This is a genomic window from Peribacillus alkalitolerans (genome assembly GCF_010882125.1).
Taxonomy (GTDB): domain Bacteria; phylum Bacillota; class Bacilli; order Bacillales; family DSM-1321; genus Bacillus_BN; species Bacillus_BN alkalitolerans.
The window spans coordinates 1-56587 of the sequence record NZ_JAAGVZ010000014.1 but is presented as its reverse complement, the minus strand read 5'-3'; the positions used below and the strand labels follow the sequence as shown (position 1 = coordinate 56587).

Annotated in this window: 61 protein-coding genes, 11 tRNA genes, 2 pseudogenes and 1 other annotated feature (1 of these 75 cut by a window edge); of the genes and pseudogenes, 63 read left to right on the top strand and 11 right to left on the bottom strand. The window is 38.0% G+C overall.

The window, feature by feature from the left end; translation table 11 throughout:
- A pseudogene (locus G3O09_RS15955) lies at nucleotides 1–296 on the top strand (uracil-DNA glycosylase) (it extends 350 nt beyond the left edge of the window).
- Between the two features lie 19 nt (nucleotides 297–315).
- Here G3O09_RS15955 and G3O09_RS15950 read toward each other — a convergent pair.
- Nucleotides 316–1257, bottom strand: coding sequence for a glycerophosphodiester phosphodiesterase family protein (locus G3O09_RS15950; protein ID WP_163102475.1), 942 nt, complete (start codon nucleotides 1255–1257; stop codon nucleotides 316–318).
- Nucleotides 1258–1403: 146 nt separating this feature from the next.
- On the opposite strand from G3O09_RS15950, the gene G3O09_RS15945 reads away from it, so the two are divergent.
- The 4 genes from G3O09_RS15945 (at nucleotide 1404) to G3O09_RS15930 (ending at nucleotide 3782) form a co-directional block, all read left to right on the top strand.
- On the top strand, nucleotides 1404–1871 hold the full coding sequence (locus tag G3O09_RS15945) for a hypothetical protein (RefSeq protein WP_163102474.1): 468 nt from the start codon (nucleotides 1404–1406) through the stop codon (nucleotides 1869–1871).
- A gap of 95 nt (nucleotides 1872–1966) precedes the next feature.
- Complete coding sequence (locus tag G3O09_RS15940; RefSeq protein WP_163102473.1) at nucleotides 1967–2458, top strand: sigma-70 family RNA polymerase sigma factor; 492 nt, start codon at nucleotides 1967–1969, stop codon at nucleotides 2456–2458.
- Nucleotides 2455–3477, top strand: a complete 1023-nt coding sequence (locus tag G3O09_RS15935; RefSeq protein ID WP_163102472.1) for an anti-sigma factor — start codon at nucleotides 2455–2457, stop codon at nucleotides 3475–3477. Before G3O09_RS15940 ends, G3O09_RS15935 begins: the two co-directional genes overlap by 4 nt.
- Nucleotides 3462–3782, top strand: coding sequence for a hypothetical protein (locus G3O09_RS15930; RefSeq protein ID WP_163102471.1), 321 nt, complete (start codon nucleotides 3462–3464; stop codon nucleotides 3780–3782). Before G3O09_RS15935 ends, G3O09_RS15930 begins: the two co-directional genes overlap by 16 nt.
- Nucleotides 3783–3844: 62 nt before the next feature.
- On the opposite strand, the gene G3O09_RS15925 is transcribed toward G3O09_RS15930, so the two are convergent.
- Nucleotides 3845–4162: a winged helix-turn-helix transcriptional regulator gene (locus G3O09_RS15925; RefSeq protein WP_163102470.1), complete on the bottom strand. Its 318-nt coding sequence runs from the start codon at nucleotides 4160–4162 to the stop codon at nucleotides 3845–3847.
- Between the two features lie 155 nt (nucleotides 4163–4317).
- Between G3O09_RS15925 and G3O09_RS15920 the strand changes: the two genes are divergently transcribed.
- On the top strand, nucleotides 4318–5154 hold the full coding sequence (locus G3O09_RS15920) for a VOC family protein (protein WP_163102469.1): 837 nt from the start codon (nucleotides 4318–4320) through the stop codon (nucleotides 5152–5154).
- A gap of 25 nt (nucleotides 5155–5179) precedes the next feature.
- Nucleotides 5180–5824 (top strand): nitroreductase family protein, encoded by a 645-nt coding sequence (locus tag G3O09_RS15915; protein WP_163102468.1) that lies wholly within the window; start codon nucleotides 5180–5182, stop codon nucleotides 5822–5824.
- Between the two features lie 124 nt (nucleotides 5825–5948).
- On the opposite strand, the gene G3O09_RS15910 is transcribed toward G3O09_RS15915, so the two are convergent.
- The gene (locus tag G3O09_RS15910) at nucleotides 5949–6107 is read right to left on the bottom strand and encodes a DUF1540 domain-containing protein (RefSeq protein ID WP_163102531.1); all 159 of its coding nucleotides are present in this window, start codon (nucleotides 6105–6107) and stop codon (nucleotides 5949–5951) included.
- Nucleotides 6108–6334: 227 nt separating this feature from the next.
- On the opposite strand from G3O09_RS15910, the gene G3O09_RS15905 reads away from it, so the two are divergent.
- Nucleotides 6335–8713, top strand: a complete 2379-nt coding sequence (locus G3O09_RS15905; protein ID WP_163102467.1) for a penicillin acylase family protein — start codon at nucleotides 6335–6337, stop codon at nucleotides 8711–8713.
- 55 nt (nucleotides 8714–8768) lie between these two features.
- On the opposite strand, the gene G3O09_RS15900 is transcribed toward G3O09_RS15905, so the two are convergent.
- Nucleotides 8769–9248, bottom strand: a complete 480-nt coding sequence (locus G3O09_RS15900) for a DinB family protein (protein ID WP_163102466.1) — start codon at nucleotides 9246–9248, stop codon at nucleotides 8769–8771.
- Nucleotides 9249–9616: 368 nt separating this feature from the next.
- On the opposite strand from G3O09_RS15900, the gene G3O09_RS15895 reads away from it, so the two are divergent.
- Nucleotides 9617–10327 carry a TerC family protein gene (locus tag G3O09_RS15895; RefSeq protein ID WP_163102465.1) on the top strand — a complete coding sequence of 237 codons (711 nt, stop codon included), beginning with the start codon at nucleotides 9617–9619 and terminating at the stop codon, nucleotides 10325–10327.
- Nucleotides 10328–10628: 301 nt separating this feature from the next.
- On the opposite strand, the gene G3O09_RS22780 is transcribed toward G3O09_RS15895, so the two are convergent.
- Complete coding sequence (locus G3O09_RS22780; protein WP_275898321.1) at nucleotides 10629–10754, bottom strand: hypothetical protein; 126 nt, start codon at nucleotides 10752–10754, stop codon at nucleotides 10629–10631.
- Nucleotides 10755–10962: 208 nt separating this feature from the next.
- On the opposite strand from G3O09_RS22780, the gene G3O09_RS15890 reads away from it, so the two are divergent.
- From G3O09_RS15890 to G3O09_RS15855, 8 genes are all read left to right on the top strand, one after another.
- Complete coding sequence (locus tag G3O09_RS15890) at nucleotides 10963–11298, top strand: hydrolase (RefSeq protein WP_163102464.1); 336 nt, start codon at nucleotides 10963–10965, stop codon at nucleotides 11296–11298.
- A gap of 122 nt (nucleotides 11299–11420) precedes the next feature.
- Nucleotides 11421–12641, top strand: coding sequence for an MDR family MFS transporter (locus G3O09_RS15885; RefSeq protein ID WP_240338465.1), 1221 nt, complete (start codon nucleotides 11421–11423; stop codon nucleotides 12639–12641).
- Nucleotides 12642–12810: 169 nt separating this feature from the next.
- Entirely contained in the window at nucleotides 12811–13353 is a 543-nt protein-coding gene (locus tag G3O09_RS15880; protein ID WP_163102463.1) for a helix-turn-helix domain-containing protein, read from the top strand.
- A gap of 73 nt (nucleotides 13354–13426) precedes the next feature.
- Complete coding sequence (locus tag G3O09_RS15875) at nucleotides 13427–14536, top strand: ABC transporter ATP-binding protein (protein ID WP_163102462.1); 1110 nt, start codon at nucleotides 13427–13429, stop codon at nucleotides 14534–14536.
- A complete protein-coding gene (locus G3O09_RS15870) occupies nucleotides 14526–15338 on the top strand; it encodes an ABC transporter permease (RefSeq protein ID WP_163102461.1) in 813 nt (270 codons plus the stop codon). Before G3O09_RS15875 ends, G3O09_RS15870 begins: the two co-directional genes overlap by 11 nt.
- Nucleotides 15328–16128 carry an ABC transporter permease gene (locus tag G3O09_RS15865; RefSeq protein ID WP_163102460.1) on the top strand — a complete coding sequence of 267 codons (801 nt, stop codon included), beginning with the start codon at nucleotides 15328–15330 and terminating at the stop codon, nucleotides 16126–16128. Before G3O09_RS15870 ends, G3O09_RS15865 begins: the two co-directional genes overlap by 11 nt.
- Complete coding sequence (locus G3O09_RS15860) at nucleotides 16125–17198, top strand: ABC transporter substrate-binding protein (protein ID WP_163102459.1); 1074 nt, start codon at nucleotides 16125–16127, stop codon at nucleotides 17196–17198. The genes G3O09_RS15865 and G3O09_RS15860 overlap by 4 nt, the downstream gene beginning before the upstream one ends.
- A gap of 171 nt (nucleotides 17199–17369) precedes the next feature.
- Nucleotides 17370–17627 carry a hypothetical protein gene (locus tag G3O09_RS15855; protein ID WP_163102458.1) on the top strand — a complete coding sequence of 86 codons (258 nt, stop codon included), beginning with the start codon at nucleotides 17370–17372 and terminating at the stop codon, nucleotides 17625–17627.
- Nucleotides 17628–17668: 41 nt separating this feature from the next.
- Here the strand turns inward: G3O09_RS15855 and G3O09_RS15850 are convergent, their stop codons facing one another.
- Nucleotides 17669–17956, bottom strand: coding sequence for a DUF3817 domain-containing protein (locus G3O09_RS15850; RefSeq protein WP_163102457.1), 288 nt, complete (start codon nucleotides 17954–17956; stop codon nucleotides 17669–17671).
- A gap of 138 nt (nucleotides 17957–18094) precedes the next feature.
- Between G3O09_RS15850 and rpmE the strand changes: the two are divergent.
- The 3 genes and pseudogenes from rpmE to G3O09_RS15835 form a co-directional block, all read left to right on the top strand.
- Nucleotides 18095–18259: pseudogene (gene rpmE, locus G3O09_RS15845) on the top strand (50S ribosomal protein L31); the annotation flags it as partial.
- A 136-nt stretch (nucleotides 18260–18395) separates the two neighbouring features.
- Nucleotides 18396–18624: a binding site (T-box leader), on the top strand.
- 59 nt (nucleotides 18625–18683) lie between these two features.
- On the top strand, nucleotides 18684–20024 hold the full coding sequence (locus G3O09_RS15840) for a sodium-dependent transporter (protein WP_163102455.1): 1341 nt from the start codon (nucleotides 18684–18686) through the stop codon (nucleotides 20022–20024).
- A 15-nt stretch (nucleotides 20025–20039) separates the two neighbouring features.
- Nucleotides 20040–20204, top strand: a complete 165-nt coding sequence (locus G3O09_RS15835) for a hypothetical protein (protein WP_163102454.1) — start codon at nucleotides 20040–20042, stop codon at nucleotides 20202–20204.
- A gap of 54 nt (nucleotides 20205–20258) precedes the next feature.
- On the opposite strand, the gene G3O09_RS15830 is transcribed toward G3O09_RS15835, so the two are convergent.
- Nucleotides 20259–20915 (bottom strand): type 1 glutamine amidotransferase domain-containing protein, encoded by a 657-nt coding sequence (locus G3O09_RS15830; RefSeq protein WP_163102453.1) that lies wholly within the window; start codon nucleotides 20913–20915, stop codon nucleotides 20259–20261.
- Between the two features lie 329 nt (nucleotides 20916–21244).
- Nucleotides 21245–22981 carry a mechanosensitive ion channel gene (locus G3O09_RS15825; protein ID WP_163102452.1) on the bottom strand — a complete coding sequence of 579 codons (1737 nt, stop codon included), beginning with the start codon at nucleotides 22979–22981 and terminating at the stop codon, nucleotides 21245–21247.
- A 219-nt stretch (nucleotides 22982–23200) separates the two neighbouring features.
- Here G3O09_RS15825 and G3O09_RS15820 point away from each other — a divergent pair, with 219 nt between their 5' ends.
- The 6 genes from G3O09_RS15820 to G3O09_RS15795 all read left to right on the top strand — a co-directional run bounded on the left by G3O09_RS15820 (nucleotide 23201) and on the right by G3O09_RS15795 (nucleotide 29361).
- Nucleotides 23201–23650: an Lrp/AsnC family transcriptional regulator gene (locus G3O09_RS15820; protein ID WP_163102451.1), complete on the top strand. Its 450-nt coding sequence runs from the start codon at nucleotides 23201–23203 to the stop codon at nucleotides 23648–23650.
- A gap of 227 nt (nucleotides 23651–23877) precedes the next feature.
- Nucleotides 23878–25485, top strand: coding sequence for a gamma-glutamyltransferase family protein (locus tag G3O09_RS15815; RefSeq protein WP_163102450.1), 1608 nt, complete (start codon nucleotides 23878–23880; stop codon nucleotides 25483–25485).
- Between the two features lie 24 nt (nucleotides 25486–25509).
- Entirely contained in the window at nucleotides 25510–26085 is a 576-nt protein-coding gene (locus G3O09_RS15810; protein WP_163102449.1) for a chromate transporter, read from the top strand.
- Nucleotides 26082–26612: a chromate transporter gene (locus tag G3O09_RS15805; protein ID WP_163102448.1), complete on the top strand. Its 531-nt coding sequence runs from the start codon at nucleotides 26082–26084 to the stop codon at nucleotides 26610–26612. Before G3O09_RS15810 ends, G3O09_RS15805 begins: the two co-directional genes overlap by 4 nt.
- 801 nt (nucleotides 26613–27413) lie before the next feature.
- On the top strand, nucleotides 27414–28076 hold the full coding sequence (locus G3O09_RS15800) for a hypothetical protein (protein ID WP_163102447.1): 663 nt from the start codon (nucleotides 27414–27416) through the stop codon (nucleotides 28074–28076).
- Between the two features lie 25 nt (nucleotides 28077–28101).
- Complete coding sequence (locus tag G3O09_RS15795; RefSeq protein WP_163102446.1) at nucleotides 28102–29361, top strand: efflux RND transporter periplasmic adaptor subunit; 1260 nt, start codon at nucleotides 28102–28104, stop codon at nucleotides 29359–29361.
- A gap of 40 nt (nucleotides 29362–29401) precedes the next feature.
- Here the strand turns inward: G3O09_RS15795 and G3O09_RS15790 are convergent, their stop codons facing one another.
- Nucleotides 29402–29917, bottom strand: a complete 516-nt coding sequence (locus G3O09_RS15790) for a GNAT family N-acetyltransferase (RefSeq protein ID WP_338048416.1) — start codon at nucleotides 29915–29917, stop codon at nucleotides 29402–29404.
- Nucleotides 29918–30115: 198 nt separating this feature from the next.
- On the opposite strand from G3O09_RS15790, the gene G3O09_RS15785 reads away from it, so the two are divergent.
- From G3O09_RS15785 to G3O09_RS15735, 11 genes are all read left to right on the top strand, one after another.
- Nucleotides 30116–30457: a metal-sensitive transcriptional regulator gene (locus G3O09_RS15785; protein WP_163102445.1), complete on the top strand. Its 342-nt coding sequence runs from the start codon at nucleotides 30116–30118 to the stop codon at nucleotides 30455–30457.
- A gap of 29 nt (nucleotides 30458–30486) precedes the next feature.
- Nucleotides 30487–30693, top strand: a complete 207-nt coding sequence (copZ, locus tag G3O09_RS15780) for a copper chaperone CopZ (protein WP_163102444.1) — start codon at nucleotides 30487–30489, stop codon at nucleotides 30691–30693.
- A gap of 201 nt (nucleotides 30694–30894) precedes the next feature.
- Entirely contained in the window at nucleotides 30895–31662 is a 768-nt protein-coding gene (locus G3O09_RS15775; RefSeq protein WP_163102443.1) for a hypothetical protein, read from the top strand.
- 457 nt (nucleotides 31663–32119) lie between these two features.
- A complete protein-coding gene (locus tag G3O09_RS15770; RefSeq protein ID WP_163102442.1) occupies nucleotides 32120–33199 on the top strand; it encodes a D-alanine--D-alanine ligase in 1080 nt (359 codons plus the stop codon).
- A gap of 100 nt (nucleotides 33200–33299) precedes the next feature.
- On the top strand, nucleotides 33300–34676 hold the full coding sequence (locus G3O09_RS15765; RefSeq protein WP_163102441.1) for a UDP-N-acetylmuramoyl-tripeptide--D-alanyl-D-alanine ligase: 1377 nt from the start codon (nucleotides 33300–33302) through the stop codon (nucleotides 34674–34676).
- 192 nt (nucleotides 34677–34868) lie between these two features.
- Nucleotides 34869–36218, top strand: coding sequence for a globin-coupled sensor protein (locus G3O09_RS15760; RefSeq protein ID WP_163102440.1), 1350 nt, complete (start codon nucleotides 34869–34871; stop codon nucleotides 36216–36218).
- Between the two features lie 51 nt (nucleotides 36219–36269).
- On the top strand, nucleotides 36270–36965 hold the full coding sequence (locus G3O09_RS15755; RefSeq protein WP_163102439.1) for an alpha/beta hydrolase: 696 nt from the start codon (nucleotides 36270–36272) through the stop codon (nucleotides 36963–36965).
- A gap of 603 nt (nucleotides 36966–37568) precedes the next feature.
- Nucleotides 37569–39062 (top strand): degradosome RNA helicase CshA, encoded by a 1494-nt coding sequence (cshA, locus tag G3O09_RS15750; RefSeq protein ID WP_240338464.1) that lies wholly within the window; start codon nucleotides 37569–37571, stop codon nucleotides 39060–39062.
- A 120-nt stretch (nucleotides 39063–39182) separates the two neighbouring features.
- Entirely contained in the window at nucleotides 39183–40154 is a 972-nt protein-coding gene (gene uvsE, locus G3O09_RS15745) for a UV DNA damage repair endonuclease UvsE (protein ID WP_163102437.1), read from the top strand.
- A gap of 105 nt (nucleotides 40155–40259) precedes the next feature.
- Nucleotides 40260–40739, top strand: coding sequence for a PH domain-containing protein (locus G3O09_RS15740; RefSeq protein ID WP_240338463.1), 480 nt, complete (start codon nucleotides 40260–40262; stop codon nucleotides 40737–40739).
- Nucleotides 40732–42213, top strand: coding sequence for a PH domain-containing protein (locus G3O09_RS15735; protein ID WP_163102436.1), 1482 nt, complete (start codon nucleotides 40732–40734; stop codon nucleotides 42211–42213). The genes G3O09_RS15740 and G3O09_RS15735 overlap by 8 nt, the downstream gene beginning before the upstream one ends.
- On the opposite strand, the gene G3O09_RS15730 is transcribed toward G3O09_RS15735, so the two are convergent.
- Nucleotides 42158–42787, bottom strand: coding sequence for a rhomboid family intramembrane serine protease (locus G3O09_RS15730; RefSeq protein ID WP_163102435.1), 630 nt, complete (start codon nucleotides 42785–42787; stop codon nucleotides 42158–42160). The two genes, G3O09_RS15735 and G3O09_RS15730, sit on opposite strands and share 56 nt — an antisense overlap.
- Nucleotides 42788–42880: 93 nt before the next feature.
- On the opposite strand from G3O09_RS15730, the gene acpS reads away from it, so the two are divergent.
- From acpS to G3O09_RS15660, 14 genes are all read left to right on the top strand, one after another.
- Nucleotides 42881–43231 (top strand): holo-ACP synthase, encoded by a 351-nt coding sequence (gene acpS, locus G3O09_RS15725; protein WP_163102434.1) that lies wholly within the window; start codon nucleotides 42881–42883, stop codon nucleotides 43229–43231.
- A gap of 285 nt (nucleotides 43232–43516) precedes the next feature.
- Nucleotides 43517–44527, top strand: a complete 1011-nt coding sequence (locus tag G3O09_RS15720) for a LolA family protein (protein WP_163102433.1) — start codon at nucleotides 43517–43519, stop codon at nucleotides 44525–44527.
- 353 nt (nucleotides 44528–44880) lie between these two features.
- Entirely contained in the window at nucleotides 44881–46029 is a 1149-nt protein-coding gene (gene alr, locus G3O09_RS15715; RefSeq protein ID WP_163102527.1) for an alanine racemase, read from the top strand.
- Nucleotides 46030–46234: 205 nt separating this feature from the next.
- Nucleotides 46235–46516, top strand: coding sequence for a CopG family ribbon-helix-helix protein (locus G3O09_RS15710; protein ID WP_108671737.1), 282 nt, complete (start codon nucleotides 46235–46237; stop codon nucleotides 46514–46516).
- 4 nt (nucleotides 46517–46520) lie between these two features.
- Nucleotides 46521–46871 carry a type II toxin-antitoxin system PemK/MazF family toxin gene (locus tag G3O09_RS15705; RefSeq protein ID WP_108671721.1) on the top strand — a complete coding sequence of 117 codons (351 nt, stop codon included), beginning with the start codon at nucleotides 46521–46523 and terminating at the stop codon, nucleotides 46869–46871.
- A 476-nt stretch (nucleotides 46872–47347) separates the two neighbouring features.
- Nucleotides 47348–48187: an RsbT co-antagonist protein RsbRA gene (locus tag G3O09_RS15700; protein ID WP_163102432.1), complete on the top strand. Its 840-nt coding sequence runs from the start codon at nucleotides 47348–47350 to the stop codon at nucleotides 48185–48187.
- On the top strand, nucleotides 48187–48543 hold the full coding sequence (locus G3O09_RS15695) for an STAS domain-containing protein (RefSeq protein ID WP_163102526.1): 357 nt from the start codon (nucleotides 48187–48189) through the stop codon (nucleotides 48541–48543). Before G3O09_RS15700 ends, G3O09_RS15695 begins: the two co-directional genes overlap by 1 nt.
- A gap of 4 nt (nucleotides 48544–48547) precedes the next feature.
- Nucleotides 48548–48949, top strand: coding sequence for an anti-sigma regulatory factor (locus G3O09_RS15690; protein ID WP_163102431.1), 402 nt, complete (start codon nucleotides 48548–48550; stop codon nucleotides 48947–48949).
- An 11-nt stretch (nucleotides 48950–48960) separates the two neighbouring features.
- Nucleotides 48961–49974, top strand: coding sequence for a PP2C family protein-serine/threonine phosphatase (locus G3O09_RS15685; protein WP_163102430.1), 1014 nt, complete (start codon nucleotides 48961–48963; stop codon nucleotides 49972–49974).
- 92 nt (nucleotides 49975–50066) lie between these two features.
- Nucleotides 50067–50399 (top strand): anti-sigma factor antagonist, encoded by a 333-nt coding sequence (locus G3O09_RS15680; protein ID WP_163102429.1) that lies wholly within the window; start codon nucleotides 50067–50069, stop codon nucleotides 50397–50399.
- Entirely contained in the window at nucleotides 50396–50869 is a 474-nt protein-coding gene (gene rsbW, locus G3O09_RS15675) for an anti-sigma B factor RsbW (protein WP_163102428.1), read from the top strand. Before G3O09_RS15680 ends, rsbW begins: the two co-directional genes overlap by 4 nt.
- A complete protein-coding gene (sigB, locus tag G3O09_RS15670; RefSeq protein ID WP_163102427.1) occupies nucleotides 50847–51635 on the top strand; it encodes an RNA polymerase sigma factor SigB in 789 nt (262 codons plus the stop codon). The genes rsbW and sigB overlap by 23 nt, the downstream gene beginning before the upstream one ends.
- Nucleotides 51632–52237: a PP2C family serine/threonine-protein phosphatase gene (locus tag G3O09_RS15665; protein ID WP_163102426.1), complete on the top strand. Its 606-nt coding sequence runs from the start codon at nucleotides 51632–51634 to the stop codon at nucleotides 52235–52237. The genes sigB and G3O09_RS15665 overlap by 4 nt, the downstream gene beginning before the upstream one ends.
- 112 nt (nucleotides 52238–52349) lie before the next feature.
- Nucleotides 52350–54527, top strand: coding sequence for a Tex family protein (locus G3O09_RS15660; protein ID WP_163102425.1), 2178 nt, complete (start codon nucleotides 52350–52352; stop codon nucleotides 54525–54527).
- 21 nt (nucleotides 54528–54548) lie between these two features.
- Here the strand turns inward: G3O09_RS15660 and cmpA are convergent, their stop codons facing one another.
- Nucleotides 54549–54668 (bottom strand): cortex morphogenetic protein CmpA, encoded by a 120-nt coding sequence (cmpA, locus tag G3O09_RS15655; RefSeq protein WP_163102424.1) that lies wholly within the window; start codon nucleotides 54666–54668, stop codon nucleotides 54549–54551.
- A 77-nt stretch (nucleotides 54669–54745) separates the two neighbouring features.
- On the opposite strand from cmpA, the gene G3O09_RS15650 reads away from it, so the two are divergent.
- The 12 genes from G3O09_RS15650 to G3O09_RS15595 all read left to right on the top strand — a co-directional run bounded on the left by G3O09_RS15650 (nucleotide 54746) and on the right by G3O09_RS15595 (nucleotide 56442).
- Nucleotides 54746–55225: a SprT family protein gene (locus G3O09_RS15650; RefSeq protein WP_163102423.1), complete on the top strand. Its 480-nt coding sequence runs from the start codon at nucleotides 54746–54748 to the stop codon at nucleotides 55223–55225.
- 94 nt (nucleotides 55226–55319) lie between these two features.
- A tRNA-Asn gene (locus G3O09_RS15645) sits at nucleotides 55320–55394 on the top strand.
- Nucleotides 55395–55402: 8 nt separating this feature from the next.
- Nucleotides 55403–55493, top strand: a tRNA-Ser gene (locus G3O09_RS15640).
- A 9-nt stretch (nucleotides 55494–55502) separates the two neighbouring features.
- A tRNA-Glu gene (locus G3O09_RS15635) sits at nucleotides 55503–55574 on the top strand.
- 52 nt (nucleotides 55575–55626) lie between these two features.
- Nucleotides 55627–55702, top strand: a tRNA-Asp gene (locus tag G3O09_RS15630).
- A gap of 101 nt (nucleotides 55703–55803) precedes the next feature.
- Nucleotides 55804–55878: transfer RNA gene (locus G3O09_RS15625), tRNA-Gln, on the top strand.
- 3 nt (nucleotides 55879–55881) lie between these two features.
- A tRNA-Lys gene (locus tag G3O09_RS15620) sits at nucleotides 55882–55957 on the top strand.
- A 9-nt stretch (nucleotides 55958–55966) separates the two neighbouring features.
- Nucleotides 55967–56051 (top strand) — tRNA-Leu (locus tag G3O09_RS15615).
- Nucleotides 56052–56071: 20 nt separating this feature from the next.
- Nucleotides 56072–56157, top strand: a tRNA-Leu gene (locus G3O09_RS15610).
- 23 nt (nucleotides 56158–56180) lie between these two features.
- Nucleotides 56181–56257, top strand: a tRNA-Arg gene (locus tag G3O09_RS15605).
- A 9-nt stretch (nucleotides 56258–56266) separates the two neighbouring features.
- Nucleotides 56267–56343 (top strand) — tRNA-Pro (locus tag G3O09_RS15600).
- A 25-nt stretch (nucleotides 56344–56368) separates the two neighbouring features.
- Nucleotides 56369–56442, top strand: a tRNA-Gly gene (locus tag G3O09_RS15595).
- Nucleotides 56443–56587 lie beyond the last annotated feature (145 nt).

The following is a 56587-nucleotide window of genomic DNA, read 5'->3' as shown; positions in this document are numbered from 1 at the left end:
ATTGGATTATGAAACTCTTCATGTAGATGCTCCTCTAATAGTGACACTAGGCAATGTCGGACTGAAGAGGTTGCTAGGTTCAAGTTATTCAGTGACTGCTTTCCATGGACAATTCATTAACAGCCCAATCCTTCGTCTTGCTTCTCAGGAAGAAGGGATTTATGTGTGGAGTGAGAAAGACTATTTGATCTATCCAACCCTTCCACCCTGCCTCAATCTTTTATAACCCTAGTCTACGTGAATTAATTCACCAAGATATGGAGAGATTGAAAAATTGGTTACAGCAGGGTGAATAGAGGATATTTCATCAATTCTTTAGTAACCCATTTCATCCAACAACTGAAGCATTAAATCTGGACGATTGGTAATAATTCCATCTGCGCCTTTTTCAATCAGTTGTTTCATCTGAGCTTTATCGTCAATCGTCCAATAGTGAACATCCATGCCTCTTCGATGGGCTCCGTCGATTAGCCTTTTCTCAGTTAAGTCGAAAATGCTTTCTTTTGTAGGAATTTCAATTGCATCTACTTTTGGTTGATACAGGTTTCGTAAAAACAAAGTATGATACACGACAAATTTTTTAATTTCTTGTTTTCCGCCTGCAATGGCTACCTTGCCCTTTGAATAAGAATTGAAAGTATCTACAATGGATTGATCAAATGCCGCAATCAATACCTTATCCTGCAATTTATGAGTCTCAATCAGTTTCCAAAGCTTAGCTGCAATCTCTTCGATTTTTTCCCTAGGGTTGTCATCTTTAATTTCCATAACCATTTTCATGTTTGGGTATGTGGAAAAGACTTCTTCTACAGTAGGAATGTAAACGCCTTTCCCTCTGAAAGAAAAATTCCCATCTAAGTCTTGGAATTGATAACCAGCATCAAGCTTTTGAATTTGCTCTAAAGTCATATCTGCTACTTTCCCGACTCCTTCTGTAGTTCGGTCTACAGTTGGATCATGTATGGTGACTAGCTCTCCATCCTTCGTAATATGGATATCGAATTCTAGCGCATCCACACCCATATCTACGGCTTGTTGAAAGGCGACCATTGTATTGGAAGGAGCTAAATCTTCTCCTCCTTGATGAGCGATGACCATAGGTCGAGTGTTCTCAAAAAATGGCATTGAATTCCGCTTTTCAACCGACCAGAAATTTACACACCCCATGAACAGGATGATGGTTGTTAAAACTACCACCAAAATATTTTTCTTGTTTTTTTTCTTTTGGATAATGACTGGATTTGTTTGTACTTGCATGTTCATTCCCCTTCATATCATGAAAAGATTTAATCTAGTTTGATTTACTCTTACATAATTCGTTATCTGTCCCTAATCACCTCTAATATTAATGGAAAAAGGATTTTAGTCCGAGAAAAACGAATACGTATAGTGAGGTGATATTTGTGAGCAATCAAACTGAAACAAAAAACTATTCACATAAACAATTGGCAACAGCTTGTTTTAATAAAGTATGGGATTTCTTAGACAAAAAGAACAGAAACGATGAAGAGAATGAACAGATGATCCATATGTGCCATAGTTCGTTCTGGCACTGGACACAAGTCGAAGACCATACAAAAACCAATCTTTCCATCGGCTATTGGCAACTTTCAAGGGTTTATGCTGTTGTTGGTCAAGGTGAAAATTCATTACGTTATGCCAAAAAATGCATAGCTGTGAGTGATGAAGCAGAGCTACCACCATTCTATAGAGGCTATGCTTACGAAGCAGAAGCAAGAGCACACGGTGTCCTAGGGAATCATCCACAAAAACAAATAGCATTAGAACATGCTCTAGAGTTACTTGATCAAGTAACAGTTGCTGAAAATAAGAAGCTGTTGCAGCAGGATCTAGATGAATTGAAAGGATGAGCTATCCAATATTGGATAGCTTTTTTATTTTTTTAGATAATATCTGCAACTTTTTGATATGGTAAAACGTGGATAATGTGAAAGGGGGAGCGGGTATGAATCTTGATGAAATATATAAGACCCACGTGAATGATTTATACCGCTACTTGTATTCACTTTCTAAAAATCATTTTACGGCAGAAGATCTCGTTCAAGAGGCTTTTTATCGAGCTTACATCCAATTAGAAGATTATGAAATTCAATCAATAAGAGGTTGGTTATTCAAGGTTGCTTATCACGCTTTTATTGATGAGAAAAGGAAGAGCAATCGCCTTGTATTGGGACAGAACCTCATTGAAGGATTAGATCAAAAATCTTCACCCGAACAAAGAATAATTGAGAAAGAAGGACTTAATTTACTGCTCGAGGTAATTCATACTCTTCCAGAAAAAGAAAAGCATGTCTTGTTATTATGCGATTTGAATCAATTATCTTATCAAGAGGCTGCAGATATTTTGGAATTAAGATTGAACACATTGAAAAGTCATCTTCATCGCGGTAGGAAAAAGGTTATGAAAATGGTAAAAGAAAGGAAGATACAAGAGTGAGCGACGACAAAAAGAAAGACCTAGACACATATGAAAGAATTCTTCTGGAATCTAAGGAAAATCTAGATAGATCACATTATTTGCCAGAGGAACAACAAAAAAAAATTGTACAAATTGGAAAAAATACAGCAAGAATGACTAATATTATGATTACATTGGCATGTCTCTTATTGATCATTCCATGTGCCACATTAGCAACTTATTTGTATTATGGCTTTGGTGGCAGAGCGGATGAGCTTATAGAAGTGACGGGGAACACCATATATGTAACCGAACCAAACGTGAGCATTGAAGAAATGGATATAGAAGAGGAAATCGGTTTTTTTGAGATGAAAATACTGTTTGATGTGTACAAAAAAATCGGAATGGAGGACTACCGGGTCGGTTCATATGATGTGGACTTTACTTTTGACGAAGCAAGGAATCCAAAAAAGACTATGATGGTGGAACGTCCATTGGCAGAAAATCCTACAGCAGAGGAAGAAATATTGGTACATCCAAAATCCAATATACCCTTTTATTCCCTTTCCCAATGGAAAATGTTGAAGGGTCTCCCAGATGGTACTGTTTCAGAACTCTATATTTCGTTTACTAAAACTATGAAGCAGGAGGATATTGAACAATTGCTGCCTAATAATGTAGAGCTTCGTTGGATTGCAGTTGATACAGGAGTAGAGGAGAAAATGCTTGATCAAAGTGGAAGCCCTGTTTCTCCCATTGGATATCCTGCACAGGTCGATACGACCACTTGGTCTCCTTTTAATGGCAGAGACAAAAGCAATGAAGAAGTTTTCATGGACATTCTTCGAAAACTAGAAAAACGTGAAGATGTGGCTGCAAAAATATCGAGGGCCAAAAATTTGAGCTTGGATGAGAGAATTGCTTATATTGAACAGAACGGAATCCATGCTTATGGAGCAGTAGTCACTGGTCCAACACCAGAACTAAGAAAAATGGAAAAGATACATGAAATACATGCCATGAAGGTAGGGGAAGTGAAACTATGGAATTGGGAATAAAGAGCAAATCTAAAATGTATCAAAGAAATAGGGTACTTCCTACCCTTACAGGGTTCATCTCTTTTGTTTTAGGTTTAATATCCATGGCGGCCTTAAATGCTACACTGATACTTGAAACAGAAACTTTTCCATCTCTATTTTTAGGTGTTATCCCTTTCTTAGGTTTTGTATTTGGTATAGTTGGATTATTCACCCAAAAAAGATCACGCCTATACGCAGGATGGGGAATCTGCTTGAATTTGTTCATATTTGTGTTTATATTCTTTATGTTTGTTCTAGCATGGTCGATTAATGCTAAACCATAAAAAATCCCGATTACGTTTTTGCGTAATCGGGATTTTTTTGGGGTATCGGCCGTTTTTTCTAACTATTCTACCGAAGGAATCCAATCCTGAGCCCAGCTTTCAATTCCTTTTAGAACAGGTTCAAGTGCTTTGCCTTTGTCGGTTAAAGAGTATTCTATACGAACCGGTGTTTCCGGATAGACGTCACGTTTGACTATGCCTTGTTGTTCCAAGTCTTTTAATCGCTCGGAAAGGACTCTACCGCTAATCGAGATAGCGGACTCTATTGTATTAAATCTTTGTGGACCTAAAAAAAGCTGATAAATAATTAGTCCTGTCCATCGTTGGCTTATTATGGACATTGCTTTTTCAAGTCTTGGACAAAGTGAGGATTTGTTCATAATTGATCACTCCCATGACCATATTATAACTAATGTTTACAAAAAATAAAAATATTATATTTTATAAATTAATTACTTGACGTATATAAATAACTTACATATACTTACTTACATAAAGTAAGTTACTTTCAAAATAAAGAAATGAAGGTGAACCTATGAAACCTCAAATCACAATAGATTCAATTTCACTTAAAGTAGTCGACCTTGATAGATCCATTCAATTTTACCAAGGAGTTCTAGGGTTTCAAGTTATAGATAGAGAAGACTGCAAAGCTACGTTAGGAATTAACAAAACGCCGTTTCTTTATATCCATCAGCCAGATGGAATAAAGCCGAAGGAGGCTAGGAGGTCGGGGTTGTACCATTTTGCTATTTTATTACCTAACAGAGTCGAATTAGGTAGCTTCTTACATCACATGATCAAAAGCGGATATCCATTACAAGGTGCTTCCGATCACCTAGTAAGTGAAGCAATCTATTTCGCAGACCCTGATGGGAATGGAATTGAAGTTTACGCTGACCGTCCGTCAGATACTTGGAAATGGATTAACGGAGAAGTAAAAATGGCTACTATCCCTTTAGATGTAAAAAATCTATTATCCGTTTCTGAAGGTAAAGCATGGAATGCTATGCCAATTGGTACTACTATTGGCCACATCCATTTACATGTTTCGGAGTTGAAAGAGTCAGAAAAGTTTTATACAGAAGGATTGGATTTTGATGTAGTTACACGATACGGTGGGCAAGCACTTTTCATTTCTTACGATCAATATCACCATCATATTGGATTGAATACTTGGAATGGAGTGGGGGCTCCGGCGGCATCAGAAAATAGTGTAGGAATGATACATTACACCATCAAATTCAGAGATGCCGAAAAGCTCAGCAAAATTATAGAACAGCTTAAATTGCTGGGGGCATTGGTAATTCAAGAAAGGGAACATTGGAAAACAATAGATCCTTCAGGAAATCAAATTGTCTTATCAGTTTAAATAACAATAATAAGGAGAGATCAACATGGGATTATTAAATCAATTATTTGGAAAAAGTGAGCAATCAAAAGAAGGAATGGATTTTTACGATGCAGTTAAAAATCGACGTTCTATATATGCAATTAGCAAGGAATCACCTGTTTCAGATGAAAGAGTTAAAGAGGTCATTGAATATGCAGTAAAGCACAGTCCATCTTCATTTAACTCCCAAAGCGGAAGAGTGGTTGTATTATTAGGAGAACATCATGATCAATTATGGAATATAACAACAGAAACATTAAGAAAAATAGTACCAGCGGACGTATTTGTACCAACCGAAGAGAAAATGAATGCATTTAAGAGTGGCTATGGCACAGTTTTATTTTTCGAAGACCAAAGTGTAATAGAAGGTTTACAAAATGCATTCCCTACCTATAGTGAAAATTTCCCAATATGGTCTCAACATTCATCTGGAATGCTTCAGTATGTTGTGTGGACTTCTCTTGAATTAGAAGGTTTAGGTGCAACATTGCAGCATTATAACCCACTAATTGATGAAGAAGTGAAAAAGCAATGGAATATTGAGGATAGCTGGAAACTAATTGCTCAAATGCCTTTTGGAAAGCCTGTTGCCCCAGCTGGTGAAAAAGAGTTTAAATCTGTTGATGATCGTGTGAAAGTTTATAAATAATTGAAAATAAACCTCGTAAAAGCGAGGTTTATTTTTTTAGATAATTGAATAAGAATGATAATTATTATCAATAATAAGAATAAAGAAAAGAGACAACCCACTAAATGATTGTCTCTTTTCCATATTATATTCCGTTTGGTTCAAACGTTTTGCAGTCAGTCTCTCTACTGTTGTCAGCTTCTTTGCCCTTATGGCTGACAACAAAAATTTGAGATGCGCCACAACGTTCACCTTCTTTGTTGTATACGCAATTTCTTACTTCACATAATACATCTTGTGCCATATTCATTACACCTCCCCTCACAGATTAGGATTACCATAACTCATAGGAGTCATACCAATAAATAATCGATTAAAGTAAGGTATATCAAACAAATAGGAAGACTAATAGATTAATAATTTTTTTTATATTAAGAAATATTTACATAGGTAAAGTCTTTCCCTATAGAGAATAACTATTGAATAAAGGACTTATGAATCATTGTTCATTCAATAGGGGAGTGTGAAAAAATGGAAGCGGTTGCAACCCAGCACGTCGTGAAGAGAAAAAGAAACGTTAAACGACTATTCTTATGGCTTGGATTTACCTTAGTGGTCATTTTATTACTATCTGTCATTGGGGCAAATCTATTCTTAGCTAGGGGCTTGCCTCAGATTAAAGGAGAAATAATGCTGGAAGGATTAATTGCACCCGTCACCGTTACAAGGGATGCTGAAGGAGTCCCTCATATTAGTGCTCAAAATGAACACGATCTATACCTTGCACAGGGTTATGTTCAAGCCCAAGACCGATTATTCCAGATGGACCTGAGCAGAAGACAGGCATCTGGCAGATTAAGTGAGGTTATTGGGAACGCAACCGTTGATAATGATAAATACTTCCGAACTTTAGGCTTAAGAAGAGCGGCAGAAGAATCTTTAGCCAAATATTCAAAGGAAGGTAAGGAGGTACTTCAAGCCTATGCGGACGGTGTCAACCTTTACATTAAAGAGGTCAAGAAGAGCGGGAAATGGCCAGTAGAATTTACCTTTTTGGGTTATAAACCTGAAAATTGGAGCCCTGTCGACTCGTTGACAATTGGAAAATACATGGCTTTTGATTTGGGTGGAAATTGGCAAGATCAAGCTTTTCGGCAATATTTACTTCAAACATTCCCTAAGGAAAAAGCGTATGATCTTTTTCCTAGCTATCCGACAGAGGGACCTTTTATTATTAGTAAAGAACAGTTGGACATCGAAAAAAGCTTTGCACAGGCAGTCGTTCCATATGAATTTAATGGAAGCAATAACTGGGTGGTCAGTGGAGAAAAATCTTCATCTGGAAAACCATTATTAGCTGATGATCCTCATCTTTCCTTAAATACTCCTTCCATATGGTATCAAATGCATTTGCAAGCCCCAACCGTAAATGTGAGCGGTGTTATCTTCGCAGGGATACCGGGTATCATCTTAGGTCACAATGAACAAGTGGCATGGGGAGTGACAAATGTTGGACCTGATGTACAGGATTTATATATTGAGAAGCGTAACCCTGAAAACAAGGGAGAATTTTCTTATATGGGAAAATGGGTAAAAGCCCAAATCATTAAGGAACCAATTAAAGTAAAGGATGAAAAAACCTTAGATTATGAAGTGACCATAACTCGACATGGTCCAATTATATCGGAGTTTGCAGGTGATGCAGGCAAAGAAACGGCACTTGCTCTGAGATGGACTGCTCTTGACCCTTCAGCGGAGCTTGAGGCCATATTGAATATGAACAAGGCCACCAATTGGGATGAGTTTGAGGATGCGTTGCTTCAGTTCGAAACGCCTGCACAGAATTTCGTTTTTGCCTCACAGGATGGTACGATCGCATATAAAGCCAATGGTAGGATTCCTATACGAAAGAAGGGGGATAGCATTCTCCCAGTCCCAGGATGGACAGATGAATATGAGTGGGAAGGATTTATTCCGTTTGACGAATTGCCTACAACAATCAATCCAAAAGAGGGCTTTATTTCTACTGCTAATAATAAAGTTATATCAGATGAGTACCCATACCACATCAGTCATCATTGGGCTCAACCATATAGACAAGCGAGGATACAGGAAGTACTTAAGGAAAAGAAAGTAATAACATTGACAGATATGAAAGATCTGCAAATGGACCAAATGAATTTACAAGCAAGGGAGTTTGTTCCTCTGTTTGTCTCAATCTTGCAAGATGTAAAAGGGGAAAGAGAAGAAAAAGCATTGGAGTTACTTAGTGAATGGGACTTCATGGATTCTAAAGATGAAGCTGCACCATTGGTTTTCAATGTATGGATGACAATGGTTTCACATGTGTTGTTTGATGATGATATTTCGGAAGAGGCAATGGATTTATTTAATGGAAGAAAAGCTGTAGTAGATCAATTGTTGAGGGATGCAATCAAAGGTAATCCAGGTCCATGGATAAAAGAAAATGGGGAAATAAAGAAGGTTCTTTCAGACTCACTAATTTTAGCCTTAAATCATATTGAAGATCTACAAGGGAAAAACATGAATAAATGGGCTTGGGGGGAAGAACATCAAATACAGTTTAAACACCCATTGTCTAGCGTATCGCCTTTACAATATATTTTTAACAATAAGGGAGGAATCCCAGTGGGTGGAAGCAGTGTCACTGTACAGGCAGCAGCGACTAAGGACGATGATGGCATCGTTAATCATGGAGGGTCCTGGAGGTTTGTGATTGATACGAAAGACATTGATACAGGGTATCATATTGTAGGACCTGGCCAATCGGGACATGTGAAAAGTAAATGGTATCAGAATCAAATGGATGATTGGGCGGAAGGGAAGTATCATGCAACAGTATTAAAAGAAAATAGCGGAGATGTTCTGAATTTATTACCGAAGGATTAATGAGAAATGGAAGGTGGCTCAAAAATGAGCCACCTTCTACGCTTTATAGAAATGTTCAAGACTGGTGTTGATGAAGGAATGTTTCAATTTGTTTAATATGATGAGCATCATGGGAAGCGAAGTCATGCATTAGAAAATCCAGGGTGTAACGTTCGTTCGTTGTTGTATTATGTGTCTGGTCATTAATGCTAATAGGAGTGTCTAGTGGCATCATGCTATTGTCAAGCATTTGAAGCAATTCTTTACGTTTACTAACCGTTTGTCTAATTACATCAACATTGGACAGATGTTTCGCTAATTCTGCAGATTCAGCATTATACTGGTGGTATTCTGGAAAGGAGATTGATGTTGAATCTAGAATACTTGGAATACCACTTTCAATTAAGAAGATATCCCATCTGAAAAGGTGAGCCAGTACTTCTTTAGTGGACCATTTATTTTCTGACAAGGGAGTATCGAGCAAAGAAGGATCCAATGATTCAAGGGATTCAGTAAATGGAATCAATTTTTCAAGAGCTTGAACGGATGTTGACATATGCCACCTCATATAGGAAAAATTTGTTATATTTATAATATCAAAAAGAACGTATGTTTGTCTATTGGTTTTTAAATAATTAAATGATAATAGGCATAATATGTCTTTCAGTTCATTTTTTAAAAAAGGATTTCTTTTCTACTTCTAATTTGGAAGATAAATAGTATATAATAGATTAGAAGAAAAAATTTAATATGACTTACCTTTCTAGTAAAGGGGAGTAGCGTCAGATTTCGATCTGAAATACAGTCGTCATTACATGGGCTTCCACCCATCGGCTGTGTTGGCATATAATTGCTTAGCGAGACCTTTGCCTTATATAGGCAGAGGTCTATTTATTTGCTCAAAATTAAAGAAGGAGGTACATCATGGAAATACTTAGTTTAGAATTTTTATCAGCATTAATGGTCATTATTGCCATTGACCTTGTATTGGCAGGAGATAATGCGATTTTGATCGGATTGGCATCTAGAAACCTACCTAAGGAACAGCAAAAAAAGGCGATATTATTTGGGTCGCTTGGTGCTGTCGTAATCCGTTCTGTTGCTACAATTGGAGTAGTTTGGCTACTTAAAATACCTGGACTTCACTTAGTTGGAGGTTTGATGTTAGTCTGGATAGCGTACAAGCTTCTTGTAGAAGAAGATAATCATGAAGAGGTAAAGGCTGGTGACAGTTTTTGGGCAGCCATCCGCACCATCCTCATTGCTGATGCGTTAATGGGATTAGATAATGTATTGGCTGTAGCTGGTGCATCTCATGGTAACTTCCTTTTAGTAATCATTGGATTATTAGTATCCATCCCAATAGTAATGTGGGGAAGTACAATTATCTTGAAGTTTATTGAAAAATATCCGGTAATTATTACGATTGGTGCAGCGATATTGGCTTGGACTGCTTCGAAAATGATTGTCGGGGAGCCATTCTTAAAAGATTATTTCTCAAACGGATTCTTGAAGTACGGTTTCGAGTTATTAGTCGTTGGCCTAGTGGTCATGCTTGGTATTAAAAATAAACCTAAAAACGATGTAGAACAGCTAGAAGAAGAACATGAACCATTGAGAAAAGTAGGTTCTTAAATAAAAAAGCGACTGGATGATCGTGAATACGATTGTCCAGTCGCTTTTTCGTATATTAAGGCGTTTAATACAGCAGCATGGCGAGGGATTCTCCCTATCTTTTCGTAACGAAAAAATCTTAATTTCGAAAACGCAGAATTTATTTTTGAAAACTACAAAATACAAGCGAAAATCAAAATATACATTCGAAAACAACAAAAATACTTTCGAAAATCTTCAAATATCGATGTTTCGACAAATCCAGTTATAACTTTCACAATAAAAAAAGCCAATCATGAAATAGATGGGCCTTTGTAAAATATTATTCTTTAGTATTATTTAATAAACGATCAATATCTATCGGTTTAAGAAGCAGAGAGTAGGTTTCTTCGGCAAAATCGGTGGTAGCTTCTAGTAATTGATCGATATTAATATAGGATTGTTTCATTGTCTTACCTCCATATACTGAAGTTATACCCCGTTTGAGGCTTGTTTAAGCATCATGCTATATAATTCGCACTATGTTCGAAGCTTTTTGGGGGTAGAAATAGAAAAAATAAAAACTTCAGTATGGGACTATTATACCGTTTTTTGGTGATTAAAGCTAACTTCTATGTGGTAAATAACTACAAAGAACAAAAAGGAGTTGCTAATCAATGAAGAATACCTATTTTATCGACATTAAAAGTGGGGAGATTTTGCAAAATCCCATTGAAGAAAGTGGGCATTATACCGTATTTGCCACCGATAAGGAAATTGCAAAGTTAAAAGCGCTTTTTGAGCAAAATCATACTGCAGAAATGGAAACGTTTGTACGAGCCCAGACTCCATTTAAGGAATATCATAAAGATAAAGAAGATAAGCATTATGATCAGGCTATGATTAATATTTATAGATATTTATATGAATTAGGAGATGAGAATACGAAGGCTAATATAGAAGGGATAGGGATCTTAGGAAAAAATGAATTGAATGAGAGAAGTAATTTTTAAACATCTTTTTTCCTTAAAGTGTAAAATAAGATGTCAAACTGTTCTCAATATTATATAATCAATCCCTAAGGACTGTCGTGTACGGCAGTCCTTAGTTGTAGGTCATAAAATGGGGGAACAATATGAATGGGATTAAAAGATATATGAAAGTGTTTCATCCAATTGTTTGGACTTTACTAGCAGGGACAATATTTGCTAGAGGCGCGTCCTTTATGACGATGCCGTTTTTAGCAATTTATTTATCTCGCAATTTAGATATGCATCCGATATTAATAGGGATTACGATTGGTATTAGTCCTTTGACAGGTACGATTGGTGGTTTCATTGGGGGACACTTATCCGATCGTTTTGGACGCAAGCCAATTATGATTTCTGCTTTATTTGTATGGTCAGGTGTCTTTTATGCTTTTTCGATGGCAAGTGTTCCAATGGCCTTTATCCTGTTAAATGCTCTGAATGGTCTATGTCGTTCATTCTTCGAACCAACATCACAGGCCCTTATAGCCGATTTGACCCCTAAGGAAAACCGGATGAGAGCTTATTCACTACGTTATACTGCCATTAATATAGGTGCAGCCATCGGTCCTTTGTTAGGAGCCTTTTTCGCTACAAAGTCAGCCGATTTGACCTTTTTAATTACTGGAACAATGTATTTACTTTATGCGATAGGTTTACTTTTACAGATGAATAAGCATTTGTCATCCACAGTTAAAAGCGCTGAACGAAAAGACAATCCAGCATCAATAAAAGCGGTTTTCCAAGTAGTACGTAAGGACCGTATGCTATTAATGTTGATTCTCGGAACTATTTTGGTTAATGCCGGTTATTCACAGGTCGAGTCAAATCTTCCGCAGTACCTGGAAGATGCCATACCAAAGGGAGTATACTTATATTCTATCTTAATTTCACTGAATGCCATCATGGTCATCATATTGCAGATGCCGATTTCACATTATGCTGAAAAGTTTAAACCGATGCATTTAATGGTGGCGGGAGCCATCTTCATGGGAGTGGGATTGTTTAGTTTTGGATATTTTAATGCATGGGCAGGTCTGATTGTTGCGATGGGATTATTAACTATTGGTGAAATCCTGATTTTCCCTTCAAATAGCCTTGTTATTGATCAGTTAGCGGAAGAGGGAATGAGGGGAGCTTATTTTGGTGCAAGCCAATTCAGAAGCCTTGGTCATTTTTTTGGACCGATTGCAGGTGGATATTTATTGACCGAAATAGGTGGACCGTTTATGTTCACCTGTATAGCCACTCTTGTAATGGTCAGCACGATTTTCTTTTATAAAGGGAGTTCGATGAAAATATCTAAAGCAAATACTATTAATGTATAAAATGGAGGCGATCTGGTTATCAGGTCGCCTTTTATATATATAAAGTATTCATATAGGATACATATAGGATACATATAGGATACATATAGATTGTAAACATAAAGTAATGTAAAATTAAACTATATGCACAAAAAGTTTACTAATTTTAAATAACAGAGGGATTACAAATATGCTTATTGGAAAGAAAATAAAAAATTTACGCTTGAAAAAAGGACTTACTCAAGAGGAACTTGGCGAAAGGACCGATCTAAGTAAAGGATACATTTCACAACTTGAGAGAGACTTAAGCTCGCCTTCAATAGAAACCTTTTTCTCCATTTTAGAGGTGCTAGGTTGTTCGCCAAAGGAATTCTTTGATGATGAAAATAGAGATCAAAAAGTCGTGTACACGGAGGAAGATCAAACGGAGTTTTGGGATGAAGAACGTGGATATCGCATTCAATGGTTAGTTCCAGAGTCAAACGAAAAAGAAATGGAGCCCATCATGCTTTCTTTCGAGGAAAAAGGAGAATTCAAATCGTTTGAACCATCACTATCCGAAACCTTTGGATATGTTCTTTCTGGAAAGATAATAGTAAAGCTAGGAAAACATGAATATACGGCTAAAAGTGGCGAGGCAATATATTTTCATGCATCGGAAAACCATCAAGTAATCAATGATTACGATGGAAAGTCAGAACTAATCTTAGTCGTTACAAATTCATATTTATAACAATATGAAAGTAACCCATCAGTCCAAAGGTCAATGAAGAATATGTACGTTCACTGACAGGAAGGAGACCATAATGACAAATAATACGATTATTCGTTTTGAGAATGTTACGAAGCAATACGAACATGATCCAGCTGTATTGGAAAATGTAAGTTTTGAGATTGAAAGAGGGAAATTCTACACATTGCTCGGTCCTTCAGGGTGTGGGAAAACGACCATTCTTCGTTTAATTGCTGGGTTTATTGAACCATCCAAAGGTGATATTTTTATCAACAACAGACTCGTCAATCGAGTCCCTGCCAATAGACGCCAAGTAAATACAGTATTTCAAGACTATGCATTATTTCCTCATCTAAATGTTTTTGAAAATGTTGCCTTCGGATTGAGAATCAAAAAGTTGAAAAATGATGATGTTCACAAAAAGGTAATGGAAGCGTTGCGTTTTGTAAATTTGGAGGGCTATGAATACAGGGAAATCAGTGAAATGTCAGGTGGTCAACGTCAGCGTGTAGCCATCGCACGTGCGATTGTTAACGAGCCTGAAGTCATTCTATTGGATGAACCACTTTCAGCATTGGATTTAAAATTACGTACAGAAATGCAATATGAACTTCGGGAGCTACAGCGCCGACTTGGCATCACTTTTATTTTCGTAACGCATGATCAAGAAGAGGCTCTTGCGATGTCGGATGAAATTTTTGTATTAAACAAAGGGAAAATTGAACAAAGTGGAACGCCTATTGATATATATGATGAGCCTATTAATCGTTTTGTTGCTGACTTTATCGGAGAATCGAATATAGTAAAGGGACATATGATTCGCGATTACTTGGTCGAATTTACTGGTAAACAATTCGAGTGTGTCGATGGAGGGCTTAAACCAAATGAAGAGATCGAAATTGTCATTCGACCGGAGGATTTGGAAATAACCACACTAGAAAGAGGAAAGCTTCAAGTAAAGGTTGATACTCAATTGTTCCGTGGTGTCCACTATGAAATCTCTTGCTACGACGAAGATGGTAACGAGTGGCTCGTACATTCTACCAAAAAAGCCAATGTGGGAGAAAAAATTGGATTATACTTTGATCCAGAAGCGATTCATGTTATGAGACCAGGTGAGACAGAAGAAGAATTTGATAAACGCCTTGAGGCTTATGAAGAGGTTGGGGACCATGAAAAATAAAACAAGATCTTTGTATCTAGTCCCATATCTATTATGGATTGCTTTATTTGTCATTGCTCCTATCTTGTTGGTCGTTTATTATTCTCTCTTTAATATAGAAGGAAATTTCTCGCTCATTAACTACCAGAAATTTTTCACTCCGGTTTATTTGAAGATGACTTTAAGTTCGTTTTGGTATGCGTTTCTTATTACGGCCTTCTCTTTATTGATTGCGTATCCAACAGCGTATCTATTGACCCGGACAAAGCATAAGCAGCTTTGGCTTTTATTGATCATTTTGCCTTCATGGATCAATTTACTGTTAAAGGCATATGCGTTTTTGGGGATATTCGGTACGTTCGGTCCTGTGAATGCTTTCCTTGAAGTCATGGGAATTGGTTCAAAACAAATCTTATTTACGGACTTTAGCTTTGTATTTGTATCTGTGTATATCTTCATACCATTTATGATTTTGCCTATTTTCAATGCTTTGGAAAAGCTGAATCCATCAATGGTTTATGCATCTTTGGATTTAGGAGCATCCAACTGGACGACATTCCGACGAGTCGTATTTCCTCTAACGATAGATGGAGTGAAGGCAGGTTGTCAGGCTGTTTTCATACCGGCATTGTCCTTATTCATGATTACAAGGCTGATTGCTGGAAATCGTGTCATAACACTTGGAACGGCCATAGAACAACATTTTCTCGTAACCCAAGACTGGGGAATGGGTGCTACTATTGCCGTATTTTTAATTATAATCATGTTTGCTATTATGCTAGCAACAGGAAGCAGAAAGCGAGGGGTGAGGATTGAAAAGTAACGGGAAATTTTCAAAGATCTATCTAGCGATAGTATTTTTCATCCTTTATGCCCCGATTTTCTATCTGGTTGTCTATTCTTTCAATAGCGGTGGAACGATGCACGATTTTGAAGGGTTTACCTTGGATTGGTATAAAGAAGTGTTTCAAGATACGCGATTGTTAATTATTGTATTAAACACATTTGTCATTGCACTTCTATCATCAGCTATTGCCACAATCATAGGTGTACTGGGAGCGCTTGGGATTATGTATATGAAAAACAGAAAAGTGAAAAATTCATTTCTCTCGTTGAATAATGTGTTAATTGTAAGCCCGGATGTCATCATTGGTGCTTCTTTTCTAATATTATTCACGATTGCAGGAATCAAACTAGGCTTTTCATCCGTTTTGTTATCGCATATCGCATTCAGTATTCCGATTGTCGTAATCATGGTTCTTCCTAAACTACAGGAAATGAGTCCAACATTAATTGATGCTGCATTGGATTTAGGAGCTAATCGTATAGATGTGTTAACAAAAGTTATATTGCCATTCATTTCTCCAGGAATCTTTGCAGGCTTTTTCATGGCCTTGACTTATTCTCTAGATGATTTTGCTGTCACTTTCTTTGTGACTGGAAATGGATTCACTACTCTTTCTGTTGAAATTTATTCTTTGGCACGTCAGGGGATATCACTTAATATCAATGCTCTATCCACTCTCATTTTCCTTTTCACCATTGTATTGGTCATAGGTTATTACTTTATTAACCAGCGTAATAATCGTCCGAGAGGGGTGAATGGGAATTGAAACAATTAGTAAGGGCTTTTCTTGCTGTTTTCCTGGTATCAATGGGATTATTGTATTTCATTTCTGAGCTAAATTCTTCTGAGGGGTACACTGGAGGTAATACATTAACGATTTATAACTGGGGAGATTATATCGATCCTGAGCTAATAGAAAAATTCGAAAAGGAATCCGGATTAAAAGTAATCTATCAAACATTCGACTCCAATGAAGCGATGATGACAAAAATTGAACAAGGTGGAACAACTTTTGACATTGCCGTACCTTCTGAATACGCCATTGCAAAAATGAAGGAAGAAGAATTACTATTACCGATCGATCATACAAAACTATCTAATATTCAATATATTAACCCACGCTTTATGGATTTATCATTTGATCCCAACAATAAATACTCCATTCCCTACTTTTGGGGAACGGTCGGGATCGTGTTCAATTCAGAAATGTTAGATGGAAAGAAGTTAACTAGCTGGGCAGATTTGTGGGATAAGGATTTACGTAATCAGATCCTGCTGGTGGACGGAGCAAGAGAAGTAATGGGAATGGGGTTGAACAGCCTTCATTACTCTTTAAATGATACCGATAAGAACCATCTAATTGAAGCGAAAGAAAAGCTGGATACATTAACCCCAAACGTTAAAGCCATAGTGGGTGACGAAATAAAGATGTTAATTGCCAATGAAGAGGCTGCTGTAGGGGTAGTATGGTCAGGAGATGCAGCTGAAATCATGTGGGAAAATGAAAAGCTAGATTATGTCGTACCAAAAGAAGGTTCAAATCTTTGGTTCGATAACATGGTCATTCCGAAAACAGCGAAGAATATTGATGGAGCGCACCAATTTATGAATTTCATGCTGGAACCAAAAAATGCCGCTCAGAATGCCGAATATGTTGGATATTCTACGCCAAATGAAAAAGCGATGGAATATTTGCCAGAAGAGATCTCTGGTGATAAACGCTTTTATCCAGACCCGGAACTAACAGATAAGCTTGAAGTATACGAAAACTTAGGAAAGAAAATGCTAGCCTATTATAACGAACTATTCCTCGAATTTAAAATGCATAGTAAATAGACTCATCGTCCACTTCTACTTCCGGAGTGGGCGATTATTTGGTTCCTTTATTTATTTCCGTAAACGGTGTTGTATTGAAGTTTTTAGAACCGTATAAATAGATTTCAGATGCCAGATTTCTTTTTGTAATCATTACGCTTATAATTGAATCAAAAAAGGAGCTATTATTAAATGCCGAGAGCCGTCCGTTTTATCTTTATTTTCATTACAGCACTATTGATTGGAAGTGGTGTCCGTATTTTAAAGGATGCTAATAATATTGATGGTGATGGAATGGGTATATCATTTTTAGGAATTAAAATTAATGATAGTGTTGCAATTACCCAGGTCCCTTATTATGCTTGGAGTATGATTGGATTGGGAATTCTTTTGTTTATCACTATTACTTACTTAAATTTTAAATTAATGAAGAAGACAGAAACGAAATAAAATAACAAACCCGCCAAAGTCAATTTTGGCGGGTTTTATGTTTAAATATGTTTTTTCACTTGTTTATCAATCCAGAATGTTCCAAACGGGACGAAAGAAAGGAAAATTGCCCATATCGCCCATAGGAATGACCATTTCGCTGTGAATTTTACAGCGGCCACTGCGATTACATATAACACAAACAATAGTCCATGAAGGGCTCCTACTATCGTAACAACTTCTGGAATTCCGGCCATATATTTCAGAGGCATAGCAATTAATAACAGAACAAGATAGGAAATACCTTCAGAAATGGCAAGCCAACGCAATGATAGTAAACTTTTTTTCAATTCATTTTCCTCCAGAAATAAAAAATTTCCCCTTTGTTTCTTCTTAAAAGTATATCACAATTTGAAATCATATCCCTTACGATAAACATTACATTATGTACTTTTCATGTCAGTGAGAGTCCTATTCTACATTAAGTGAAGGAAGGTAATCGACCCATTGAGTGGCAAGACGGAAACACATATCCAGTGTTAAAAATCGAGGTACGCTCGTATTCACATCCATACTATACAGGCAAACAAAAATTTGCAGATAAGGGTGGAAGAGTAGATCGATTCAATAAGAAATATAATTTACAAGGATAGCAAAAAGCTGTAGATAGATGGAACATAATTCATTTAGCTATCAACAGCTATATTTTTTAGAACAGAAATTATTTTGTTGACGAACTCAAACTATCATACTATAATTTCGAGTATTATATTTAAATAACTTAATTACTTTACAGCGTTGAAGAGAACTTATTAAGCCAGTCTCCCTGTTATAAGAGAGTCAGTGGATGGTGTGAACTGATACAAAGACTAGGTGAATTTCAATCTTGGAGCTGTTCTTCAAAGAAAAGTACTTTTAGCTTTTCTATGAAGACGGGAAATCGTTAACTTACTAAGCGGGAAGATATATGAATTCTTCCAATTAGGGTGGTACCGCGTGTTCAAGCCACGTCCCTATTCTTTTTAGAATAGGGATGTGGCTTTTTTATTTTTAGCGACAAGAAAGGAAGGGAAAGCGATGGAAAAGGAACAATGGTCTTCTAGACTAGGTTTTATCCTAGCAGCTGCTGGTTCAGCTATCGGGGTAGGTGCCATTTGGAAATTGCCTTATGTAACAGGTGTGAGTGGAGGAGGAGCGTTCTTTCTACTATTCATTCTGTTTTCAATATTCGTTGGTCTTCCCCTTTTGTTAGCAGAGTTTGTCATAGGCCGTAGTACTGGGAAAGAAGCAATACGTGCTTATCAAGCCATTGCGCCGAATTCAAATTGGCATTGGATTGGATTACTTGGGGTTATCACCTGTTTCATTCTATTATCTTTTTATAGTGTCATCGGTGGATGGATTGTTATTTATTTTATTAAAGGGTTATATGGTGGATTGATACAGGAAGGTGCGAATTATGGTCAATTGTTCGAATCAACTATTAGTAGTTCATGGGTAGTTATCGGAGCTCAAGGTGCCTTTTTACTGATTACGATTCTAGTGGTAGCTAAAGGGGTACAAGCTGGCATTGAACGGGCAAGCAAGTTGATGATGCCTGCACTTTTCATCTTGTTTATTGTTTTGATTGTCCGATCTTTGACTTTAGACAATGCACTAGAGGGAGTAAAGTTCTTTCTGGCTCCTAGTTTTTCAAGTATTACATCAGAGAGTATCTTATTTGCCATGGGGCAATCTTTCTTCTCCTTAAGTGTAGGGGTTTCTGTCATGGTAACGTACAGCTCTTATTTATCGAAAAAAGAAAGCTTAATCCAGCCTGCCCTATCTGTGGTATGGATGAATCTATTAATTGCTATGCTTGCTGGACTTGCGATTTTTCCAGCCGTGTTTTCTTTAGGGTTAGAACCAACAGCAGGTCCAGGGTTATTATTTATAGTGTTGCCTTCAGTGTTTGGGAAAATTGTATTTGGTGAACTATTTTTGGTATTATTCTTGGCACTGTTTTTATTCGCGACGTTGACGTCAGCATTTTCAATGTTGGAAATTGTAGTAGCCTCCCTTGTGAAAGGAAAAAAGGAAAAACGTGTAGCCTATTCATGGATTACAGGAATCCTAATTTTTATTTTAGGCATTCCATCGGCATTGTCTTATAGTGTATTAGGGGACTTCCTCTTATTTGAAAAGAGCATTTTTGATGTAGCAGATTTTCTTGTAAGTAACATCCTTATGCCGATTGGTGCATTGTTCATATCTATTTTTGTCCCTTTAAAAGTAAAAAAATCAGCTTTAAAAGAGGAATTGCTTCGAAACTCTAAAGTAGGAAATGTATTCTTTTCAGTGTGGTATTACATCATGAGATATGTGGTACCACTAGTAATCATCATCGTGTTTTTAGATTCGCTTGGTGTATTTAAATAGAATGGAGAGCCCAAAGTGGGAATTACTTCGATTATTGCTTTACAATTTTTAATTGGAATCATATTCATATTAATAGGCGTTTTAAAAAAGAAAAAAGTAGTTTGGCTATTGGGAATAATCCTTCTTATGGGTAGTTTAGGGTTAGCTTTCATGGTTTGGAATGCGTTGAGTTTTATGTAATATAGTCAGGGCGGACTCAATGAATATGGAGTCCGCCCGCTCTTTTTTGGGGTATTAAAAATAACTTACAACCGTCTCCGCTACAGCTTTACTTGATTGTGGATTTTGTCCTGTAATCAGATTTCCTTCCTTCTGAATATGGACTTGCCAATTGGGGGTCGCGATAAACTTGGCTCCTAATTCCTGTAGCTTTTCCTCTAGAAGGAAAGGCATGTATTCATCTAATTGCACCTCTCGTTCTTCTTCATTGGTAAACGCCGTTATTTGTTTACCAGAAACGAAAGGTGTGCCATCCTCATATTTTGCTTGAGCAAAGCAGGCCGGCCCATGACAAACAGATGCTATTAACTTATCTTTCTCCTCGAAATCCATGAGCAATTCAGTGAATTCAACACTATTGGCTAAGTCGAACATCGTTCCATGTCCACCAGGAATGAAGAGGACATCGTAATGGTCGGCAATTAATCCTTGTAATGGAATCGTTTGTTGGAGTTCTATCATGGCATCTTTAAAAGATTCGGAATCTCCTGATGAGAGACTATTAGGATCAAGAGGGACATTACCTCCCGTTAGGCTGGCTGTATCGATTTTATAGCCTTTTTGTTTGAAAATTTCATAAGGTATGGCATATTCCTCTAACCATAAGCCTGTGGAGATGTCTTTCGTGATACTGGAATGACTCGTTACAACAAACAATACTTGTCTACTCATTCTGCTTCACTCCTCTTCTTGATATCACAGTATGTAAAAAACATACTTCATTCTCATTCCACAGATGGATAAAGTATAAACATATATTAGTAGAATGATATAAGCAGCGGACCTTGGAGATTCCAGATCCGCTGTTATAAAAAGATAGTAAAAATAGTTTTTTCAAGTTAGAGCAGTGTCTAGCTTCAGCGCCCAGCGACTAGTGTGCTTCCTCCCCCTCCTTACGATAAGTCAACATCGAATCACTATCGTTCTTCGTATTTCCTTTATCTCATACGGGTCCGTCCAGCCCATACGTCGCTTAACGGGCGCTTCCGCTTTTCTTATTATTATTTGTAATCGTGGTCATCGAGTTTAGAGCGGTAATCCTCGTTCTCAGGAGTTGGGGTTTGACGATCGTAAAAATCTATATAGCCAGTATCCTCTGGTGAAGAAGGGTTGTTGCTAGATCGATTATTTTTCGGATCATTATCAAAATGATTGTTTTGTTTTTGAATTTCTCCACTTTTTGGTTTGTTATTTGTACCTTCTGGCTTAAATGAAGGACGTTTGTGTTTTGGTGGCATTGTTACTTTTGTGTTTTCGATTTTATGATCGAGCTTGTTTAAATACTTTGTTGCAAAATCCTTGCCGCCTAGTCCGAAAGCTAAACCGAAGGCTAGTGCAAGTCCACCAAGGATCAGGATAAAGGCAGCATTCACGATAGTGTCAGCAACACCTAGTTGATCCAATGCCATGAAGAAGGCAATGGCAATGATTGCATATTTTGCAATGGATGCAAGCAATGTGAAATGTTCCCCTGTGAACATACTCTTTAGAAGCTTTTGGACGAAGTTACCTACATATAATCCAACCGCTAAAATAATAAGCGCGGCAATTACATGTGGAAGGTAAGCAATCACACCTGTTGCGAGAGTAACTAAGAATTCTAGTTTAACGATATTTAGGGCTTGTACAACAAATAACAGAACTACGATAATCTGTGCGATATATCCTAATATGTCTGAAAGAGATGTAGTATTGGTCGAAGGATTTCCTTTATAACCGATCCCATTCATGACAGAATCCAACCCAACTCGTTTTAAGAAACCAGATACGAATTTCTTAACCATTTTACCAATCCAAAGGCCAGCAAGAATGAACAGAATAGCGATTATGATGTTTGGAATCATCGTCAAAATGTCGTTTAACATTGCGATAGCAGGTTCTGAGATTCCTTCGATGTTCAATCGCTCTAAAGCAGCAATGACCACGGGAATTAAAATTAGAACGAATACGATATTACCGATGATAGAAGATAAGGACGTACCTTCTATTAATTTTCCTAATCCCATTCGTTGAACAAACTTTTCTATACCGACACTTTGTAAGAAATTCGTTATGATGTCACGTACAAGTTTGGCTACAAACCAACCGATGAACAGAATAAGTGCTGCTCCAATCAAGTTAGGTATGAAGGCTAAAATGTCGTGAAGCATGCCAGTGAAGGGCCCAGCTACACCATCAATATCAAGTGCGGACAACACAGCTGGTAGGAAGATTAATAGGACAAGATAGAAAACGATATTGGCTACTTTATCAATAATGTTTTCGCTAGTTTCATGGGAATCTTCCATTTTTAGCTTTGAGAATAATCTATTAAAGCGAAGAGTTTTACCTGCTTTCTTAATGAGAAACTTTAAGGCGGAAGCGATTGCCCAGGCAAATAGTAAAATTAGGGCAGCCTTTAAAACTCTAGGAATAGCTGAAGTAATAGAAGAAAGCATATTCACGAAAGGTGCCGCTATAAAACTCATGCTCAACATGTTAAAGAACAATACGAAAACAAACACAAGTATTAAATAATAGATGATCTTACTGATGATCTTTTCTGATGTATATTTCCGATTAGTTCTTTGAGGGAAGAGTTTATTATCAAGGTTCGTTTTCTTAAGACCCTTTTCCACCACTTTTTCAATTAGTTTTGCTACCATCCACCCGATAAATAGGACGACAAGTGCCATTATTAAATCAGGAAGGTCGAGGGCGATACTGTTCCATCCATTCCAAAAATGATATCTTTCCAAATGAATCACTCCTTTTTAGTAGTCATGATTTATAAGGTGTATACCCGGGGATAAATGAGTTAAACGGCTTTTTATAAAACAAATAATTTTACTAGAATAAGAGTTTATTAGATTCTATTTAGGAAATAGTACAAGTTGGAGATTGCAGAATAATGATAAAGGATAGTATAGTTCGGATAGGGATACGTTTCGATATGTGGATGAAAGAGGGGTGTGTATGTGAAATTAGACCAACATGATAAAAAGATTATTGAGTTGTTGACGATGAACGGAAGAATGTCCTATGTCGATATCGGAAAAGAATTGAATTTATCAAGAGTGGCTGTGAGAGACAGGGTCAATCAACTGATTGAGCAAGGTGTGATAGAACGATTCACAGCAGTCATTAACTCTGAAAAGGTGGGTAAATCGGTATCTGCTTTTTTTGAAGTAGATTGCGAACCCGCGTATTTGGTTGAGGTAGCGGAAAAATTGGCGGACAACCCATGTGTGGCAAGCTGTTATCAAATGACAGGACCCAGCACATTACATATGCATGTTTTAGTGGATGATTTTACACATTTAGAAAAGTTCATTAACCATGAACTCTATGCATTTGAAGGGATTACGCGTGTCGAATCACATATTCTATTAAGAAGGTTTAAGAGTAGAAATGGGCTGAAACTATAAACTGTGGATAGAGAAAAAAATACGAGGCATAGGGACCTCGTTTTTTAAAATAAAGTTTTATCAGAATATTCCTTAAATTATCTTGGTCTTTTTTAAGGGAAATAGTATAATCTTGGTATCTCACTTTCGTTTGTAAAGGAAAAAGGTTAAATTTCCTTCTAAGTGTTTAAATGAATGGATTAATTTTATCTAATGTTAAGTATACATAGATTAAGGAGCTGGGAAAAATGACGGACTATTTACATCATCCATATGCACTACCGAGAAACAGTGTATTCGCCAGAAAAGGGATGGTTGCTACATCCCAACCTCTTGCTGCACAGGCTGGACTTGATATTCTAAAGAAAGGTGGGAATGCGATTGACGCAGCAATTGCTACAGCCGCGGCTCTTACTGTTGTTGAACCAACTTCCAATGGAATTGGTGGAGACGCTTTTGCACTAGTATGGGTCAATAAGCAGCTGTACGGGTTAAATGGCTCTGGACCTGCACCAAGAGGCATTTCCATAGATGCGCTAAAAGATAGAGGACATGAAAAGATGCCTGTTCATGGACTCATTCCTGTAACCGTACCTGGAGCACCTTCAGCATGGGTTGAGCTTTCAAAAAGGTTTGGGAAGCTGCCTTTAGCAGAGGCATTGGCACCAGCTATCCGATATGCGAGAGATGGTTATCCGATTAGTCCGATTTTAGGGAAGTACTGGGAATTCGCTTACAGAAGATATAAAGAAATTTTCAAAGGTGATGAATTCCAAGGCTGGTTTGAGACTTTCGCTCCAAATGGAAGGGCACCGAAAATTGGGGAGATGTGGAGTTCGCCAGATCATGCGAACACATTAGAAGCCATTGCCTTGACCGAGGGGGAGAGTTTTTACAAAGGAGAGCTGGCTTGGAAGATGGATGGATTTTCATCAAAACATGGTGGCTACTTAAACTATGATGATTTAGCCAATTTTAAAGCCGAATGGGTCGATCCGATTTCAGTAAATTATAGAGGCTATGATGTGTGGGAAATCCCACCTAATGGTCAGGGAATCGTTGCTCTAATGGCCTTAAATATCGCAAAAGGCTTCCAATTCAAAGAAAAAGATGTCACTGAAACGTATCATAAACAAATTGAGTCAATGAAGCTCGCGTTTACTGATGGAAAGGCCTATGTGACGGACCCTGCACATATGGAGATGAAGGTTCAGGAATTGCTTTCAGAGGAATATGGAGACCTTAGAAGAGCATTAATTGGGGAAAAAGCGATTCAACCTGAACCTTATAAACCTGTGACTTCCGGTACCGTATATCTTGCAACAGCGGATGAAGAAGGCAATATGGTTTCATTCATCCAAAGCAATTATATGGGATTCGGCTCAGGAGTGGTCGTCCCGGGTACAGGCATTGCTTTACAAAATCGAGGGCACGACTTTTCATTGGATCCTAGCCATCCAAATGCTTTGCAAGGAGGAAAAAAGACCTTCCATACAATCATTCCTGGTTTCTTGACGAAGGATAACGAAGCAGTAGGTCCATTTGGTGTAATGGGAGGATATATGCAACCACAAGGTCATATGCAGGTGGTCATGAATACAGTTGACTTTAATCTTCACCCACAGGCAGCCTTAGATGCGCCAAGATGGCAGTGGCTTGAGGGGAAGACTGTAAGCGTCGAACCACACTTCCCACTCCATATTGCACAAGCACTTTCCAGATTGGAGCACACCATTAAAATAGAGACTGACACAGGTAGCTTTGGCCGTGGGCAAATCATCTGGAGAGATCCAGAAAGTGGCGTGCTTATAGGAGGAACAGAAAGTCGTGCCGATGGTAGCATTGCTTCTTGGTGATCGGAGTAGAAAGAAGGTGCATCGATGAAATGGAAAGACTTGTTTTTTGCCTTTTTTCGTGTAGGTATGCTTGGGTACGGAGGCGGGCCATCTTCCATCCCTCTTGTGAAAAAGGAAGTAGTAGAACGTTATGCATGGATGGAAGAAGAAGAATTCTCTGATACCCTTGCGTTGGCCAACACTTTACCGGGACCCATTGGAACAAAGTTAGCTGGATATATTGGTTACCGCGTTAAAGGTTTGTCCGGCATGTTCATAGCATTGTTGGCATCCGTTCTCCCGACAGTCTTGATCATGATTTTTTTCTTAAGTCTTATCTCGAATTATAAAGAGAAGTCATGGGTCACGGGTATGACACAAGCGATCATTCCAGTTGTTGGCGCAATGCTAATAGCGATGACATGGGAGTTTGTTGATAAGTCTGCTTCTACTTTAGGATGGGTAAAAGCTCTTCTATTAATGGGCATCAGTCTAGTCTGTATTGAAATCCTTCATATCCCAGTGCCAGTATTTGTCCTTGCTGTGTTACTTATTGCGTTGTTGCTACCAGTAGGGAAAAAAGAAAGGGATGCAGCAAGTGTCCAGGAGGAACGCACATGATCTATTGGGATATTTTCTTAGCTTTTTTCATTCCAGGGATATTGGGGTACGGTGGTGGTCCAGCGAGCATTCCTCTCGTAAAGGAACAGGTTGTCGATGTATATGGTTGGATGACAGTATCCGAATTTAGTGAAATGTTAGCGGTCGGTAATGCACTTCCTGGACCTATCGCGACAAAGATGGCTGGCTATATTGGCTATCAACAAGGTGGGATTTTAGGAGCATCAGTTGGACTATTTGCTACCATTGCTCCTTCATTATTGCTCATGATTGGATTATTGGCTTTAATCATGAAGTATAAGGACTCACCGAGAGTGAAGCGCTTAAGCATTGCCATTCGTCCTACCATCGCTATTTTACTAGGGACGATGGCATTTCATTTTTTCGCTGAATCTTATTTTAACATTTCCTTATTCCATACTATCTTGATTGGGTTCGTTAGCTACGTTTTAATGGAATTCATGAAGGTGAATCCCGTTTATGTAATCATAGGTTCGGTCATATATGGTGCTATATTGCTTGGATAGGATTAAGGCCAACCCTCTTCAGATTGTCGACAAAAGGTATCGAGAGTACGCTCTCTCGATACCTTTTGTCATTTTTGATATGTATATGAATTGCAGGAGAAAAGGTTGCTTTCCGCTCCAGACGCTTGCTTTCCGGGGGGCGTTCGCCGAGCCTCCTCGTCGCTACCGCTCCTGTGGGGTCTCGCCTGTAACGCTAATCCCCCAGGAGTCAAGCGCCTTCCGCTACAATCAACCAGTATCCTTGAATTCTCAAGTCAAAAACCTGTTAATTAAGGCTATATGAATCTTACTCAAGCAACTTTCCATGTCCAAGTTTCTAGTTTCTTTAAATTCATGGATGCAAAAGTCTTGATTGATTTATGGTCATCATCGTTTATCACCTCAAAATTATGTACAAGCACAGTTGATTGGAGAGGAGGGCGACGACTCCTGCGGGAAAAGCGTGAGACTTGAGACCCCGCACGAAGCGTAGCGAAGGAGGAGGCTCAAGCCACGCCCGCGGAAAGCGTTCGCCCGGATCGGAAATCAACTTCTAGTTCTAAGCTCTCTTTTTTTATGGCTAACTGAGTTTCGTCGAAATTCGGTAAAGGAACAATTTTCAATCGTATTTCAGCGATAGCGAAAGTATTTTAATGCTATTGTATTTTAAGAATATCCCCAATCGTTCATTAAATAATTAAATATGGTCCTTAAAAAAAAGGAAATGATTCGTTTTTCATTTGTAATTAACGTAGTTTTTTAAGAGAATGGTAGTAATTGAGAATTTTTCTACTAGGTGTCATACATAAAGGGGGATTGGCAATGACCTTGCAGATTCAGCTTGTAAAGGGTTTGTTTCAAAAAAGTGTATACAAACACCAATTACAGAAGGCTGAAGCATTTACCGGGTATAAAAGAAAACTGATTGGATTATTTCTATTAAGTATTGCTGTTTTTGCATTGAATGGGTTATTTGGAATTGGTTCAGAGGCAATTTCAAAAGAGTGGAGTACATTGAAAGATTCAGAATTTGAGGCTAGGAAACAATTATTTCTGATGGGACGAATGATTTCAGGATTAGTGTTCCCAACGGTATTCATTTTTTTATCGGCTTTAATTTTTTGGACAATCTTTGAAGTGGAATATAAAAAGTTAGTTGTAATCCAAATGCTTGCATTTTGCATCAGTTTATTAGAACAGGCTATTCAAATACCCATCTTTATCGGATTGGAAATTAATCATCTATCCAATCCACTATCCTTAGGAGTGATAGCCCAGTACGTAACGAAGCACTCATTAGTGATCCAATTTTTTAGCGGTATCACTGTTTTTCAAGTGCTAATCATTTCATTTATTACTAGTTATCTATCTTATTTATCAGAAAGAACATGGGGTTTTACAGTAATTGTAGTTAGTTTGCTATATATGTTCTATTGGTTCGTATCAGCGTTTCTAGGTTATGTGAACATCGGAATGCTCTTTTAAATAAAGTATGAAGGGAGGGTGTACATTGAATAGATGGAGAATTACAGGGATGATCCTATTTTGTGTTTTGCTTATAGCGGTGAATCTCTATTTATTGCTTAAGAAAGACAGCGTGGCACATCGTGTAGCATATATTAAAGAGTGGTGGCAGGTCGAAAAAGGCAATGTAACGGAAAAATTTCAGACAAAAGGCGTGGTTATACCTCATACGACGGTTCCTATTTCGGTGGATCCAGATAAGGGTGTGTTGGAAACCATATTGGTTGGTGAAGGTGATCTCATATCACCCGGGACGCCTTTATATACTTTTTCTTCAGACAAGCTAGAAGAAGAAAAAAAGGAATTAGAATCAACGAAGCTCCAACTTCAAGGTGAGATTGATAGTGTGGAGGCCCATTTATCCAAATTGGAATCATATCAATCGTCTCTTACCTTCCCTGCTTCTGAAACTAATGATCAGAATCAAAATAATCAGAATCAAAATGATCAGAATCAAAATAATGAAGCTGCCACTCTCATGGAAACAGCTACTCAAATAGAACGTGATATATATGAGGAGGAGCAGGAGCGTGACCGTCTCCAGCAGAAGCTACAAAAAATAGAGACTGAGCTAAGTGATTTACAAGCAAAAGAAGCGGATTTGACCGTTACAAGTCAAATCGAGGGATATGTCGTAGAGGTCGATCAATCACTAACCAATCCTATTATTACTATAGCCTCTACTAATCTTGCAGTGAAAGGTCAATTAACAGAAGTACAGAGGGCTAAAATGGTTCAGAACCTTGCAGTCAGCTATGAATCGCCTCTGCTAAAAAAACCAGTAAAAGGGATGGTACTTTCTGTTTCTTCCTACCCTGAAAAAGAACCATCCATAGAAGATGAAACCATTTATTCCTTTATTTCAGATTTGAAAATTAACAAGGACGACCTTTACCCAGGATCAAAAGTAAATGTATCAGTGGTTGTCAAAGAAGCAAAAGACGTTGTGTTTCTTCCTAAATCCTATATAAAAAAAGGCAAGCAAGGATTGGTCTATGCACTTGATGATAAAGGATATATTGTGCAGAACAGGATCGAAAAAGGAATTTCGTCCATAGGGAAAATAGAGGTGAAAAAGGGAGTGAAGGAGGGTGACCGGATTGTAAAGGAGCCTCAAGAAATTTGGTCTAGTCAAGTTCCTGTCATTACACCTCTACAAGACTCTAATCTAATGGTAGAGCAAATTAAAAAAATGACTAAAACCCAATGGGCAAAGTATATTGCTATTGGAATGTTGGATAAATAGAAAAGAAAAAAGGTTATCTTCAGGGATAACCTTTTTTACGTTATTTTTGCAAAATCGTTTGTGCATCTTTCCATCCTAATGCAATCTCATTAGCATTCCATTCTTCTATTAGCTCTATATCGACTTTCTCTGGGTAAAAACTTTCATAGAAAGCACGTGATGGATTTTCTTCAAGAACCCAAACCATAATAGAATCTAGACCATTCTCTTGTAGGGAAGACACAAGTGTTTGCATTAATTTTTTGCCAATCCCTTTTTTCTGATGTTCTTGAAGGAGATAAAGTGTATAGACTTCCCCTAAATAATCATATTTTTTTGTTCTTTCAGGTCCACCGTTAGAGAACCCTATAATTTCTCCGTCTAGCTCGGCAACAAAAGTATAGACTGGACTATTTTCTTGACTTAAAACCGATTTCCACAATTCTTCTCTAGCCTCGTAAGACAGATTATTAAGCGCAGAATCAGGAACGATTCCCTTATAGGTCGTTTTCCAGGAATCCACATGTACCTTAGCCATTCCTTTGATATCATCTATACTTGCAGCTCGTATTAACATAAGGATACCTCGTATTCATAATTTTCTATATATTGTAACAAAAATTGGAAAATGCGAAAATAGTAATGAATAAAAAGAGAAGAACCTAGCCATTCAATTAAGAATGTGCGAAGGTCATTAATAAATTCTGATTAATTAATATAAAGTTGTATACAGTAGGGGGGTATAGTAATATTATATTTGTAGGGAGGTTATAAAATGAATGAAGGTAACCTAAATCCATTAAATCATGAAGAAGAGAACTGTTGCTCTACGAATGAGCGTAAAAGTCACCATTCTGAAAAGGTGAAAAAAAATCTTATCACACGATTAAATCGAGTGGAAGGGCAAATCCGCGGCATTAAAGGTATGGTCGAAAAGGATGTTTATTGCGATGATATCATCACTCAAATCTCTGCAACCCAATCTGCTTTGAATAGTGTAGCTAAATTGTTGCTTGAAGGACATATGAAAAGCTGCATAGTTGAACGCATTCAAGATGGAGATATGGAAGCGTTAGATGAAATACTAGTGACGATTGATCGCTTAATTAAAAAATAAGATTGATTTAGTATGGAGGTAAATGATAAATGGAAAAGGCTTTATTATCTGTTCAAGGCATGTCTTGTGGCCATTGTGTAAAGGCAATCGAAGGTAGTGTAGGGAAGCTCGATGGAGTAAAGACTGTTGAGGTAAATTTAGGTGAAGCAAAGGTTAATGTAGAATTTGATGCAGCTGTCGTTACATTAGAAACTATCAAAGAGACGATTGATGATCAAGGATATGATGTTCAATAATATTTAGATGAATATAAATAATAAGGACTCTGTCTAACGTAGTAAACCAATCGGTGTGGCTATGTTTAATGGAGTTTTTTATTGTTTTAAAATAATAATAAATTATTTCAATAAAGATTTCGATTTGTTAATTTTCAATGTGTTTTTTTGGTACAATAAGGGTAACTTTTAACGGATAAGGGCTTGGGGGTAGGGCAAGACATGAGAAACAATCAACGAGATATTCTCTATTTACATTTACACGCTTCAGAACGATTTGTACTATCTAGCGGTTTTGAGTTCTATGAATTTGCCCTATCGGCCCCAGAGCCATTAACAAATTTGCTGTTATTAAAGCATAAATATGAAGACGGCGATTTCAATATGAATACTCTATTGGAATATGTAACACAAGAAAGCTTGCCTCACCTGCTTAAAGAAGATGTACATGCCTACGGGGATTTTTGTTGGATAGATTTCGAGGATGAAATCGGGCTGGATGAGCTTGAAGGGAAAGAGATTGCGGACCTTCTTTATCTAGGGCATTGTAAGACGCATCTTCAACCACCTTTTTTCCGGAAGTTAAATAACCAGTATGTGTATCTCGCTCACGATGATGGTTGGTTTAATAAAATTTACTACAGGTCGTTAGATCATTATTTTTATATGCTTGGTAAATTGGTACCCTTTAAAATGGATAGTTTGAAAATTGAAAGAACCTGGCTAGGGATCAAGAAAAGAAATGAATACCCAGATATGCCTGTGGAAACGTTGATGAGGCTATCCCATTTGATGACCGAGGGTATGGCCGTTTCTTTCAAGCACATTCAACAAACAAGAAATCGGATGGAAATTCCAATATGGGTAGTGGGTGACTTCTTCAACATGGATGATATGATGGATCGGTTCGAAGAAAATAAATCCCAGCTTCCAGACGCGAAAATTATCTATCAACGAAAGACGAAAGAATGGTCTATTGTTCTTAAATAGTGAGATATGGAGAGCCTTGCAGCATTTGATTCTGCAAGGCTCTTTCTTATCCATGTATAATGGATAGTTTCTTGGGCGGCATCTTTACTTCCTGTGCCGCTTGATGAATCTACAAAGAGTAGGACATTTCCAACCCTAAGTCATGTTGACGATGATTCCTAACATGAATGGATTGTAATAGAATAAACAACATTAATCGATTTTTTACTAATGTCTTTGCGTTCATTTAGATAGAATTTTTATGTAGCCCATCGAAAAATGTTACCTACAGGGTGTTCGGTCTAGCATATGGTTTCATATAGTAAAAGGTGGGAATGGATAGGTAAGTCATCCCATTTATACGTATGAGTGCAAATGAGGACCCTTCTTAGATATGTAAAATAGAGTATTTGTACAGATTAACGTTTTATTAGTAAAGTGATACAATAAAGGGGTACTGATTATTGGAGGGTATACAATGAAAACAAGAATTGGCCTACTATATGGTGGTAAATCCGCAGAACATAAGGTATCATTACAGACTGCTTTGGCAGTTAATAAAGCATTGGACTTTGAGAAATTTGAAATACATCCGATTTATATCAACACTGAGGGTCAGTGGATTACAGGACCTCAGCTTACCGGACCAGCGAGCACAGTTGAAGAATTAATATACACTTCTAATGTGACAGGTTTATCCGCGGTTCAAACTCAATTATTACCTGTTCAACAAAAAGATGAGCCAAGTGGCTTTGATGTTATATTCCCATTATTACACGGACCAAATGGTGAGGACGGTACTGTCCAAGGCATGCTGGAAATCTTGAATTTACCTTACGTAGGAAACGGAGTATTGGCTTCTTCAGCCGGGATGGATAAAGTCATCATGAAGAATATCTTCGCCCAAGCTGGATTACCTCAGGTGAACTATGTTTGGTACATTCGTTCTGAATGGGAGAAAGATGAAGAAGCAGCTTATGAAAAGGTTGAAGAACAGCTTGGATACCCTTGCTTTGTAAAACCAGCGAACCTAGGTTCAAGTGTTGGTATTAGTAAATGTACGAACAAGGACGAGCTGAAGGCTGCATTCGTAGAAGCCTTCCAATTTGATCGAAAAATCATAATAGAAGAAGGCGTTACAGCTAGGGAAATCGAAATTGGAGTACTTGGAAATGATAATCCTGAATGTTCTGTTGCAGGAGAAATTGTACCAAAGAAAGCATTTTACGATTACAAGGCAAAGTACGAAGATGGAGATACAGGACTAATCATTCCGGCTGAACTTCCTGAAGGAGTTTACGAAGAGTTGCATGAGCTTGCAATCCGTGCTTTTAAAGCACTTGATTGCTCTGGATTAGTTAGAGCCGATTTCTTCCTAACTAAAGATGGAAAGCTATTTATGAACGAAGTGAATACAATGCCTGGTTTTACTCCATTCAGTATGTTCCCGTTATTATGGAAGCATACAGGTGTCGAGTATCCGGAGTTAATTGAAAAACTAGTCATGTTAGCAAAGGAAAGATATGACGAAAAACAAAAAATAAAGTATACGTTTTAGGAAATAGAGCAGAAGCTACAGTCAAATGAATTGACGATGCTTCTGCTCGTTTTGCAAAAAAAGCTAAATGGTTTACATATCGAATGGAGTGATGATCCCAATGATTAAACGAAGTCTTGAAGATGTTGCGAAAATGATCGGAATAACACTAGAAAAAAACTTGGATATTGAAATCCAAGGTGTCACGATTGATTCCCGCAAGGTTGAAAAAGGGAATTTATTTGTGCCATTCCCTGGAGGAAATGTAGACGGACATCAATATGTTGAAAAGGCGATTGCATCAGGAGCGGCTGCTGCTTTTTGGAAAAAGGATGTCCCTAATCCCCCATTACATCTGCCTATATTAATAGTAGAAGATCCTTTACTTGCCCTGCAGGAATTATCTAAGCGTTACTTAGAAGAGGTCAATCCAAAGGTTGTTGGCATTACAGGCAGCAATGGAAAGACAACAACGAAAGACATTACAGCGGCGTTACTTTCTACAACCTTTCGTGTTCATAAAACCAGTGGAAACTTTAATAACCATTTAGGTTTGCCTCTGACTATATTATCTATGCCATCTGATGTTGAAGTCGTCGTGCTTGAAATGGGTATGAGCGGAAAAGGAGAAATAGAGCTCCTTTCCACACTGGCTCAACCTGACATTGCCATCATCACTAACATTGGGGAAGCTCATTTATTAGACTTAGGCTCTCGTGAAGGAATTGCAGAGGCGAAGTTAGAAATTGTGAAAGGTCTGAAGCCTGAAGGTGCACTCGTATATCACGGTGATGAACCGCTCCTTCAAGAAAGAGTATCTTCACCAGGATTTAAGACACTCTCCTTCGGTTTGGAGCATGATAATAAAATGTATCCTTTGTCGATCCAAACGAGAGAAGAAGACACTTTGTTCAAGACGAATATGTATTCCGAGGATTTCATTCTGCCGGTCTTAGGTGCTCATAATGTATTGAATGCTATGGCCGCAATGTTAGTTGCGAATGAGCTTAGTGTCACCGTAGAACAAATGAAGGTTGGGTTACAGTCGGTAAAATTGACGAATATGCGGATGGAGATGCAAAAAGGGATCAATGGCGAGAAGGTCATTAATGATGCATACAATGCAAGCCCTTCTTCCATGAAAGCAGCCATGGATCTTGTAGCGGAATTAAAAGGATTTGAAAAGAAAATTCTAGTACTCGGAGACATGCTTGAACTCGGTCCAAACGAAGTAGAATTCCATAAAGATTTAGGAAAGCAAGTCCCATCCTCTGTAGATTTTCTATTTACATTTGGACGTTTAGGCAAGTCTATTGCGGAAGGGGCAGAAAATGTACTACCTAAGCAGAACATCATGCCTTTTGAAGACAAAGAGATCTTAATCACTGAACTTCAAAAACATGTCGGAAAAGATGTTCTTGTATTAGTGAAGGCGTCCAGAGGAATGGAGCTTGAGGAAGTAGTCCATGCATTGATTGGAAAAGAAACTGCCAAGTAATGAATAGTTTGAGCGGATAAATCGAACGTCAGTTGAGTTATCCGCTTTTTTATATGCATTGTGATAATAGTGGAAATAGGTATAATTTACTATATTTTCATAAAATTGTAATAATTTATTCAGTGATTTTTCTTGCCTGCGAGATATACTTGTGAAAAATAATAGTTCCACGAGTTGATCTGGAGGTAAAGTATGAGTAGTTGTCCCATTAAAACACTATTTTTAAGCAGGAATGATAATCAATATGTATCAAAACAAAATCTTGTTGCCAACAATGATTCGACAAACATCCACATACACTACCAAGAATTAATGAAAAGCAAAAAAGCACATCAGCTTAAATTTGTTGGTTTATCTGAAAAAGATATGATGAATCTTCTCAGGATGCGACCATTGATTGAAATGAATGCAGATAAAATTGTAAGTTCCTTTTATTCAAGATTATTGGAAATTCCTCATTTAACAGCCATCATCCAAGATAATTCCACAGTTGACAGATTAAAACAAACGTTGACCCGTTATGTTTTAGAAATGGTTTCTGGTGATATCGGAGAACAATATATCAATAGAAGGAAAATGATCGGTAAGGTCCACAATAGGATTGGTCTATTCCCTGAATGGTACATTGGAGCATACACTCTCCTTCAAAACGAAGTACTTCAAGTAATGACCTCATCAATAGAAAGTAAGGAGGTAATAGCTGAACTATATTTATCTTTCCAAAAATTATGCTCGTTTGATATGCAAATCGCAATCGAAACATACATAGAATCCTATACCGCGTCTATGCTAAAGTTAGGGGAGATTGAAGCGATCCAACACAGTCTAAACGATTCTTCTGCTAGATTGGCAGCAAGTGCAGAGGAAACAACTTCTTCAATAGAAGATAAAGAGGAATCAATTAAACAAATGATGGATGAAATTGAGTCTATTCAATCAATTTCTCAAAATATGATCGAGCAAGTAGAGGCTGGAAAGGTAAATGTAATTTCCTCTCATATTAAAGTGGATGGGATTGTCGATCTCATTCATTCAACTAAAAACATGACACTGGAGCTGACTGAGTGCTCCGTGCAAATTGGCCATGTAGTGAAATCCATTCGAGGTATCTCTATTCAGACCAATATCCTTTCATTGAATGCTGCCATTGAAGCGGCTAGAGCAGGGGAGCATGGGCGTGGGTTTTCAATAGTAGCACAAGAAGTACGGAAGCTCGCCCGCCAAACGGAGGAGGCGCTAGATCATATACAACAACAAATAGCTACTGTCCAAGAGACCATAGAAAAGTTTGATAAAAGTTTCCGTATCCTTGTAAATGACACAAGCCATTACAGGGAAATGAATGGTCGAATTATAGGGATTTTAGACAAATCAGTAGAAAGTGTAAAAAATAATGATTCAAGAATAAGTCAATTTGCAATGGCAATAAGCAATTTTAATAAAACGTTTGAAGATATTATGTTTGCTTCTTATGAAATTGCGAAGATGGCGGAGCACCTCAGTCATTTGAACATGGAGCTGACGGGGAAAATTAAGGCTTAATTTTTTGGTATCGGGGTATTAAAGATTAAACTAAACAGAAACGGTGATAATATGATCGGCTGTTTATGCATTCATGGCTTTACTGGATCTCTTTATGAAGTGGAACCTTTGGCTGAGTACCTTAGAAAAAACACAAATTGGGAAATCATTGTGCCAACACTGCCAGGACATGAAGAAGAAGGTTCCTTAAAGGGCATTTCTTATACAGAATGGATGGAGTGTGCAGAAGAGGCCTTGCAAGAGTTGATAGGGTATTGTGAGAAGGTGTATGTAATTGGATTTTCCATGGGGGGGATGATTGCATGTCATCTTGCTTCGAAATATCCAGTAGAAAAGCTTGTATTGTTGAGTGCTGCTGCAAAATACGTTCATCTCAGACAATTGACCTTGGATATTGTGGATTTGGTAAAGGAAGCAGTAAAAGGGCAACACCAACAAAATGAACTGTTCTTACGGTATAAGAACAAAATCAAAAAAACGCCTCTAAGTGCGACAATCCAGTTCAGAACTTTAGTGGCTAGGGTAATCCCTTTGATGGAAACTATCTCCATACCTACACTTATTGCACAAGGAGGGCTAGATGGCATTGTTCCTCCCAAAAGTGCAGATTACATCTATCAACACTTGTCATCCCGAGATAAGAAAATTATTCATGTGGAAAATGCTAAACACTTAATTTGCCATTGTGAAGAAAAGCTAAATCTTTTTCAGGAAATTCATTCCTTTTTAGGTGATCAACTGACTTAACTGTCTTGCATAAAGAATATCCCCGTGTTAATATTAGCTTTAATGCAACTTTAGGTTTGCATGATCGTCATTTGCAACCTTGGACTTTCAGGACAATATTTTTTATTGTCCTTCTTGTTATTTTAAAGTTGTTTTCATTTATCTTTTGAAAGAGATTTCTTTTCGATCCTTACGATATGAGGATGAAATTTTTTAATTTATAAAATAGGCCATGCGAATTTTCAGCTGGCAACGGTGTTCTTTGCAATTGAAAAAGATGCGACCATACAGATTTATGTTTACTCGATACGCGCTATCGAAATTAGTATATAGAAGGAAATGGACCTTCTATTATGGTCCCATACTCCGTGTCATGTTGGCCTGTTTTGTGTATGAAAAAGATTGGACTAAGTCAGTGACAGGAAATATTGTCCTTACTTAACCTTCTCTCCTGTAGGAAAAGCTATATATAGGTTTAATAGCTTCTGGGCTAAGTATGTTCTTTGGCTAGGAAAGCTTAAGACCTCCATATACTCCCTTCAGTTATATCATTTCTAAATGGTGATAATGAGAAAACTTTTTCTAAAGATATACACAATTCAAAGAAAAAAGGAGTTAGGAATTTTGACATTATTTAGCGAATTAGGATTACAGAAGTCTACATTAAAATCAATTGAAAGAATGGGATTTGAAGAGGCTACTCCGATTCAAGCACAAACTATACCTGTAGCATTACAAGGAAAAGATCTAATCGGACAAGCTCAAACAGGTACTGGAAAAACAGCTGCTTTTGGGATTCCATTATTAGAGAAGATTGACATTAAAGCAGAACATGTCCAAGGAATCGTTATTGCCCCTACTCGTGAGCTTGCGATTCAAGTGTCAGAGGAGTTATATAAATTAGGATACGGTAAAAAAGTGAGTGTTCTTGCAGTATACGGTGGTCAAGATATCGACCGTCAGATCAGAGCTCTGAAGAAGAAGCCTCATATTATCGTTGGAACACCAGGTCGTTTATTAGACCATATTAAACGTAAAACACTTCGTCTTGGTGATGTCCAGACTGTTGTATTGGACGAAGCAGATGAAATGCTAAACATGGGATTCATTGAAGATATTGAATCAATCCTTTCAACTGTTCCGGAAGAGCATCAAACATTGCTTTTCTCTGCAACTATGCCTGACCCAATCCGCAAAATTGCTGAGAAATTCATGAATGATCCTCACCTTGTGAAGGTAAAAGCGAAAGAAATGACAGTGGATAGAATCCAACAATACTACCTTGAAGTGAAAGAAGGAGAGAAGTTCGATGCGCTTACTCGCCTACTTGACATTCAAACACCAGAATTAGCAATCATCTTCGGTCGTACGAAAAGACGTGTAGATGAGCTATCTTCTGCATTGACTTTACGTGGATATACAGCAGAAGGAATTCATGGTGATTTAAGCCAAGCTAAACGTCTTTCAGTTTTGAAAAAGTTTAAAGAAGGCAGCATTGATGTCCTTGTTGCGACTGACGTGGCTGCTCGTGGTCTTGATATTTCAGGTGTTACACACGTTTACAACTTTGATATCCCACAAGATGCAGAGAGCTATGTTCACCGTATCGGTAGAACAGGACGTGCTGGAAAAACTGGAGTTGCGATCTCGTTTGTTACGTATAGAGAAAGATCACAACTATATGTAATTGAGAGAACAACGAATAAACGTATGGAACTTTTAAAAACGCCTACGTTGTCAGAAGCTTTAGAAGGACAACAAAAAGCGGTAACAGATAAAATCGTTCAAACAATTGAAAGTGATGATCTATCTGTATACTTGCCAAATGCAAAAGATTTACTTTCTAGATATAGTGCAGAAGAGCTTGTGGCAAGCGTCTTGAAAATCATGACAAAAGAGCCTGATGCAACACCTATTAAGTTGACAGAGGAAGCTCCAATTCGCTCAAAACGCGAAAGAAAGCCTTTCTCAAATAGTGGTGGAAGAAATAACAGAGGCGGCTCTAGCGATAGAGGTCGTAGAGACTTTGGTGGTAAGAAACGCTCTGGCAGTGGTGGCGATCGTGACCGTAAATCAAATGGATTTGGTCGTTCACGTAAAGAAAAATCAAGTAACTAATAATGATAAGTAACCCGACTTCCTCAGAAGTCGGGTTTTTATGTCTTTAGTCATTTTTATAGTCGACATGTTCTCTTTCTTCTTTGCCAATACTATAAAAAAACAGTTGAGGTGCCAGAAGTGACCATTTTTCGATTAGGATACGTCGCAATGAGTGTCCATGTCCAGAATGCTTCTCCTTCAAAGACTATGACGTACAGTCAATTTTCTAAAATCAAGGATAGAGAAGCGGCCATCCATAAGTTAGAAAGAATTGCAAAAACCAACTTACATAATTGTTTACGCTTACTAAGGCATAATCTTGCTCACGAGATCACTTTCTTTCGGTTTAGTTCAAGGCTTGTTCCACTTGCGAATCATCCTGATTTGCCTGATTGGGATTTCTTAAAGCCTTTAAAAAATGAATTACAGGCAATCAAGGATTTCCTTCAAAGTCGAAGTGATATGAGAGTGGATTTCCATCCAGATCATTTTGTCCTTCTAAATGGAACAGATATAGATATTTTAAATACATCCATACGGACATTGCGGATGCATTATAGCTTACTTAAAGGAATGGGAATTAATACGAAACATCGATGCGTCATGCATGTAGGGGGAGCTTATGATGATAAAGAGAAAGCTTTGGAACAATTTATTCTTAACTGGGGATTGGTTCCCAGTAAGATTCAAGAAATGATAATGCTGGAAAATGATGATACCACCTTCACGTTAAATGAAACCTTATATCTTTGTGAAAAATTGGGTGTACCCCTTGTTTTTGACTATCATCACCATTTAGCGAACAAAGGGAATGAAGAACAATGGGAAACTCAGTGGGATCGAATAGTGAGTACATGGCAACAATCCCAACTGCCTCTAAAAATGCATATTTCCAGCCCAAGGTCCGATAAAGATTTTTTAGCGCATGCGGATTATGTGGATGTGGATATGTTCTGGAGTTTCGTGGAAAAAGTGAAGGGAACTGTACCACAAATAGATTGTATGATTGAAGCGAAACAAAAGGATGATGCTTTATTTCGCTTAATGGAGGAATTATCCGCGAAAAAGGAGATAAAGAAGGTAAACGATAGTAGTTTTATCGTAATTTAATGAAAGAATAAGCCATTTTATATTGGGTTTTTCTCTTCACACTAAAATGGGATTAGTATGGTACTATCTACATATACAAGGTGATTGGAAAAAGGAGGGCTTATTTTGCAGCAGCGGGGCATGAATACAATTTCAAAAAAAGCGGTAAAGGTATGGCGACTATCAGGTATTCTTTATTCTTTAATAGGGATAGCCTTTGCTATTGGTTTAACTGTTTTGACTAAATTTCTAGATTGGCCAAATTGGACAATAGTGATTTATTGGACTTTAGCATTATTAGATTTCATATTCTTAACGTTGATGTTGCCTTCATTACGCTGGAAATGGTGGAGATATGAAGTTAGAGAAGGTGAAATTGACATTCAGAAAGGAATCTTTGTAGTAAAGCGGACGTTGTTTCCGATGAACAGGGTTCAGCATGTAGACACTAAACAAGGACCTATATTCAGAAAATATGGTTTATCTACGGTTATTATTTCTACTGCTGCCACTATTCACGAAATACCTGCTCTAGAAAGCCATGAGGCTGATGAGCTACGGCGTAAAATTTCAAGTCTGGCAAGCGTAGGTGAAGACGATGTCTAGTCCTAAAAGGTTACATAAAGTAGCCATTGTCACCAACGCTTTAAAAACACTTAAAGAAGCTATTATTCCATTCATTGTGTTATTCGTGTTTGGTGGGGATAAAGGTTCAAAATGGGAAAGCATGGAGTTATATATTATTTTAGGTGCATGTTTGTTAATCCTAATTTATGGATTGATATCGTGGTGGCGTTTTACCTATGAACTTACAGATAGTGAATTGCGTATTGAACAAGGGGTTTTTATCAGGAATAAACGGTATATTCGATTTGAAAGAATTCAAAGCGTTGATTTTTCTGAAGGAATCATACAACAATTATTTGGTTTGGTGAAAGTCAAAATTGAAACGGCTGGAACGTCAGGGATGCAGGCTGAAGCTGTTCTGACAGCCATTACTAAGCAAGAAGCTTCCATGATTGAAACAGCTATTCGGGACTCGAAAAAAAGCGATAAAGAGTCACTTTTCGAGGAAGAAGGGTCTGAACAAACAGAAGAGGTAGTTACGACTCTTTCTAAATTCCAGTTAAGTATAAAGGAGCTTATCCTTATGGGGATTACTTCCGGAGGAGCAGGAGTCGTGTTTTCAGGGGCGATGGCCTTCTTTTCTCAATTCGAAGAGTTCATCCCATATGAAATGGTCTTCAAAGGTTTTGAAGAGTTCATTGCTTCAGGAGTTATAGTTGTGACTATTCTTGTATTAATTGGACTAATCATTGCTTACATTGTCGCTACTGCAGGTATAGTGTTGAAATACGCTTTCTTCACCGTTGTGAAAAAAGAAGATGAATTGGTCATTACAAGAGGCCTCCTTGAAAGAAGGCAAATCACAATTCCATTGAAGAAAATTCAAGCAATCCGTATAGTGGAAAATTTGGTCAGGCAACCATTAGGATATGCGACAGTTTATTTAGAGAATGCTGCTGGTTCCGTGATGGATCAAGAGGCTTCAAAAGTCATGCTTTTTCCATTAGTAAAAAAAGAACGAATACATAATCTTCTGCAAGAGTTTGTGCCTACATATCAGTATCCTAATGCCATTAAGGTCGTTCCGAAACGGTCATTTACTAACTATTTATTTCAACAGTGGGTACTTTGGATTCCGGTATGTGTTGCTGCCTTAATTTTCTTGAGACCTTGGGGATACGTATCCATTTTACTATTACCTATCAGTGGTGTTTGGGCTTACATGAACTACCGGACTGCAGGGTGGTTTGTGGAACATCAGCAGCTATCCTTAAGGTACCGTACTGTTTCAAAACATACCTTTTTAGTGTTGAAAAATAGAATTCAATCTCTAGAAAAGAAAAGAAGCTGGTTTCAAAAACGTAAACAATTGTCTACTCTTAGCGCTTTTATTAAGCTTGGAATTGGCCCTGGAACGGGAAAAGTCGTTCATATGGACGAAAAGGATGCGGATATCATCAAAACTTGGTTCCTGCCTGGCCGAATCGACCAAGGAAACGAAATGGATTTTTGAAGAAAATAGGTGCCAAGAAAAATCCCGCCATTAATCCACCTAGATGACCGACTATGTTGATATTAGGTTGGAAGGTACTCATGACAACTCCGACAATCGTGAGCACGACGATCCTTTGGGAATCTTGTGTGGACAATTGCCTCTTTTGGAACATAACTAAATATAAATAAAATCCTAGAAGTCCATAAATAGCCCCGCTTGCACCAGAATGAGTATAAGTTAGAGGATGTATGATGTAAGTGGCTGTATTTCCGGCAATGCCGCACAGAATATAAAAAAGGAGCACGTTGAAAGAGCCTAACAATTTTTCAATGTAAGGTCCGAAGAGTACGGTTGAAAAGCAATTGAACAAAAGATGAGAAAATGAACTGTGTAATATTATGGGGGTCAGTAATCTCCAATATTCTCCTTGAGAAATCCAGAGGTTTACACCTGCTAACGACTCAAAAATCGTCCGGTTCGGTAAAAATGGAATCGCTGTACATAAAAAAACTAAAATATTAATCGTAACAATCGAAGTGAAAATAGGATAGTATCTTACGAATTGCTGGAAGTTTTCTGTTCTTAGTAACAATATTTTTACTCCTCTCTTTACTGTGAGAACTATAGTACCTGTTTGTCCATTATATGTATGTATATACCTTTTAAAATAGAAGAAGGTGATAGGATGATAGTTGGAATTGGCCTTGATATTGTGGAAATTGATCGGATACGTAATCTTACTCAGAGACAACCACGCTTTGTAGACCGTATTCTTACATTGACAGAAAAAGAAAAGTTTGAAGGTCTAAAGGACGGAAGAAAAATAGAGTTTTTAGCAGGAAGGTTTGCCGCTAAGGAAGCTTTTTCGAAAGCTTTAGGTACTGGCATTGGGAAGGATTTGCAATTTATAGACATGGAAATCCTTTCAGATGAAAGAGGAAAACCGTATTTCTCAAAGCCGGCAAATGGTAAAGTCCATTTGTCAATTACTCACAGCCACCAATATGCCGCGGCACAAGTTGTCATTGAAGAATGATAAATTCTCTTTTTTCTTTTTAGCTTGTCAATACTTGGACATATTCGTAAATCTCACCTCATATACTCATAGTGCTATAGGTGAGACAAGGCCAGGTAGATAGACATTTCCTAAGGCAATCAAAGCTTCGGGACTTTCGATTCTAAAGTATGGCAAAACAAGAGGGAGCTCTCTCATGTTTTGTCCACAACGTATGGTATTTCGACAAGTAGAGTGGAAAAAAGAATGTTTTGCCAGCCTTTTCGTCTCCCTTTTCATGAGAAATGATAAAAAGGGGTTGAAAAGATGAAGAAATTGTTAGTGGTATTTGCAGGACTTATGCTTCTATTTACCCTTTCTGCTTGCGGACAGAAATCTCAAGAAGAAGTTGTGAAGGCTTTGGATGAGAAGGTTGCCGATATGAAGGGGTATAAAGCGGATGCCAAAATGACTTTAAAAATGGGCACTGAACCACAGGTGTACAATGTGGAAGTATGGCATCAAGATCCAGATTTCTATCGTGTGAATTTAAAGAATGAGAAGAAGGATCAAAGCCAAATGATCCTTCGTAATCAAGAAGGCGTGTTTGTATTGACGCCGGCATTGAACAAGAGTTTCCGTTTCCAGAGTGAGTGGCCAAAAAATAGCAGCCAGGCTTACTTATACGAATCTTTGGTGAAGGATATTATTGAAGATAAATCCTCAACATTTAAAGCAACAGACAAACATTATGTGTTTGAAACGAAGACTCGTTACCAAAATAATAAGATGCTTCCGTATCAAGAAATTACCATCAATAAAAAAGATTTGACTCCTGTTAGTGTGAAAGTGATGGATCCTGACAAGAATACATTGGTTATTGTGGAATTCTCTAACGTGAAATTCGATGCTTCCTTTGAAAAGGATGCATTCGATATGAAGAAGAATATGACTGGCGCTCAACTTGAAGTTCAAGTAATGGCTGAAGTGAAAGAAGAAGACTTTGCTGTAAAATATCCAGTTGCTGAACTTAAAGGTGTCACTTTAGTTGATGAAAAAGAAATGGTAACTGAAGATGGAAAGCGTTTCGTTTTAACTTATGATGGGGAGAAGAGCTTTACTCTAATTCAAGAAAAGACGGAAATCGCACAAACTACCTTGACACCAACTAATGTCACTGGTGAACCGGTGGATCTTGGATTCACACTTGGAGCAATGACAGCAAACATGATTACTTGGACATATGATGGTGTGGATTATACACTCGCTTCGAAAGAACTTTCTCCGGAAGAAATGATTGAAGTGGCTCGATCTGTTCAGGGTAATCCAATTAAATAAACAGACTAACATCAGCAGGCCGTTTTAACAATGGCCTGCTTTTTTCTGGGGAAAGGGAACGCAGAGTATAATTATGTATTAGGTATCTTCTTATAGTAATATCCCCTCACTATTGCTTGCTTTTTACAAAACTAGTATTGTCCCAACTCCCCTTATTAAGTTTATTTCGCTTTAACATTACTTCCTTTTCATCATTCGATCATTATGGTTTTTTGATTCTAATTATCTTATAAAGTATAAGTTTGTTTTAAATGTTCACTATATGGTTTGACACTTTTAAAATAAGAGGTGATAATTTTTAAAAACGATTGTCTTTCGATTCATGTACCGATAGAAGGAAGGGTTTAGTGGCTATGGAAGCGTATTACCGCGATACTTGGGCTGAAATAAACTTGGATTATATTTATGAGAATATCAGAGTTATGAAGGATAGATTGCCAAAGGGCGTCAAAATGTTTGCCGCTGTAAAAGCGAATGGCTATGGACACGGAGATTGGCAGGTTGCTGAAACAGCGTTAGAGGCTGGAGTGGATTACTTGGCGGTAGCTTTCCTGGATGAAGCAATCGCATTAAGGAAAAAAGGAATTGAGGCGCCGATTCTGGTCCTTGGGGCGATACGGCCAAATGATTCCTCTGTGGCGGCTTATTGGGGAATAACTGTTACTGTTTTTGCTGCAACTTGGTTAATTGAAGCGGAAAAATGTCTAAAAGAAGATCAAACATTAACCATTCATATAAAATTTGATTCGGGTATGGGACGACTAGGGATCAAAGAGCGTCACGAAATAGCCCGAATTGAAGAGTTTTTAGATGGGAACCCTCAATTTGGTCTGGAGGGAATATATACTCATTTTGCTACATCGGATGAACTCGATGTTACGTATTACGAGAAGCAATTTTCTACCTTCCAGGATATGCTTTCTTGGGTAAAGGTTCGTCCAGAAATCGTTCATGCTAGCAACAGTGCTTCTAGTCTTCGATTTGATAAAACTAATTTCTCTGCTATTCGGGTTGGGATTTCTATGTACGGTCTTACTCCTTCCTTAGAAATGGAGCATTTGTTGCCAATACCATTAAAAGAAGCATTCAGCCTCAAAACAAAGTTAGTTCATGTAAAGAAACTCAATGCTGGTGAAAGTGTAAGTTATGGGGCAACTTATACATCTAAAGAAGATGAGTGGATCGGCACATTGCCAATTGGTTACGCGGATGGATGGTTACGTAAACTTCAAGGGATGGAAGTGTTGATTGAGGGAGAAAGAGTACCATTGGTTGGCAGGATTTGTATGGATCAGTGTATGGTGAAACTACCGAAAAGATATAAGATTGGGGAAACCGTCACATTGATTGGACAGAATGGAAATCAAATGATATCAGTCAATGAGGTTGCCCATAAGCTAGAAACAATTAATTATGAAGTGGTATGTATGATCTCAAGTAGAGTTCCGAGGAAATATATCCGAAACAAAAATGTAAAATGTATTCATAATTCACTCCTGTAATTAATAAAATAAAACGGTGTAACACAGCAATTTTTCATAATTTATTCGAAAAACATTAGAACCTTATACCTTTTATGCATAAAGGAAATGGAAATTGGACGATAATATTATGGAAATCCAATATACTCTTTGCATTTAAGCGTAAAAATGGTAATATGTTATGAGAGATAGTAAAGGTGTGTAGTGATGGTGGAGGTGTATGCTTGTGTCTGAATCCAGCGCAACGAGAGAGATATTAATTCAATTACCTCAAAATCTATTGACAGAGTTAGATGGATACGCAGAAGAAGAAAACGGCAATCGCAGTGAGCTTATTTACCGTGCCACAATGATGTATTTAAACGAAAGAAAAAAGAGAAAATTTCGTGATCAAATGAAACGCGGATATTTAGAGATGGCTGCTATTAATTTGACAATTGCATCAGAAGCATTCCTAGCAGAATACGAAGCCGAGCATTGCGTAGAACGTCTAGTAAGTGGAGGATGACGATTTGGGCTTTAAGCGTGGTGACGTATACTTTGCAGATTTGTCCCCTGTGGTAGGTTCAGAGCAAGGTGGGACCCGCCCAGTGCTGATTATACAAAATGATATTGGTAATCGCTTTAGTCCTACGGTAATTGTAGCAGCGATCACAGCCCAAATTCAAAAAGCAAAGCTTCCTACTCATGTAGAGATTAATGCGAAGCGTTACGGTTTTGAACGTGATTCGGTTATTCTACTTGAGCAAATACGTACCATTGATAAGAAACGCTTAACAGATATGATTACCCATCTAGATGACGTGATTATGAAAAAAGTCGATGAGGCTTTGCAAATCAGCTTGGGATTAAAAGAGTTTTAATATAGACGCCCTTACTTATGTAAGGGCGTTTTCGTTTTTTAAAAAGGCTGTGTTAAAGTCCATCGTTGATTTTAAGCTATATGTTGATTGAAGTGGAAGACGCTTGACTCCTGGGGGATTAGCGTTACAGGATCGGCGAACGCCCCCCGGAAAGCAAGCGTCTGTAACGGAAATCAACAGGCGAGTTTAACAGAGTCTTTTAAAAAAGGTATTTCATTAACATTTGATTATTTAGACAATTCAACCTTTTGTTTTGACGGTACTTATCCCCAAACGATATATTTAAGGTGAAGTACTCTTTGCTAAATAAAGGGTTTTTCTCTTTTAAAATCTTCTATTAAATCTTTTTGAAATTTTTCTTGAAAATAGGTTTACGGAGTTTCGTAAAGGGTATAAATAATCGTTTCGGTTAGAATAAAACATATTTGTGACTCAGTCATTCAATATAATTATAGGGTTTTGAAATGGAGGATACTATGCACGAGCTTGTATACGACTATATAACAAATAATAGGGGTAGTATTTTAAACGGCTGGATGGATCGGATGAAAACAAATGCGGACGAAAGGTTGATCAAGGTTGTTTCTGACCAAATGTTCGCACGGACAAGTAGTGAATTCATTGACATGGTGCTCTCAAACTTTAATGAAAATAATAAAGAATTTCAAAATAAATTAATTGATTTTGCGGAGAAAGTTGTACGTCTAGGGTGGCCACTAACTTTTGTGACTGCGGGATTAAGAGAATTTAACCTGATTGTCTTTGAAGGAATGAGTGAAGAAGGCATCATTACTTCGGAAAATCAAATGGAGATTGTGTACGACTTTGATAAATGGGCAACTCCAATGACTAACGAGATTGTAAACATGTATTCTCAAACCTGGGAGAGAACGGTTTCTCTTCAAAAGATTGCTCTTCAAGAATTGTCTGCCCCTCTTATTCCTGTCTTAGAAGGGATAACTGTAATGCCGTTGGTAGGTACAATCGATACTGAAAGAGCAAAACAAATCATGGAGAACTTATTGAATGGAGCAGTGAAGCATCGTTCAGAGGTTGTTTTAATTGATATTACTGGGGTACCTGTAGTAGATACAATGGTGGCTCATCATATCATTCAAGCTGCTGAGGCGGTTCGTTTAATTGGTGCAAAATGCATGCTTTGCGGTATTCGTCCGGAAATAGCCCAGACAATCGTAAACTTGGGGATTAACTTAAATGAAATTATTACAAAGAATTCATTGAAAAAAGGAATCGAAGCCGCTTTGGAAATCACCAATCGTAAAATTATCAGTGTCGATGAAGTGGGGGGATCATGATGCGAATCCCCATTCTGAAGCTTCATAATTACTTGCTAGTCTCGATTCAATGGGAATTGGATGATCGAACAGCATTGCAATTTCAAGAAGATTTACTTCGCAAAATACATGAAACAAGTGCTAATGGAGTGGTTATCGATTTTACTTCGATCGATTTTATTGATTCCTTCATTGCTAAAGTTTTAGGTGATGTCGTTAACATGTCCAAGTTAATGGGAGCTGAAGTTGTAATTACAGGTATCCAGCCTGCTGTAGCTATTACCTTGATTGAACTTGGAATTGGTCTTGAAGATGTATTTACAGCCTTGGACTTGGAAAAAGGCCTGGAGAAATTACAACGGGAACTGGGGGATTGAGTGTATGGAGCTTCAATCCTGCGTAAAGATTATTAATGAATGGGATATCGTAGCCGCAAGGCAATTAGGCCGCAACGTGGCAAAAGAGTTAGGATTTGGAACGGTTGACCAAGCAAGGGTTACCACAGCGATTAGTGAACTGGCAAGGAATATTTACTTATATGCTGGCCAAGGGAAAGTTTGTATAGAAAAGGTTTATAACAACGGGAAGGCTGGGATGAAAATCCTTGCAACTGATGAAGGACCAGGAATACAGGATATTCGTAAGGTGATGGAGGATGGGTATACAACTTCGGGTGGCCTTGGAGCCGGTTTGCCTGGTGTAAAACGATTGATGGATGAATTTTCTATCGATTCCACTCCTGGGGTAGGAACTGATATTCGCGCTACAAAATGGCTCCGCTAGGGGGAAGTTACATGGACCAAGATAGAGAGACTATGGAATACAAGTATCGTGAAGCTCTCTCAAATTATATAAAAAATCAAACTGAACAAGGCTTATATCAAGGTCAAAAACTTAGCCGTACAACTTTGGAACAGAAGATATCTCCTGAGGAAATCATAAGTTGGCATAAAAGTATCCTTTTAGACATCCTTCCTGAAACTTCTGAAAAGGTTCTTCATTCTTTGGATTTCTTGTTGGAGGTAATGATGGGATATGGGATTGCTTATCGAGAACATCAAAGTCTTCGACATCAGCAACAGGAATTAAAATCTGAAATTGAAATTGCGGCAAATGTTCAAAGTACTTTGTTAGAGACAAAAATTCCTGATGTAGAAGGTTTGGATATTGGAGCCATTAGTGTTCCTGCGAAAAGCATGAATGGTGACTATTATTATTTTGTTCAGGATGAAAATGATTTCATTGGAGTTTCTATAGCTGATGTAATAGGGAAAGGGATACCTGCTGCTCTATGTATGTCTATGATTAAGTACGCGATGGATAGTTTGCCAGAGAATAGACTTGCACCAGCTCTAGTTTTAGAAAATTTGAATCGAGTAGTTGAACAGAACGTTGATCCAAGCATGTTCATTACGATGTTCTATGGACTATATAACCCTTATGATCATATATTCTCATATTCGTCCGCAGGTCATGAGCCAGGGTTTTATTACCACGCTGCTGATGGTTCTTTTGAGGAACTATCAGCGAAAGGGTTGCTCCTTGGTGTTGATAAGCGGACAAAATATCAACAGTACGAACGGCGAGTCGAAGTGGGCGATATGATTATCCTGCTTTCTGATGGTGTAACAGAATGCCGAACAGAAGAAGGGTTTATAGAAAGGGAATATTTAGTGGACTACATAAATAAGAATATCCACCTTCATCCACAAGCGATTGTCGTTAGTCTATTTAAGCAACTCGAGAAGCTTCAAGATTTTCAGCTGAGAGATGACTTTACATTGATTGTATTGAAGAGAACAAAATAAATACGGGTTTATTTTTTAATTGTATGTTTAAGTGTTAGAAAGAAGGGTATATATAGAAAGCAATTTGAGTAGGTAAATGAGGTGGGTCAAAGATGAATATCACAATTGATGTTAAAGATGTAGATGCAAAGGTAGAAGTGAAGGTAAAAGGTGAAATAGATGCATACACTGCCCCAAAGTTAAGAGAGTCTTTATTTCCGCTTTCTGAACAAGAGAAAGTAAAAATGACTGTCAATCTATCAGAAGTAACGTATATGGATAGTACTGGTTTGGGAGTATTTGTTGGGCTATTCAAGAATGTCCGTGCATATAATGGGGATTTTGCTATTGAAGGGTTAAGTGATCGTCTTAAAAGGTTGTTTGATATAACAGGTCTAGGGGATATTATCAATATTAAAAGTGACGCAGAGGGTGAACAATCATGAGTCGAGCGTATGATTACATTGAAATGACAATACCTGCCAAGCCAGAGTTTGTTGGTGTAATCCGACTTACGCTTTCTGGAATCGCTAGTCGAATGGGATTTTCCTATGACTCAATTGAGGATTTGAAAATTGCAACAAGCGAAGCAGTGACAAATGCTGTGCAACACGCATATAAAGAAGGCGACTCTGGTGAGGTGAAAATCGGATTCGGCCTATTTGAAGATAAGTTAGAAGTAATGGTTGGAGATAACGGTCATAGCTGTAACTTTGATGAAGTACGACAAGGCCTAGGTCCCTATGCTCAGGATCAAAATGTTGAACTCATAAGAGAAGGAGGTTTAGGCCTATACCTCATTGAAACCCTGATGGATGAAGTGAAAATCCATGAAAATAATGGGGTTACAGTATTTATGACTAAGTATGTCGAAGGAGAGCAGGTGGAGAGTGATGCAGAAACAATCTCAACCTAATCAAGCCATGAAAGAAAAGGTGAACGAGTGGATTAAAGCCTATCAGCTTCACGAGGATGAAGAGGCTCAAGATCAGCTAGTTCTCCATTATAAAAATTTGGTTGAAACTATTGCGAGGAAATATTCCAGAGGAAGATCCTTTCAGGAAGATATCGCTCAAGTAGGGATGATTGGTCTATTAGGAGCTATTCGTAGGTACGACGAATCTTTCGGTAAAAGCTTTGAGGCATTTGCCGTACCTACAATTATTGGGGAAATCAAGAGGTTCCTAAGGGACAAAACCTGGAGTGTTCATGTGCCTAGGCGAATAAAAGAACTTGGCCCAAAAATAAAAACGACTGTAGAAGATTTAACGACAGAGCTACAACGATCTCCGAGGATTGATGAGATAGCTGATTTTTTACAGGTATCAGAAGAAGAAGTGCTAGAAGCAATGGAAATGGGCAAAAGTTATCAAGCTTTATCCATGGATCATTCCATAGAAGCGGATTCTGATGGAGGCACTGTTACATTATTAGATATCTTCGGGAACATAGATCAAGGATTCGAAAAGGTAAATCAGCGCCTTGTTCTTGAAAAAGTCCTTCACGTTCTGTCAGATCGTGAAAGAAGCATCATCCACTACACATATTTAGAGAATTTAAGTCAGAAAGAAGCTGGAGAAAAACTGGGGATTTCGCAAATGCATGTTTCTAGATTACAACGAAGAGCAATTAAAAAGCTACAGGAAGCCATTCAAGCTGAAAACTCGGAGATTAGTCGATGATTCAAGAGAATCTCGCAAATTCAAATGTTGAGGTTTTAGTAAGACAAACCTCGAAAAAAGGTGATCCTTACTGTGGGGATTCTTTTTTCTACACAGCTACTGATGAATATTTCATTTGTGTCCTTGCTGATGGACTTGGAAGTGGAAGATATGCTAATGAGTCTTCTGCTGCAGTCATAGATGCTGTGAAACAGCATCATTCGGAACCGCTCGTACATTTAATGGAAAAGTGCAATAAAGAGATGGTCAATAAGCGAGGAGCGGCGGTATCGATTATTAAAATGTATTTTAAAACCAAGACTTTTGAATACATTTCAGTCGGTAATATTAAGTTCTTTCTCTACAATCATAGGAAAGGAAAGATGTTATATCCCTTACCTGTAACAGGATATTTGTCTGGAAGAAAAGTGAAGATGTATATTCAAACATTTGAATATGAGGAAGGTTCAAGATTCATATTGTTTTCCGATGGACTAGTATTAAGGGAAATTAAAACATTTCTGAACTCCCATTCGCCGCTTGAGTGCATCGCTGATTCTATACTGGAATCCAATACCGTACAATCTGATGATATGACGTTTATATTAGGAAGCTTACAATGAATGTTGATGTAAGCTTCCTTTTTATGTTTCGGAAATTCGGCCATCCAAATTTCCTCTGAGCAAATTCATTTGATAAAATGAAAACAATACTAAAAATGATGGGGGAGTTTAGTTGACTACATTATTCGAACAAACCATTGACTTGATTGATCTAGTTTCCAAGGAATTGAAACTGCAAAAAAAGCAGGTTCAACAAGTAATCTCACTAGTGGGGGAAGGAAATACGGTTCCGTTCATAGCGAGGTATCGGAAGGAAATGACAGGTTCCCTTGATGAAGTGCAAATTCGGGACATTATTGAACGTTGGACATATCTTGAGAATTTGGAGAAGCGGAAAGAGGAAGTCCTTCGAAGTATTGAAGAACAAGGGAAGCTTACTCCTGAACTACAAAAAAACATTGTGAAAGCTGAGAAGCTTCAAATGGTAGAAGACCTTTATCGTCCTTATAAACAAAAGAAGCGAACAAAAGCGACGGTGGCAAAGGAAAAAGGTTTGGAGCCGTTTGCCAATTGGTTGCTTTCTTTTCCTGGGCAAGGGGATGTCTTAAAAGAAGCAGAAGCTTATCTATCGGATGAACTAGGCGTCAATACACCCCAAGAAGCCATTGATGGAGCAAAAGATATTATTGCGGAAGTGGTTTCTGATGAGGCTGCTATTAGACAGTGGATCAGAACACATACATTTTCATCGGGAATGATTCAATCAACTGTAAAAGATTTAGAAAAAGATGAGAAACGAGTTTTTGAAAACTACTATGAGTATGAAGAACCTATTCAAAAAATAGTTCCTCACCGAGTCCTGGCTTTAAACAGAGGAGAAAATGAAGGGATTGTAAAAGTTTCTTTAAAGGCAGATCCCGATAGGATTGTAGCATACATAGAAAGATCCATTATTAAAAATCAACATTCCATCAGTGTGCTTTATATTAAGCAAGCTATTGAAGATTCTTATAAAAGACTTATTCAACCCTCCATTGAAAGGGAAATTCGTAGGGAGTTGACGGAAAAAGCAGAAGATCGAGCCATTCACATCTTTTCCGAAAACTTACGAAATCTATTATTGCAACCTCCTTTAAAAGGTAGAATTGTGTTAGGGGTTGACCCAGCCTACAGGACAGGTTGTAAATTGGCGGTAGTAGATGAGACAGGAAAAGTGTTGGACATAGGAGTTATATATCCTCATCCTCCAGTTTCCAAAAAAGGTGCTGCTAAGGAGAAAGTAAAAGAACTCATTCATAAATATAATATCCAGGTTATGGCCATTGGAAATGGAACTGCATCAAGGGAAACTGAACAATTTATTGCAGAAGTGATTAAGGAACAGAATGATAAGATTTACTACACAATTGTCAACGAAGCTGGTGCGAGTGTATATTCTGCATCCGAATTGGCTCGTGAGGAGTTTCCTAACTTCCAAGTAGAAGAAAGAAGTGCAGTATCCATTGCAAGACGGCTACAAGATCCACTTGCTGAACTTGTGAAAATAGATCCTAAATCTGTCGGTGTAGGTCAATATCAACATGATGTATCCCAGAAAAAATTGTCTGATTCACTTACTTTTATAGTTGAGACAGCCGTAAACCAAGTTGGAGTAAATGTGAATACAGCTTCAGCTTCCTTGTTGCAAAATGTAGCGGGTCTTTCAAAATCGGTTGCTCAAAACATAATAAATAAAAGAGAAGAAGAAGGTAAATTCATTACCCGATCACAATTAAAGAAAATACCTCGCCTAGGGGCAAAAACGTATGAGCAGTGTATCGGATTTTTAAGAATTATAGATGGGGAGCAACCTTTGGATCGGACAAGTATCCATCCTGAAAACTATGATACAGTTAAAAAACTGTTGAAAAAACTTGGATTTAAAGTATCTGAAATAGGATCTGAAGGTTTGAAAGAGGCGTTGAATAATGTTTCGCTAGAAGAGGTTTCAAGCGAATTTGGAATCGGGACCCTTACACTTAAGGATATTATTGATGCATTAGTTAAGCCGGGACGTGATCCAAGGGACGAGTTACCTAAACCATTATTGAAATCTGATATTCTAAAAATGGAAGACTTATCTCCTGGGATGGAGCTTCAAGGAACAGTACGAAATGTCGTCGACTTCGGGGCTTTTGTTGATATTGGAGTTAAACAAGACGGACTTGTCCATTTATCCAAGTTAAGCAATAGGTTTGTCAAACATCCATTGGATGTCGTGGCTTTGGGAGATGTCGTGACAGTTTGGGTTGATTCCGTCGACATGGTTAAACAGCGTGTATCGTTAACAATGCTATCCCCTAATAAATAAAAGAATAAACACCTTCTAGCGCTATTGCTTGAAGGTGTTTGTTTTTCTATAGTAATACCAGCATTGATTTAGCAATTTGATTTGATATCGATCTTTTTCAAGGAAAGCTCTGCGGATTTGACTTTGCAACCATTTGGGCATAATGTTGCCTCCTATCCTAAGCTAGTGATACTGCAGTGTATGATATAATAGGTTGTCATGGTTAAAGGAGAATTTTTATGAATAATCAACAATTACAAAGAATGACTGAAGAAATTTCTATATCGCTTTTTCATAAACCCTTTTTACACTCTGTTTATTTCAACGCCCGCTTAAAGACTACAGGTGGAAGATATCTGCTGCAATCACATAATATAGAGATAAATGAAAGATATCTAAAGGAATATGGGGTAGAAGAGATTATCGGAATTATTAAGCATGAACTGTGCCATTATCACTTACATATAGAAGGAAGAGGGTACCAACATAAAGACCAGGACTTCAAAGAGTTAATGAAAAAAGTAGGTGCACCACGATTTTGCACACCACTTAAACATTATTTTAGAGAAAATATTACTTCTAAAAAGTTATATATTTACGAGTGCACCGGTTGCACTCAAAAGTATAGAAGAAAGAAAAGGGTGAATATAGATAGATATGTTTGCGGAAAGTGCAAAGGTCGTCTAAAACTGGTGAAGACTACAGATAGTTCAACCTAAAAAAATATTATTTTAATATTGACTTTGGGATGAAATCTAACTATAATTTAAAGAGTCGACAAGGTAGTCGAATGAATTTTCAGCTTCATATTGTTCCGCAGTAGCTCAGTGGTAGAGCACTCGGCTGTTAACCGAGCGGTCGTAGGTTCGAATCCTACCTGCGGAGCCATTTATTTTGGGGAAGTACTCAAGAGGCTGAAGAGGCGCCCCTGCTAAGGGTGTAGGTCGCGTAAGCGGCGCGAGGGTTCAAATCCCTCCTTCTCCGCCATAACATTATGGCCCGTTGGTCAAGCGGTTAAGACACCGCCCTTTCACGGCGGTAACACGGGTTCGAATCCCGTACGGGTCATCTTTATATGAATGGGAAGCGATCTAATCGCCTCCCATTCTTTCACCTTATTGGTTCCGTGGTGTAGCGGTTAACATGCCTGCCTGTCACGCAGGAGATCGCGGGTTCGATTCCCGTCGGGACCGCCATATTATTTTTTTAAACGAAAAAGAATAAAAAAATAATAGTTGCAAACACTTTTATAGTGTGGTAAGATATAAAAGTTGCTTCTTAAAAAAGTAAACATCATTGGGGTATAGCCAAGCGGTAAGGCATAGCACTTTGACTGCTACATGCGTTGGTTCGAATCCAGCTACCCCAGCCATTAGAGCCATTAGCTCAGTTGGTAGAGCATCTGACTTTTAATCAGAGGGTCGGAGGTTCGAGTCCTCCATGGCTCACCATTTTGTTTCGCGGATGTGGCGGAATTGGCAGACGCACCAGACTTAGGATCTGGCGCCTTACGGCGTGGGGGTTCAAGTCCCTTCATCCGCACCACTTATTATTTATGTTATTTCGCGGTCGTGGCGGAACGGCAGACGCGCTAGGTTGAGGGCCTAGTGGGGGCGACCCCGTGGAGGTTCAAGTCCTCTCGGCCGCACCATATTCATTTCTTCTATATAATATGCGCCCGTAGCTCAATTGGATAGAGCGTCTGACTACGGATCAGAAGGTTATGGGTTCGACTCCTTTCGGGCGCGCCATATTTATTACGGGGAGTAGCTCAGCTTGGTAGAGCACTTGGTTTGGGACCAAGGGGTCGCAGGTTCGAATCCTGTCTTCCCGACCAGTGAGAATTTTCAATAATTTAATTTGCGGGTGTAGTTTAATGGTAAAACCTCAGCCTTCCAAGCTGATGTCGTGAGTTCGATTCTCATCACCCGCTCCATTTTCATTGCTCTTTGAAAACTAAACAAAACAATACGTCAACGTTTAATTTTAAGTCTTTTAAATAAGACATTTTATGAGCAAGTCAAACACTTTTTGGAGAGTTTGATCCTGGCTCAGGACGAACGCTGGCGGCGTGCCTAATA

What these genes read in the sequence shown, in the direction of transcription:
- G3O09_RS15950 (WP_163102475.1), bottom strand. Translation starts at nt 1,257, where the DNA reads ATGCAAGTACAAACAAATCCAGTCATTATCCAAAAGAAAAAAAACAAG.
- G3O09_RS15940 (WP_163102473.1), top strand. Translation starts at nt 1,967, where the DNA reads ATGAATCTTGATGAAATATATAAGACCCACGTGAATGATTTATACCGC.
- G3O09_RS15930 (WP_163102471.1), top strand. Translation starts at nt 3,462, where the DNA reads ATGGAATTGGGAATAAAGAGCAAATCTAAAATGTATCAAAGAAATAGG.
- G3O09_RS15925 (WP_163102470.1), bottom strand. Translation starts at nt 4,162, where the DNA reads ATGAACAAATCCTCACTTTGTCCAAGACTTGAAAAAGCAATGTCCATA.
- G3O09_RS15920 (WP_163102469.1), top strand. Translation starts at nt 4,318, where the DNA reads ATGAAACCTCAAATCACAATAGATTCAATTTCACTTAAAGTAGTCGAC.
- G3O09_RS15915 (WP_163102468.1), top strand. Translation starts at nt 5,180, where the DNA reads ATGGGATTATTAAATCAATTATTTGGAAAAAGTGAGCAATCAAAAGAA.
- G3O09_RS15910 (WP_163102531.1), bottom strand. Translation starts at nt 6,107, where the DNA reads ATGGCACAAGATGTATTATGTGAAGTAAGAAATTGCGTATACAACAAA.
- G3O09_RS15905 (WP_163102467.1), top strand. Translation starts at nt 6,335, where the DNA reads ATGGAAGCGGTTGCAACCCAGCACGTCGTGAAGAGAAAAAGAAACGTT.
- G3O09_RS15900 (WP_163102466.1), bottom strand. Translation starts at nt 9,248, where the DNA reads ATGTCAACATCCGTTCAAGCTCTTGAAAAATTGATTCCATTTACTGAA.
- G3O09_RS15895 (WP_163102465.1), top strand. Translation starts at nt 9,617, where the DNA reads ATGGAAATACTTAGTTTAGAATTTTTATCAGCATTAATGGTCATTATT.
- G3O09_RS22780 (WP_275898321.1), bottom strand. Translation starts at nt 10,754, where the DNA reads ATGAAACAATCCTATATTAATATCGATCAATTACTAGAAGCTACCACC.
- G3O09_RS15890 (WP_163102464.1), top strand. Translation starts at nt 10,963, where the DNA reads ATGAAGAATACCTATTTTATCGACATTAAAAGTGGGGAGATTTTGCAA.
- G3O09_RS15885 (WP_240338465.1), top strand. Translation starts at nt 11,421, where the DNA reads ATGAATGGGATTAAAAGATATATGAAAGTGTTTCATCCAATTGTTTGG.
- G3O09_RS15880 (WP_163102463.1), top strand. Translation starts at nt 12,811, where the DNA reads ATGCTTATTGGAAAGAAAATAAAAAATTTACGCTTGAAAAAAGGACTT.
- G3O09_RS15875 (WP_163102462.1), top strand. Translation starts at nt 13,427, where the DNA reads ATGACAAATAATACGATTATTCGTTTTGAGAATGTTACGAAGCAATAC.
- G3O09_RS15870 (WP_163102461.1), top strand. Translation starts at nt 14,526, where the DNA reads ATGAAAAATAAAACAAGATCTTTGTATCTAGTCCCATATCTATTATGG.
- G3O09_RS15855 (WP_163102458.1), top strand. Translation starts at nt 17,370, where the DNA reads ATGCCGAGAGCCGTCCGTTTTATCTTTATTTTCATTACAGCACTATTG.
- G3O09_RS15840 (WP_163102455.1), top strand. Translation starts at nt 18,684, where the DNA reads ATGGAAAAGGAACAATGGTCTTCTAGACTAGGTTTTATCCTAGCAGCT.
- G3O09_RS15830 (WP_163102453.1), bottom strand. Translation starts at nt 20,915, where the DNA reads ATGAGTAGACAAGTATTGTTTGTTGTAACGAGTCATTCCAGTATCACG.
- G3O09_RS15815 (WP_163102450.1), top strand. Translation starts at nt 23,878, where the DNA reads ATGACGGACTATTTACATCATCCATATGCACTACCGAGAAACAGTGTA.
- G3O09_RS15810 (WP_163102449.1), top strand. Translation starts at nt 25,510, where the DNA reads ATGAAATGGAAAGACTTGTTTTTTGCCTTTTTTCGTGTAGGTATGCTT.
- G3O09_RS15805 (WP_163102448.1), top strand. Translation starts at nt 26,082, where the DNA reads ATGATCTATTGGGATATTTTCTTAGCTTTTTTCATTCCAGGGATATTG.
- G3O09_RS15800 (WP_163102447.1), top strand. Translation starts at nt 27,414, where the DNA reads ATGACCTTGCAGATTCAGCTTGTAAAGGGTTTGTTTCAAAAAAGTGTA.
- G3O09_RS15790 (WP_338048416.1), bottom strand. Translation starts at nt 29,917, where the DNA reads ATGTTAATACGAGCTGCAAGTATAGATGATATCAAAGGAATGGCTAAG.
- G3O09_RS15785 (WP_163102445.1), top strand. Translation starts at nt 30,116, where the DNA reads ATGAATGAAGGTAACCTAAATCCATTAAATCATGAAGAAGAGAACTGT.
- copZ (WP_163102444.1), top strand. Translation starts at nt 30,487, where the DNA reads ATGGAAAAGGCTTTATTATCTGTTCAAGGCATGTCTTGTGGCCATTGT.
- G3O09_RS15775 (WP_163102443.1), top strand. Translation starts at nt 30,895, where the DNA reads ATGAGAAACAATCAACGAGATATTCTCTATTTACATTTACACGCTTCA.
- G3O09_RS15770 (WP_163102442.1), top strand. Translation starts at nt 32,120, where the DNA reads ATGAAAACAAGAATTGGCCTACTATATGGTGGTAAATCCGCAGAACAT.
- G3O09_RS15765 (WP_163102441.1), top strand. Translation starts at nt 33,300, where the DNA reads ATGATTAAACGAAGTCTTGAAGATGTTGCGAAAATGATCGGAATAACA.
- G3O09_RS15760 (WP_163102440.1), top strand. Translation starts at nt 34,869, where the DNA reads ATGAGTAGTTGTCCCATTAAAACACTATTTTTAAGCAGGAATGATAAT.
- G3O09_RS15755 (WP_163102439.1), top strand. Translation starts at nt 36,270, where the DNA reads ATGATCGGCTGTTTATGCATTCATGGCTTTACTGGATCTCTTTATGAA.
- G3O09_RS15735 (WP_163102436.1), top strand. Translation starts at nt 40,732, where the DNA reads ATGTCTAGTCCTAAAAGGTTACATAAAGTAGCCATTGTCACCAACGCT.
- acpS (WP_163102434.1), top strand. Translation starts at nt 42,881, where the DNA reads ATGATAGTTGGAATTGGCCTTGATATTGTGGAAATTGATCGGATACGT.
- G3O09_RS15720 (WP_163102433.1), top strand. Translation starts at nt 43,517, where the DNA reads ATGAAGAAATTGTTAGTGGTATTTGCAGGACTTATGCTTCTATTTACC.
- alr (WP_163102527.1), top strand. Translation starts at nt 44,881, where the DNA reads ATGGAAGCGTATTACCGCGATACTTGGGCTGAAATAAACTTGGATTAT.
- G3O09_RS15700 (WP_163102432.1), top strand. Translation starts at nt 47,348, where the DNA reads ATGCACGAGCTTGTATACGACTATATAACAAATAATAGGGGTAGTATT.
- G3O09_RS15695 (WP_163102526.1), top strand. Translation starts at nt 48,187, where the DNA reads ATGCGAATCCCCATTCTGAAGCTTCATAATTACTTGCTAGTCTCGATT.
- G3O09_RS15690 (WP_163102431.1), top strand. Translation starts at nt 48,548, where the DNA reads ATGGAGCTTCAATCCTGCGTAAAGATTATTAATGAATGGGATATCGTA.
- G3O09_RS15685 (WP_163102430.1), top strand. Translation starts at nt 48,961, where the DNA reads ATGGACCAAGATAGAGAGACTATGGAATACAAGTATCGTGAAGCTCTC.
- G3O09_RS15680 (WP_163102429.1), top strand. Translation starts at nt 50,067, where the DNA reads ATGAATATCACAATTGATGTTAAAGATGTAGATGCAAAGGTAGAAGTG.
- rsbW (WP_163102428.1), top strand. Translation starts at nt 50,396, where the DNA reads ATGAGTCGAGCGTATGATTACATTGAAATGACAATACCTGCCAAGCCA.
- sigB (WP_163102427.1), top strand. Translation starts at nt 50,847, where the DNA reads ATGCAGAAACAATCTCAACCTAATCAAGCCATGAAAGAAAAGGTGAAC.
- G3O09_RS15665 (WP_163102426.1), top strand. Translation starts at nt 51,632, where the DNA reads ATGATTCAAGAGAATCTCGCAAATTCAAATGTTGAGGTTTTAGTAAGA.
- cmpA (WP_163102424.1), bottom strand. Translation starts at nt 54,668, where the DNA reads ATGCCCAAATGGTTGCAAAGTCAAATCCGCAGAGCTTTCCTTGAAAAA.
- G3O09_RS15650 (WP_163102423.1), top strand. Translation starts at nt 54,746, where the DNA reads ATGAATAATCAACAATTACAAAGAATGACTGAAGAAATTTCTATATCG.